The 54,839-nt window shown below is 65.8% G+C and carries 60 protein-coding genes and 2 pseudogenes (1 of these 62 running past the window's edge); 26 read left to right on the top strand and 36 right to left on the bottom strand.

Annotation, left to right across the window (positions count from 1 at the left end; genetic code table 11):
* The 4 genes in view from FFS10_RS11950 to FFS10_RS11935 are tightly spaced (at most 31 nt apart) and all read left to right on the top strand, a layout consistent with a single transcriptional unit that may run on beyond the window.
* A protein-coding gene (locus FFS10_RS11950) for a glycogen/starch/alpha-glucan phosphorylase (protein ID WP_137894690.1) crosses the window boundary here: on the top strand, positions 1-513 show its final stretch. 1,947 nt of this gene lie to the left of the window's left edge; 513 of the gene's 2,460 nt are visible here — the last part of the coding sequence; its start codon lies beyond the left edge, outside the window; the stop codon is at positions 511-513.
* A 31-nt stretch (positions 514-544) separates the two neighbouring features.
* Positions 545-2,422, top strand: coding sequence for an alpha-amylase family protein (locus FFS10_RS11945; RefSeq protein ID WP_137894689.1), 1,878 nt, complete (start codon positions 545-547; stop codon positions 2,420-2,422).
* Between the two features lie 31 nt (positions 2,423-2,453).
* Positions 2,454-4,184 carry a glycoside hydrolase family 13 protein gene (locus FFS10_RS11940; RefSeq protein WP_137894688.1) on the top strand — a complete coding sequence of 577 codons (1,731 nt, stop codon included), beginning with the start codon at positions 2,454-2,456 and terminating at the stop codon, positions 4,182-4,184.
* A 5-nt stretch (positions 4,185-4,189) separates the two neighbouring features.
* Positions 4,190-5,167 (top strand): glucokinase, encoded by a 978-nt coding sequence (locus FFS10_RS11935; protein WP_137894687.1) that lies wholly within the window; start codon positions 4,190-4,192, stop codon positions 5,165-5,167.
* Here FFS10_RS11935 and FFS10_RS11930 read toward each other — a convergent pair.
* Entirely contained in the window at positions 5,164-6,378 is a 1,215-nt protein-coding gene (locus tag FFS10_RS11930; protein WP_249931264.1) for a YbfB/YjiJ family MFS transporter, read from the bottom strand. The two genes, FFS10_RS11935 and FFS10_RS11930, sit on opposite strands and share 4 nt — an antisense overlap.
* Positions 6,379-6,504: 126 nt before the next feature.
* Between FFS10_RS11930 and FFS10_RS11925 the strand changes: the two genes are divergently transcribed.
* A complete protein-coding gene (locus tag FFS10_RS11925) occupies positions 6,505-7,614 on the top strand; it encodes an alkene reductase (protein ID WP_137894685.1) in 1,110 nt (369 codons plus the stop codon).
* Here FFS10_RS11925 and FFS10_RS11920 read toward each other — a convergent pair.
* The 3 genes from FFS10_RS11920 to FFS10_RS11910 all read right to left on the bottom strand — a co-directional run bounded on the left by FFS10_RS11920 (position 7,593) and on the right by FFS10_RS11910 (position 11,134).
* Positions 7,593-8,147, bottom strand: coding sequence for a phosphatase PAP2 family protein (locus FFS10_RS11920; protein ID WP_137894684.1), 555 nt, complete (start codon positions 8,145-8,147; stop codon positions 7,593-7,595). The two genes, FFS10_RS11925 and FFS10_RS11920, sit on opposite strands and share 22 nt — an antisense overlap.
* An 88-nt stretch (positions 8,148-8,235) precedes the next feature.
* Entirely contained in the window at positions 8,236-8,754 is a 519-nt protein-coding gene (locus FFS10_RS11915) for a hemerythrin domain-containing protein (RefSeq protein WP_349654583.1), read from the bottom strand.
* 181 nt (positions 8,755-8,935) lie between these two features.
* Complete coding sequence (locus FFS10_RS11910; protein ID WP_137894682.1) at positions 8,936-11,134, bottom strand: heavy metal translocating P-type ATPase; 2,199 nt, start codon at positions 11,132-11,134, stop codon at positions 8,936-8,938.
* Positions 11,135-11,284: 150 nt separating this feature from the next.
* Between FFS10_RS11910 and FFS10_RS11905 the strand changes: the two genes are divergently transcribed.
* From FFS10_RS11905 to infA, 12 genes are all read left to right on the top strand, one after another.
* Positions 11,285-11,482, top strand: coding sequence for a heavy-metal-associated domain-containing protein (locus tag FFS10_RS11905; RefSeq protein WP_137894681.1), 198 nt, complete (start codon positions 11,285-11,287; stop codon positions 11,480-11,482).
* Positions 11,483-11,555: 73 nt separating this feature from the next.
* Positions 11,556-12,479: a pirin family protein gene (locus FFS10_RS11900; protein WP_137894680.1), complete on the top strand. Its 924-nt coding sequence runs from the start codon at positions 11,556-11,558 to the stop codon at positions 12,477-12,479.
* Positions 12,480-12,664: 185 nt separating this feature from the next.
* The gene (locus FFS10_RS11895; protein WP_137894679.1) at positions 12,665-13,168 is read left to right on the top strand and encodes a Spy/CpxP family protein refolding chaperone; all 504 of its coding nucleotides are present in this window, start codon (positions 12,665-12,667) and stop codon (positions 13,166-13,168) included.
* Positions 13,169-13,272: 104 nt separating this feature from the next.
* Positions 13,273-14,133 (top strand): DUF2189 domain-containing protein, encoded by an 861-nt coding sequence (locus FFS10_RS11890; protein ID WP_137894678.1) that lies wholly within the window; start codon positions 13,273-13,275, stop codon positions 14,131-14,133.
* Positions 14,133-14,342 (top strand): DUF2788 domain-containing protein, encoded by a 210-nt coding sequence (locus FFS10_RS11885; protein WP_171016019.1) that lies wholly within the window; start codon positions 14,133-14,135, stop codon positions 14,340-14,342. The genes FFS10_RS11890 and FFS10_RS11885 overlap by 1 nt, the downstream gene beginning before the upstream one ends.
* 4 nt (positions 14,343-14,346) lie before the next feature.
* A complete protein-coding gene (locus tag FFS10_RS11880) occupies positions 14,347-15,132 on the top strand; it encodes an FAD-dependent monooxygenase (protein WP_137894677.1) in 786 nt (261 codons plus the stop codon).
* 384 nt (positions 15,133-15,516) lie between these two features.
* Complete coding sequence (gene minC / locus FFS10_RS11875; RefSeq protein WP_137894676.1) at positions 15,517-16,269, top strand: septum site-determining protein MinC; 753 nt, start codon at positions 15,517-15,519, stop codon at positions 16,267-16,269.
* An 89-nt stretch (positions 16,270-16,358) separates the two neighbouring features.
* Complete coding sequence (gene minD, locus FFS10_RS11870; protein WP_137894675.1) at positions 16,359-17,174, top strand: septum site-determining protein MinD; 816 nt, start codon at positions 16,359-16,361, stop codon at positions 17,172-17,174.
* Positions 17,175-17,177: 3 nt separating this feature from the next.
* The gene (gene minE / locus FFS10_RS11865) at positions 17,178-17,438 is read left to right on the top strand and encodes a cell division topological specificity factor MinE (RefSeq protein WP_137894674.1); all 261 of its coding nucleotides are present in this window, start codon (positions 17,178-17,180) and stop codon (positions 17,436-17,438) included.
* Positions 17,439-17,490: 52 nt separating this feature from the next.
* Positions 17,491-19,191 carry an ABC1 kinase family protein gene (locus FFS10_RS11860; RefSeq protein WP_137894673.1) on the top strand — a complete coding sequence of 567 codons (1,701 nt, stop codon included), beginning with the start codon at positions 17,491-17,493 and terminating at the stop codon, positions 19,189-19,191.
* A 623-nt stretch (positions 19,192-19,814) separates the two neighbouring features.
* Positions 19,815-20,063 carry a DUF6566 family protein gene (locus FFS10_RS11855; protein WP_171016020.1) on the top strand — a complete coding sequence of 83 codons (249 nt, stop codon included), beginning with the start codon at positions 19,815-19,817 and terminating at the stop codon, positions 20,061-20,063.
* Between the two features lie 30 nt (positions 20,064-20,093).
* The gene (gene infA, locus FFS10_RS11850) at positions 20,094-20,348 is read left to right on the top strand and encodes a translation initiation factor IF-1 (RefSeq protein WP_137894672.1); all 255 of its coding nucleotides are present in this window, start codon (positions 20,094-20,096) and stop codon (positions 20,346-20,348) included.
* Positions 20,349-20,412: 64 nt separating this feature from the next.
* Here the strand turns inward: infA and FFS10_RS22980 are convergent, their stop codons facing one another.
* The 4 genes from FFS10_RS22980 to FFS10_RS11830 all read right to left on the bottom strand — a co-directional run bounded on the left by FFS10_RS22980 (position 20,413) and on the right by FFS10_RS11830 (position 23,724).
* Positions 20,413-20,877: a hypothetical protein gene (locus tag FFS10_RS22980; RefSeq protein WP_171016021.1), complete on the bottom strand. Its 465-nt coding sequence runs from the start codon at positions 20,875-20,877 to the stop codon at positions 20,413-20,415.
* Between the two features lie 88 nt (positions 20,878-20,965).
* Positions 20,966-22,063, bottom strand: coding sequence for a 3-deoxy-7-phosphoheptulonate synthase (locus tag FFS10_RS11840; RefSeq protein WP_137894671.1), 1,098 nt, complete (start codon positions 22,061-22,063; stop codon positions 20,966-20,968).
* Between the two features lie 46 nt (positions 22,064-22,109).
* A complete protein-coding gene (locus FFS10_RS11835; protein WP_137894670.1) occupies positions 22,110-22,718 on the bottom strand; it encodes a 3'-5' exonuclease in 609 nt (202 codons plus the stop codon).
* 88 nt (positions 22,719-22,806) lie between these two features.
* Complete coding sequence (locus FFS10_RS11830) at positions 22,807-23,724, bottom strand: LysR family transcriptional regulator (protein ID WP_171016022.1); 918 nt, start codon at positions 23,722-23,724, stop codon at positions 22,807-22,809.
* Between the two features lie 78 nt (positions 23,725-23,802).
* Between FFS10_RS11830 and FFS10_RS11825 the strand changes: the two genes are divergently transcribed.
* A complete protein-coding gene (locus FFS10_RS11825) occupies positions 23,803-24,462 on the top strand; it encodes an NAD-dependent epimerase/dehydratase family protein (protein ID WP_137894668.1) in 660 nt (219 codons plus the stop codon).
* Between the two features lie 10 nt (positions 24,463-24,472).
* On the top strand, positions 24,473-24,799 hold the full coding sequence (locus FFS10_RS11820; protein ID WP_137894667.1) for an antibiotic biosynthesis monooxygenase family protein: 327 nt from the start codon (positions 24,473-24,475) through the stop codon (positions 24,797-24,799).
* A gap of 26 nt (positions 24,800-24,825) precedes the next feature.
* Here FFS10_RS11820 and FFS10_RS22975 read toward each other — a convergent pair whose 3' ends face one another.
* From FFS10_RS22975 to FFS10_RS11750, 15 genes are all read right to left on the bottom strand, one after another.
* Positions 24,826-24,987: a hypothetical protein gene (locus tag FFS10_RS22975; RefSeq protein WP_171017878.1), complete on the bottom strand. Its 162-nt coding sequence runs from the start codon at positions 24,985-24,987 to the stop codon at positions 24,826-24,828.
* Positions 24,988-25,078: 91 nt separating this feature from the next.
* Entirely contained in the window at positions 25,079-25,909 is an 831-nt protein-coding gene (locus FFS10_RS11815; RefSeq protein WP_249931262.1) for a lanthanide ABC transporter permease protein PedC, read from the bottom strand.
* Positions 25,891-27,036, bottom strand: coding sequence for a type 1 periplasmic-binding domain-containing protein (locus tag FFS10_RS11810; protein ID WP_137894666.1), 1,146 nt, complete (start codon positions 27,034-27,036; stop codon positions 25,891-25,893). Before FFS10_RS11810 ends, FFS10_RS11815 begins: the two co-directional genes overlap by 19 nt.
* Positions 27,033-28,004: a PQQ-dependent catabolism-associated beta-propeller protein gene (locus FFS10_RS11805; protein WP_137894665.1), complete on the bottom strand. Its 972-nt coding sequence runs from the start codon at positions 28,002-28,004 to the stop codon at positions 27,033-27,035. Before FFS10_RS11805 ends, FFS10_RS11810 begins: the two co-directional genes overlap by 4 nt.
* Entirely contained in the window at positions 28,001-28,714 is a 714-nt protein-coding gene (locus FFS10_RS11800) for a lanthanide ABC transporter ATP-binding protein PedB/LutE (protein WP_137894664.1), read from the bottom strand. The genes FFS10_RS11805 and FFS10_RS11800 overlap by 4 nt, the downstream gene beginning before the upstream one ends.
* Complete coding sequence (gene pqqE / locus FFS10_RS11795) at positions 28,708-29,889, bottom strand: pyrroloquinoline quinone biosynthesis protein PqqE (protein ID WP_137894663.1); 1,182 nt, start codon at positions 29,887-29,889, stop codon at positions 28,708-28,710. Before pqqE ends, FFS10_RS11800 begins: the two co-directional genes overlap by 7 nt.
* A complete protein-coding gene (gene pqqD / locus FFS10_RS11790; protein ID WP_137894662.1) occupies positions 29,867-30,136 on the bottom strand; it encodes a pyrroloquinoline quinone biosynthesis peptide chaperone PqqD in 270 nt (89 codons plus the stop codon). Before pqqD ends, pqqE begins: the two co-directional genes overlap by 23 nt.
* Entirely contained in the window at positions 30,133-30,885 is a 753-nt protein-coding gene (pqqC, locus tag FFS10_RS11785) for a pyrroloquinoline-quinone synthase PqqC (RefSeq protein WP_137894661.1), read from the bottom strand. The genes pqqD and pqqC overlap by 4 nt, the downstream gene beginning before the upstream one ends.
* Positions 30,882-31,805: a pyrroloquinoline quinone biosynthesis protein PqqB gene (gene pqqB / locus FFS10_RS11780; RefSeq protein WP_137894660.1), complete on the bottom strand. Its 924-nt coding sequence runs from the start codon at positions 31,803-31,805 to the stop codon at positions 30,882-30,884. Before pqqB ends, pqqC begins: the two co-directional genes overlap by 4 nt.
* A gap of 55 nt (positions 31,806-31,860) precedes the next feature.
* A complete protein-coding gene (gene pqqA, locus FFS10_RS23855) occupies positions 31,861-31,935 on the bottom strand; it encodes a pyrroloquinoline quinone precursor peptide PqqA (protein ID WP_137894702.1) in 75 nt (24 codons plus the stop codon).
* A 152-nt stretch (positions 31,936-32,087) separates the two neighbouring features.
* A complete protein-coding gene (locus FFS10_RS11770) occupies positions 32,088-32,618 on the bottom strand; it encodes a DUF1097 domain-containing protein (protein ID WP_137894659.1) in 531 nt (176 codons plus the stop codon).
* 104 nt (positions 32,619-32,722) lie between these two features.
* Positions 32,723-33,109, bottom strand: a complete 387-nt coding sequence (locus tag FFS10_RS11765) for a c-type cytochrome (protein WP_137894658.1) — start codon at positions 33,107-33,109, stop codon at positions 32,723-32,725.
* An 85-nt stretch (positions 33,110-33,194) separates the two neighbouring features.
* A complete protein-coding gene (locus tag FFS10_RS11760; RefSeq protein WP_137894657.1) occupies positions 33,195-34,892 on the bottom strand; it encodes a pyrroloquinoline quinone-dependent dehydrogenase in 1,698 nt (565 codons plus the stop codon).
* Positions 34,893-35,140: 248 nt separating this feature from the next.
* Positions 35,141-36,238 carry an LLM class flavin-dependent oxidoreductase gene (locus tag FFS10_RS11755; RefSeq protein ID WP_137894656.1) on the bottom strand — a complete coding sequence of 366 codons (1,098 nt, stop codon included), beginning with the start codon at positions 36,236-36,238 and terminating at the stop codon, positions 35,141-35,143.
* Positions 36,239-36,344: 106 nt separating this feature from the next.
* Complete coding sequence (locus FFS10_RS11750; RefSeq protein WP_137894655.1) at positions 36,345-36,905, bottom strand: flavin reductase family protein; 561 nt, start codon at positions 36,903-36,905, stop codon at positions 36,345-36,347.
* 317 nt (positions 36,906-37,222) lie between these two features.
* On the opposite strand from FFS10_RS11750, the gene FFS10_RS11745 reads away from it, so the two are divergent.
* The gene (locus tag FFS10_RS11745) at positions 37,223-39,184 is read left to right on the top strand and encodes a sigma-54-dependent Fis family transcriptional regulator (RefSeq protein ID WP_171016023.1); all 1,962 of its coding nucleotides are present in this window, start codon (positions 37,223-37,225) and stop codon (positions 39,182-39,184) included.
* Between the two features lie 27 nt (positions 39,185-39,211).
* Here the strand turns inward: FFS10_RS11745 and FFS10_RS11740 are convergent, their stop codons facing one another.
* Positions 39,212-40,651, bottom strand: coding sequence for an NAD-dependent succinate-semialdehyde dehydrogenase (locus FFS10_RS11740; protein WP_137894653.1), 1,440 nt, complete (start codon positions 40,649-40,651; stop codon positions 39,212-39,214).
* A 281-nt stretch (positions 40,652-40,932) separates the two neighbouring features.
* Here FFS10_RS11740 and FFS10_RS11735 point away from each other — a divergent pair, with 281 nt between their 5' ends.
* Together FFS10_RS11735 and FFS10_RS11730 are read left to right on the top strand one after the other, a co-directional pair.
* A complete protein-coding gene (locus tag FFS10_RS11735) occupies positions 40,933-42,153 on the top strand; it encodes a bifunctional 3,4-dihydroxy-2-butanone-4-phosphate synthase/GTP cyclohydrolase II (protein ID WP_137894652.1) in 1,221 nt (406 codons plus the stop codon).
* Between the two features lie 61 nt (positions 42,154-42,214).
* Positions 42,215-42,677, top strand: a pseudogene (locus FFS10_RS11730) (IS701 family transposase); the annotation flags it as partial.
* 62 nt (positions 42,678-42,739) lie between these two features.
* Here FFS10_RS11730 and FFS10_RS11725 read toward each other — a convergent pair.
* The 4 genes from FFS10_RS11725 to FFS10_RS11710 all read right to left on the bottom strand — a co-directional run bounded on the left by FFS10_RS11725 (position 42,740) and on the right by FFS10_RS11710 (position 47,956).
* Positions 42,740-43,699, bottom strand: a complete 960-nt coding sequence (locus tag FFS10_RS11725) for a D-2-hydroxyacid dehydrogenase (RefSeq protein WP_137894651.1) — start codon at positions 43,697-43,699, stop codon at positions 42,740-42,742.
* 34 nt (positions 43,700-43,733) lie between these two features.
* Positions 43,734-44,729 carry a D-erythronate dehydrogenase gene (denD, locus tag FFS10_RS11720; RefSeq protein WP_137894650.1) on the bottom strand — a complete coding sequence of 332 codons (996 nt, stop codon included), beginning with the start codon at positions 44,727-44,729 and terminating at the stop codon, positions 43,734-43,736.
* A 90-nt stretch (positions 44,730-44,819) separates the two neighbouring features.
* On the bottom strand, positions 44,820-46,961 hold the full coding sequence (locus tag FFS10_RS11715) for an alpha-amylase family protein (protein WP_171016024.1): 2,142 nt from the start codon (positions 46,959-46,961) through the stop codon (positions 44,820-44,822).
* An 11-nt stretch (positions 46,962-46,972) separates the two neighbouring features.
* Positions 46,973-47,956, bottom strand: a complete 984-nt coding sequence (locus tag FFS10_RS11710; protein WP_249931261.1) for a Bug family tripartite tricarboxylate transporter substrate binding protein — start codon at positions 47,954-47,956, stop codon at positions 46,973-46,975.
* 224 nt (positions 47,957-48,180) lie between these two features.
* Here FFS10_RS11710 and FFS10_RS11705 point away from each other — a divergent pair, with 224 nt between their 5' ends.
* Entirely contained in the window at positions 48,181-49,224 is a 1,044-nt protein-coding gene (locus FFS10_RS11705; RefSeq protein WP_249931260.1) for a LacI family DNA-binding transcriptional regulator, read from the top strand.
* A 53-nt stretch (positions 49,225-49,277) separates the two neighbouring features.
* Here FFS10_RS11705 and FFS10_RS11700 read toward each other — a convergent pair whose 3' ends face one another.
* Positions 49,278-49,676: an aldehyde dehydrogenase family protein gene (locus FFS10_RS11700; RefSeq protein ID WP_249931259.1), complete on the bottom strand. Its 399-nt coding sequence runs from the start codon at positions 49,674-49,676 to the stop codon at positions 49,278-49,280.
* Between FFS10_RS11700 and FFS10_RS11695 the strand changes: the two genes are divergently transcribed.
* Positions 49,626-49,817 (top strand): transposase domain-containing protein, encoded by a 192-nt coding sequence (locus tag FFS10_RS11695; RefSeq protein ID WP_502702866.1) that lies wholly within the window; start codon positions 49,626-49,628, stop codon positions 49,815-49,817. The genes FFS10_RS11700 and FFS10_RS11695 overlap by 51 nt on opposite strands.
* Positions 49,818-49,925: 108 nt before the next feature.
* Here FFS10_RS11695 and FFS10_RS23500 read toward each other — a convergent pair whose 3' ends face one another.
* From FFS10_RS23500 to FFS10_RS11670, 6 genes and pseudogenes are all read right to left on the bottom strand, one after another.
* Positions 49,926-50,363 (bottom strand): hypothetical protein, encoded by a 438-nt coding sequence (locus FFS10_RS23500; RefSeq protein ID WP_249931266.1) that lies wholly within the window; start codon positions 50,361-50,363, stop codon positions 49,926-49,928.
* 46 nt (positions 50,364-50,409) lie between these two features.
* Positions 50,410-50,682 (bottom strand): annotated as a pseudogene (locus tag FFS10_RS23495) (alpha/beta hydrolase family protein); the annotation flags it as partial.
* Between the two features lie 59 nt (positions 50,683-50,741).
* Positions 50,742-51,017 (bottom strand): class III extradiol ring-cleavage dioxygenase family protein, encoded by a 276-nt coding sequence (locus FFS10_RS23160; RefSeq protein WP_212744123.1) that lies wholly within the window; start codon positions 51,015-51,017, stop codon positions 50,742-50,744.
* 14 nt (positions 51,018-51,031) lie between these two features.
* Positions 51,032-51,478 carry a DoxX family protein gene (locus FFS10_RS11680; RefSeq protein ID WP_249931258.1) on the bottom strand — a complete coding sequence of 149 codons (447 nt, stop codon included), beginning with the start codon at positions 51,476-51,478 and terminating at the stop codon, positions 51,032-51,034.
* 17 nt (positions 51,479-51,495) lie between these two features.
* On the bottom strand, positions 51,496-52,056 hold the full coding sequence (locus tag FFS10_RS11675) for an ester cyclase (protein ID WP_137894648.1): 561 nt from the start codon (positions 52,054-52,056) through the stop codon (positions 51,496-51,498).
* Between the two features lie 32 nt (positions 52,057-52,088).
* Positions 52,089-52,721, bottom strand: coding sequence for an NADPH-dependent F420 reductase (locus FFS10_RS11670; RefSeq protein ID WP_137894647.1), 633 nt, complete (start codon positions 52,719-52,721; stop codon positions 52,089-52,091).
* A 119-nt stretch (positions 52,722-52,840) separates the two neighbouring features.
* Here FFS10_RS11670 and FFS10_RS11665 point away from each other — a divergent pair, with 119 nt between their 5' ends.
* Positions 52,841-53,740, top strand: coding sequence for a LysR family transcriptional regulator (locus FFS10_RS11665; RefSeq protein WP_137894646.1), 900 nt, complete (start codon positions 52,841-52,843; stop codon positions 53,738-53,740).
* A 108-nt stretch (positions 53,741-53,848) separates the two neighbouring features.
* A complete protein-coding gene (locus FFS10_RS11660) occupies positions 53,849-54,655 on the top strand; it encodes a LacI family DNA-binding transcriptional regulator (RefSeq protein WP_249931257.1) in 807 nt (268 codons plus the stop codon).
* 34 nt (positions 54,656-54,689) lie between these two features.
* Here FFS10_RS11660 and FFS10_RS11655 read toward each other — a convergent pair.
* Positions 54,690-54,839, bottom strand: a 150-nt coding sequence (locus FFS10_RS11655; RefSeq protein ID WP_137894645.1) for an aldehyde dehydrogenase family protein, incomplete at its 5' end; no start/stop codon positions are given.

The following is a 54,839-nucleotide window of genomic DNA, read 5'->3' as shown; positions in this document are numbered from 1 at the left end:
ATCTCCACCGCCGGCACCGAAGCCTCGGGCACCGGCAACATGAAGTTCGCCCTCAACGGCGCCCTGACCATAGGCACGCTGGATGGCGCCAACGTGGAAATCCTGGAACAGGTGGGGGCCGACAACATCTTCATCTTCGGCCACACCACCCCCGAGGTGCAGGCCCTGCGCAGCGCCGGCTACCAGCCGCGCGAGTGGATGGCGCGCAGCCCCGGGCTGCGGCGCGTGCTCGAGGCCCTGCGCGACGGCCTGTTCAGCCCCGACGAGCCCAGCCGCTACCAGGGCCTCTACGACATGCTCGTGAACTGGGGCGACCACTACCTGCTGCTGGCCGATTACGAGCGCTACATCGCGGCGCAGGACGCCGTCGACCGCGCCTACCAGGACCAGGAGGCCTGGGTGCGCAAGGCCATCGCCAACGTGGCCGCCATGGGCCCGTTCTCGTCGGACCGCACCATCGCCGAGTACGCCCGCGACATCTGGCGCTGCGAGCCCCTGCGCCTGCCGTCCTGACACCCCCACCCATGGAAGAGACATAAGAGACATGCAAGCCCTGCTCAACACATTGACCGAGCGCCTGGCGGCCGCGCGGGCGCGCCAGGCCGCCTGGCCGCCCTTTGCACAGCGCCTGCAGGCGCACGGCCAGCGCCTGCTCGACGAACTGCACCACCTCTACGGCCAGCGCGAGGACTTCGCCGAGGTGGCCGAGCGGCTGCTGGCCGTGGCCTACGAGGGCTGGCGCGAGCGCTCGCCCGGCCTGCGCCAGCTCGACGCGCAGCGCGAGGCCACGCCCGACTGGTTCGCGTCCGAGCAGATGCTGGGCGCGGTCTGCTATGCCGACCTCTGGGCCGGCGGCTTCAAGGGCCTGCAGGCGCAGATCCCCTACTTCAAGGAGCTGGGCCTGAGCTACCTGCACCTGATGCCGCCCTACCTGTGCCCGCAGCCGCACAACGACGGCGGCTACGCCGTCAGCAGCTACCGCGACACGCAGCCGCAGCTGGGCAGCATGGCCGAGCTGCGCAGCCTGGCCACCCAGCTGCGCAAGGCCGGCATCTCGCTGGTGCTGGACTTCGTGTTCAACCACACCTCCGACGAGCACGCGTGGGCCCAGGCCGCGCGCGCGGGCGACCCCGCGTACAGCGGCTACTACTGGATGTTCCCGGACCGCGGCGAGCCCGACGCGTACGAGCAGACCGTGCGCGAGATCTTCCCCGACGAGCACCCCGGCGCCTTCAGCCAGCTGCCCGACGGCCGCTGGGTCTGGACCACCTTCCACAGCTACCAGTGGGACCTGAACTACAGCAACCCCGAGGTGTTCACCGCCATGGCGCGCGAGATGCTGTTCATCGCCAACCTGGGCGTGGACTTCCTGCGCATGGACGCCGTGGCCTTCGTCTGGAAGCGCAAGGGCACGCCATGCGAGAACCTGCCCGAGGCGCACCGCCTGCTGCGCGCCTACAACGCGCTGGCGCGCATCGCCGCGCCCTCGCTTATGTTCAAGAGCGAGGCCATCGTGCACCCCGACGACGTGGTCGGCTACATCTCGCCCGAGGAATGCCAGGTCTCCTACAACCCGCTGCAGATGGCGCTGCTGTGGAATTCGCTGGCCACCCGCGAGGTGAACCTGCTGCAGTACGCGCTGGAAAAGCGCCACGCCCTGCCCGCGCACACCGCCTGGGTCAACTACGTGCGCAGCCACGACGACATCGGCTGGACCTTTGCCGACGAGGACGCCGCCCTGTACGGCATCAAGGGCTTCGACCACCGGCAGTTCCTCAACAAGTTCTTCGTCAACCGCTTCGAGGACAGCTTCGCGCGCGGCGAACCCTTCCAGGACAACCCGGTCACGGGCGACTGCCGCATCAGCGGCACCGCGGCCTCGCTGTGCGGGCTGGCCCAGGGCGACGTGCACGGCGTGGCGCGCATGCTGCTGCTCTACGGCGTGGTGCTGTCCAGCGGCGGCATCCCGCTGCTCTACCTGGGCGACGAGGTCGGCACCCTCAACGACCACGGCTACGGCAAGGACGCGCACAAGGCCGCGGACAGCCGCTGGCTGCACCGTCCGCCGCGCGACGAGGCGCGCTACGCCCAGCGCCACGACCCGACCAGCCAGGCCGGCCAGCTGCACGCGGGCCTGCGCCAGCTGATCGCGCTGCGCCGCCACCTGCCCGCGCTCGCGGGCGGGTGCCTGCAGGCCTTCTGGACCCACAACCCGGCGGTGCTCGGCTACCAGCGCGGTCCGCTGGACGACGGCGTGCTGGTGCTCGGCAACTTCAGCGAGCACCCGCAGCGCGTGGCCGCGCCCGTGCTCTCGGCCCTGCCCGCGCGCGCGCTCGACCTGGTCAGCGGGCGCGGCCTCGCGCTCGACCAGGACCTCACGCTCCAACCCTACCAGCAGCTGTGGCTGCGCCTGGCGGCCTGAGCGCCACCGACTTCGAAAAGGACGTTTCCTCATGACAGCATCCGCACAGGCCCCCGCGCCGCGCCGCGACTGGCAGCGCTCGGTCGTCTACCAGATCTACCCGCGCAGCTTCTGCGACAGCAACGGCGACGGCATAGGCGATCTCAAGGGCATCACCAGCCGGCTCGACCACCTGCAGCAGCTCGGGGTGGACGTGGTCTGGCTCTCGCCGGTCTACTCCTCGCCCCAGGACGACAACGGCTACGACATCTCCGACTACCGGGCCATCGCCCCCGAGTTCGGCAGCATGGCCGACTTCGAGGAAATGCTCGCCGCCATGCACGCGCGCGGCATCCGCCTGATGATGGACCTGGTGGTCAACCACAGCTCGGACGAGCATGCCTGGTTCCAGGAGGCGCGCAAGAGCCGCGACAACCCCTGCCACGACTACTACATCTGGCGCGAGCCCGGGCCGGACGGCGCGCCGCCCAACAACTGGGAGGCGGCCTTCCAGGGCTCGGTCTGGGCCTGGAACGAGGCCACGGGCGAGTACTACCTGCACATGTTCAGCCCCAGGCAGCCGGACCTGAACTGGGAGAACCCCAGGGTCAGGCAGGAGGTCCACGCCCTGATGCGCTTCTGGCTCGACAAGGGCGTGGACGGCTTCCGCATGGACGTGATCAACATGATCTCCAAGCCCTGGCGGGCCGACAGCAGCCTGCCCGACGCGCCCGCGGTGCGCGAGGGCTTCCTGCAGCCCGGCTTCGCGCTGAGCTGCAACGGCCCGCGCCTGCTCGAGTTCCTGGCCGAGATGCGGCGCGAGGTGCTGGACCACTACGACACGATCACCGTCGGCGAGGCGCCCATGGCCACCACGCGCCAGGGCGTGCAGATCACCAACCCGCAGAGCGGCGCGCTCGACATGCTGTTCCAGTTCGAGCACATGGACCTCGACTCCCAGCCCGGCCACCCCGACGGCAAATGGGCGCTCAAGCCGCTGGACCTGCGCGAGTTCAAGGCCACGATGTCGCGCTGGCAGGACGCGCTGGCGGGCCAGGGCTGGAACAGCCTCTACCTCTCCAACCACGACCAGCCGCGCCCGGTCTCGCGCTTCGGCGACGACGGGGCTTACCGCGTCGCCTCGGCCAAGATGCTCGCCACCTGCCTGCATTTGCTGCAGGGCACGCCCTACGTCTACCAGGGCGAGGAGCTGGGCATGACCAACGTGCGCTTCGAATCGATCGACGACTACCGGGACATAGAGACGCTCAACCGCTACCGCGTCGCGGTGCACGAGCGCGGCCAGGACCCGGCCCAGGTCATGGCCGCGATCCACGCCAAGAGCCGCGACAACGCGCGCACGCCCATGCACTGGAGCGCCGGCCCCAACGCTGGCTTCACCGGCGGCCGGCCCTGGATCGCGCTGAACCCCAACTTCCACGAGCTCAATGCCGAGCAGGCCCTGGCCGACCCGGACTCGGTGTTCCATTACTACCGCCGCCTGATCGCGCTGCGCCACGCCCACCCGGTGATCGTGCACGGCCGCTACGACCTGCTGCTGCCCGGCCACACCGAGATCTACGCCTACACGCGCAGCCTGGCCCACGAGCACCTGCTGGTGGTCTGCAACTTCAGCGCCCAGACCCCGCGCTTCGCCCTGCCGCCCGAACTCCAGGCCTCCGAGCGCCGCCTGCTGATCGCCAACTACCCGGTCGACGCCGGCGAAGACCTGCGCTCGCTGAGCCTGCGTCCCTACGAGGCGCGCGCCTACCTGCTGAACTGACGACCATGAACCACTTTGTCCCGCCGGGCCAGCCCCGGCTGCTCGCCGACGTCGGCGGCACCAACGCGCGCTTCGCCTGGCAGGCCGGCCCGGGCGCGCCGATCGAACAGCAAATCACCCTGCCCTGCGCCGGCTACGCCACGCTCGAGGACGCGCTGCGCGACTACCTGGCGCGCTGCGAGCGGCCGCTGCCGCGCGAGGGCGCGATAGCCATCGCCAACCCGGTGGACGGCGACCGCGTACAGATGACCAACCACCACTGGTCGTTCTCGATTGCCGCGCTGCAGCGGGCCCTGGGCTTCGCGCGGCTCGAGGTGCTGAACGACTTCACGGCCCTGGCCCTGGCCCTGCCGGCGCTGCCGCCCCAGGCGCTGCGCCAGCTCGGCGGCGGTGCGGCCCGCGACCAGGCCGCGATCGCCCTGATCGGCCCCGGCACCGGCCTGGGCGTCTCGGGCCTGCTGCCCGACGGGGGCGGCGGCTGGGTGCCGCTGCGCGGCGAGGGCGGCCATGTGAGCCTGGCGCCGGACAACGCGCGCGAGCAGCAGGTGGTGGCGGCGCTGGCGCGGCGCCATGGCCACGCCTCGGCCGAGCGCGCGGTCAGCGGCCAGGGCCTGGTCGACATCCACCGCGCGCTCTGCGAGGCCGACGGCCTGGCGCCGCCCGAGGACTGGGGCGCGGCCGAGGTCAGCCAGGCCGCGCTGGCCGGCAGCGACGCGCGCTGCGTGGAGGCGCTCACGATGTTCTGCGCCTTGCTGGGCTCGGTGGCCGGCAACCTGGCGCTGACGCTCGGCGCCCAGGGCGGGGTCTACCTGGGCGGCGGCATCGTGCCGCGCCTGGGCCCCTGGTTCGATCGCTCGCCGTTCCGCGCACGCTTCGAGGCCAAGGGCCGCTTTCGCGCCTACCTGGCCGCGATCCCGGTGTTCGTGATCGAGGCGGCCCAGTCGCCGGCCCTGCTCGGCGCGGCGCGCGCGCTCGACGCCTAGGGTTTGAGCGAGCGCTGGCGCGCCGCCAGCGCCGCCCCCAGCCAGAGCGCGCCGGCCGAGAACACCAGGCCGCGCGCCAGCCCGCCCGGACCGTCGGCGATCCAGCCCACCACCGTGGGCCCGAGGATCTGGCCGGCCGCGAACACGATGGTGAAGGCGCTGATGCCGGCCGCCCATTGCGCGGGCGCCAGGTTGTGCCGCACCAGGGCCGTGGTCGACGCCACCACCGACAGGAACACGCCGCCGAACAGCAGGCCCGAGACCAGCACCAGCGGCCAGGCCGAACTCAGCGCCGGCAGCAGCGTGGCCACGCCCAGCAGGGCGTTCAGCAGGGCCAGGGCCTGGCCGCCGCGGCAGCGGTCCAGCAGGCCGGCCCACAGCCGCGCCGAACCCACCACGGCCAGCCCCAGCAGGGTATAGAACAGCGTGATGGCCGCCGGCGCCAGGCCCTGCTCGCGCAGCAGAGCGATCACGAAGGTCATGTAGCCGATGTAGCCCATGCCGAACAGCGTGTAGCTGGCCAGCGCGAAGCCCAGCGGACGCCAGTCCAGCCGCCCGTGGACCGGCTCGGCGGCGCCGGCGGCCGGCAGCACCGCCGTGAGCCGCTGCAGGCGCCGCACCGGCCCCCACAGCAGGGCCGTGGCCGCCAGGCAGGCCGCGGCCAGGACCCACCAGGCCCAGGTCCAGCCATGGGGCAGGGCCCGCGCGGCGGTCAGCGCCGCCGGCACGCCCAGGGCCGACAGCGCGATGCCCCAGCCCGTGCCGCCGTAGTACAGGCCCAGCAGCAGGCCCGCGCGGCCCGGTGCCAGCACGCCCAGGCGCGCCGCGAGCAGGCCGCCCGCGATGAAGATGAAGGCGCTGGCCACGCCGGCCAGCAGGCGCTGCAGCAGCAGCGGCGCGGCCGCGGTGAAGAAGCCGCTCAAGGCCATGAACAGGCTGGCCAGCAACGCCCCGCCGAGCAGCAGGCGCGCGGCGTCGAGGTGGCGCAGCAGGGCCGGCGTGGCCAGGGCCCCAAGCAGGTAGCCCAGGGCGTTGACCGTGTTCATGGCCCCGGCCAGGGTGTAGCTCCAGCCCAGGTCGGCCCGCATCGGCGGCAGCAGCAGGCCGTAGGCAAAGCGCGTGATGCCCAGCGACACCGCGGCGCCCAGAGAGAGCGCCAGCGCCAGCACGATCAGGGTGCGTGGCGAGGTGGCGGGGGCTGCGTGGGACATGGCTGCCCGCATTCTGCCCGCGCCGCTGGCGCCAAGCTGTCGGTCCCCTGTCACATGCGTGCGGCAAGGACAATGGAAAACCCTTAGATTTGGGTCTCCTGCATTTTTTCCCCAAGCACAAGCCACATGTCTTCCCTGTTCGATCCCGTCCAGGCCGGCCGCCTCGCGCTGGCCAACCGCATCGTCATGGCCCCGCTCACGCGCAACCGCGCGCCCGGCGCCATCCCCACGCCGCTGATGGCCACCTACTACGCCCAGCGCGCCAGCGCCGGCCTGATCGTGACCGAGGCCACGGCCATCAGCCACCAGGGCCAGGGCTACGCCGACGTGCCCGGGATCTGGAGCGAGGAGCAGGTGGCGGCCTGGAAGCCCGTGACCGAGGCGGTGCACGCGGCCGGCGGCAGGATCGTGGTGCAGCTCTGGCATGTGGGCCGGGTCTCGCACGTGGACCTGCAGCCGGGCGGCCAGGCACCGGTCGCGCCCTCGGCCATCACCGCGAAGACCAAGACCGTGCTGATCCGTGAGGGAGTACCCACTTTCGTCGAAACCTCAACGCCGAGGGCCCTCGACATCAGCGAACTGCCCGGCATCGTGGCCGACTACCGGCGCGCCGCGCGCAACGCCATCGCCGCCGGCTTCGACGGCGTCGAGATCCACGGCGCCAACGGCTACCTGCTCGACCAGTTCCTGCGCGCCGGCAGCAACCAGCGCAGCGACGCCTACGGCGGCCCCATCGCCCACCGTGCGCGCCTGCTGCTCGAGGTGGTGCAGGCCGTGTCCGAGGAGATCGGCGCAGGCCGCACCGGCCTGCGCCTGTCGCCGGTGACGCCGGCCAACGACGCCAGCGATCCCGAACCCCAGCCGCTGTTCGAGCATGTGGTGGCGCGCCTGGCGCCGCTGGGCCTGGCCTACCTGCATGTGATCGAGGGCGCCACCGGCGGCGCGCGCGACCACCAGCAGGGCGAACGCCCGTTCGACTACGCAGCCCTGCGCGCCGCCTACCGCGCGGCCGGCGGCCAGGGCGCCTGGATGGTGAACAACGGGCTGGACCGGGCGCTGGCCGAAACCTCGCTGTCCCAGGGCGCCGACCTGGTCGCCTTCGGCAAGGCCTTCATCGCCAACCCGGACCTGGTGCAGCGCCTGCGCGCCGGCGGCCCCTTCAATGCGCCGGACCGCAGCACCTTCTACGGCGGCGACCACCGCGGCTACACCGACTACCCGGCGCTGGCCGCCTGAGGCCCGGCGCAGCGCAGCGCCCCCACGGCGCGCCACGAGGCGCGCGCCAGCCAGGCCGCCAGCCAGCCCACCGGCAGGGCGGCCAGGATGTCGAGCGGGAAATGCACGCCCAGGTAGACCCGGCTCCAGCCGACCAGGGCGCCGAGCAGCAGCACCGCGCCGCCGAGGCGGCGCGAGGCCTGCAGCCACAGGGCGAAGCCCAGGCTGAACATGCCGGTGGCGTGGCTGCTGGGCAGGCCGGCGCGCGCCGCATGATCGAGCCAGAGCGGGCCCAGGTCCAGCATGAAGGGCCTGGGCTGCGGCCAGTGGCGGTGCACCAGGCCCGCCAGCAGGGCGCCTATGGCGACCGCCAGCAGGGCCTGCAGCAGCCGGCGCCGCAGGTGCATCGGCCCGACCAGGCTCAGCGCCAGCAGCAGCCCGCCCACGACCTGGACCAGGGACTGGGCGCACAGCAGCGCGAAGGCCAGCAGGCCGGCCTCGGGCTGGCTGCCGGCATGGAGCCACTGGAACCACTGGACATTGAGCGCTTGCATGGGTCGGCCATTCGTTGGAATGGCCGCAGCCTACGCCGCTCAGATGAAGGCTTGATGAAAGCCCGCGCCGGCCGGCGCCCTCGCCGCCTCAGGCCTCGCCCAGCCCGATCGGCGCCGGCGCCTTCATCACGATGCGCGTGAACAGGCGGTCGTAGGCCGGGTCGGGCGGGTACTTGCCGGTCAGCGGGTCGCGGTTGCGCTCGAACGCGGCGTCGAGCTCGGCCCATTCGGTCTCGCTCAGCTGCATCTCGGCCTCGGGCAGGATCACCGACTCTTCCAGCCGCATGTGCTCGAGGTAGAAGTCCACATAGGGCTTGAAGGCGTCGACGAAGGCCTGGCGCCGCGACTCGCCGAGCAGTTCCCAGGCCAGCAGCAGGTGCTGCAGCTCGCGCACCTGGGCCTCGCCGTGCAGGTGGTCGCGCTCCAGCCGCGTCACGGTCTCCATGAGCTCAGGCGAGCGCCTGGCCACGCGCGGGAACAGCAGGTCCGACTCCTTGGGATGGTGCAGGCGCTCGGGGAACTCGTCGATGTAGAACAGCATGGCGCGCAGCACGTCGAAGAAGCGCTCCGCATCGTCCTGCGGACCGCGCTCCACCATCATGCGCATGGAATGCATGCATGGCGGCGAGCGAGGAATGCTCGTCGCGGATGATCTGCAGGCTGGTGTGTCTCATGGCGTCTCCTGGCACGGTGGGTATGGCCCCAAGCATGCCTGCCGCCCGCCGCTCCCACCATGACGCAGATCAAGCCGAACGCAGGTAACCGGGCTGGCGCCGGGCAACCAGCCGCTACGCTTTCCAGCGCCGCAGCAGCAGGGCGTTGCTCATCACGCTGACCGAGCTCAGCGCCATCGCGGCGCCGGCCAGCACCGGGTTCAGGTAGCCCAGGGCCGCCAGCGGGATGCCGGCCACGTTGTAGAAGAAGGCCCAGAACAGGTTCTGCCGGATCTTGGCCACCGTGCGGTCCGAGATGTCCAGCGCCGCCGCCACCAGGCCGACCTCGCCGCGCATCAGCGTGATGCCGGCCGCGTGCATGGCCACGTCGGTGCCGTTGCCCATGGCCAGTCCCACGTCGGCCGCGGCCAGGGCCGGCGCGTCGTTGACGCCGTCGCCGACCATGGAAACCACATGTCCGCCCTGCTTGAGCTGCGCCACCAGCGCGGCCTTGTCGCCGGGCAGCACCTCGGCCATCACCTCGCCAGCCTCGGGCCTGAGGCCCAGGCGGCGCGCCATGGCCTCGGCGGCGCCGCGGTTGTCGCCCGAGATCATGACGGTCTTGATGCCGCGCGCGCGCAGCGCGGCCAGGGCCTCTCGTGCGCCCGGCTTGGGCGCATCGCCGAAGGCCATGAGGGCCCGCAAAGTCAGACCATCGCTGGTCCGCTCGGCCATGGCCGAGACCGTGGCCCCCTCGGCCTGCAGCTCGGCCGCACGCGCCGCGAGCGGTCCCAGGGCCACGCCGAGCTCGTCCATCCAGCGCAGGCTGCCGATCAGCCAGCTGCGCGCGCCCAGCTCGCCCTCGCTGCCACGGCCCGGCACGGCGCGCAGGCCGTCGGGCGCCGCGATCGCCAGGCCGCGCCCGCGCGCCGCCGCGACCACGGCGCGCGCGAGCGGATGCTCGCTGCCGCTTTGCAGGCTGGCCGCTGTGCGCAGCAACCCCGCCTCGTCCTGGCCCTCGGCCGCGACGAGCGCGGTCAGCAGCGGCTGGCCCACGGTCAGCGTGCCGGTCTTGTCGAAGGCCACGGTGTCGACCCGGTGCGCGAGCTCGAGCGCCTGCGCGTCCTTGATCAGTATGCCGTGCCGCGCCGCCACGCCGGTGCCGGCCATGATGGCGGCCGGCGTGGCCAGGCCCAGGGCACAGGGACAGGCGATCACCAGCACCGCCACCGCATGGATCAGCGCGCTCTCGAAGGAGGCGCCGGCCCACAGCCAGCCGAGCAGCGTGACCAGCGCCACCCCCATCACCACGGGCACGAACACCGCCGAGACCCGGTCCACCAGGCGCTGTATCGGCGCCTTGGCCGCCTGCGCGTCCTCCACCAGCCGGATGATCTGCGCCAGCACGGTCTCGCTGCCCACGGCCTCGACCAGCATCAGCACCCGGCCCTCGCCGTTGATGGCGCCGCCGGTCAGCTTGCTGCCCGCGTCCTTGCTGACCGGCAGCGGTTCCCCGGTCAGCATGGATTCGTCGACCTGGGTGTGGCCCTCGAGCAGCCGGCCGTCGACCGGAAAGCGCTCGCCCGGGCGCACCACCACGCGGTCGCCGACCAGCAGCTCGCCCACCGGCACATCCATCTCGCCGTCCGGCCCCATCACATGGGCCAGCTCGGGCCGCAGCGCGTGCAGGGCGCGGATCGCGGCCGTGGTCTGCCGCTTGGCGCGCGCCTCCAGCCACTTGCCCAGCAGCACCAGGGTCACGACCACGGCCGAGGCCTCGAAGTACAGGTGGGGCATGTCGCCTTCCTCGGCCACCAGCCACAGCCAGACCGACAAGGCCCAGCCCGCCGTCGTGCCTATGGCCACCAGCAGGTCCATGTTGCCGCTGCCGGCCTTGAGCGCATGCCAGCCGGCCTTGTAGAAGCGCGCGCCGAGCCAGAACTGCACCGGCGTGGCCAGCAGGAACTGCAGCCAGGCCGGCAGCATCCAGTGCAGGCCGAGCAGATCGCCCACCATGGGCACGACCAGGGGCAGCGACAGCAGCAGGCCCCAGGCCACCGGCCCGAAGCCAGCCCAGGGCGAGGTGGCCGCCGCATCGATCGCGGCGTCGGCGGCGCGCGGCTCGTAGCCGGCGTCGCGCACCGCGCGGCGCAGCCGCGCCTCCATCTGCTCGCCGTGCGCGTAGACGATGCGCGCCGACTCGGTCGCCAGGTTGACGCTGGCATCCTGCACGCCGGGCACCTTCCTGAGCGCCTTCTCCACGCGCGTCACGCAGGAGGCGCAGGTCATGCCGCCTATGCCCAGGTCCAGGGAGGGGGTGGTCGTGGTGTTCATGTGTGCAGTCTCATCTTTCCCATGATGGGAAGGTCAAGCCTTGCGCCGGATCAACCCTGGCTCAAGCAGGGTCGGCGACCAGGGGCTTGACCCTCCCACGATGGCAAGGTCCAGGCTATGCTTTCCCAGTCATCGAAAGAGGAATACGCCATGAACCAGAGCTTCACTGTACAGGGCATGACCTGCGGCCACTGCGAGAAGGCCGTGACCCGCGCCATCCGCCAGCTCGACCCGCAGGCCGAGGTGCGCATAGACCGCTCCCAGGGTCGCGTCGAGGTCCAGTCCGAACAGCCGCGCGAGTCGCTGGCCCAGGCCATCGCCGAGGAAGGCTACGCGGTCGCGGCATGAACCGGCACGCGGGCGAGGCCGCATGACATGGATCGGTGTGGCCAAGGCCGCCTGGCTGCGGCATCATGTGGCCATGAACACCCCCGCCCACCTCCCCTTCGTCGAGCAGCCGAGCCGCGTCGAACGGCTGGTCACCGGTCAGCCCACCAGCGACGGCGCGGGCGTCAAGCTCAGGCGCGTGCTCACGCAGGACCTGCAGCAGCGGCTGGACCCCTTCCTGATGCTCGACAGCTTCGCCAGCGACAACCCCGACGACTACGGCGCGGGCTTTCCCGACCACCCGCACCGCGGCTTCGAGACCGTGACCTACATGATCGCCGGCCGCATGCGCCACAAGGACAGCGCCGGCCACGAGGGCCTGCTGCAAAACGGCGGCGTGCAGTGGATGACCGCCGGCCGCGGCCTGATCCACAGCGAGCTGCCCGAGCAGGAGGAGGGCGTGATGGAGGGCTTCCAGCTGTGGCTCAACCTGCCGGCACGCGACAAGATGTGCGAGCCCGGCTACCGCGACATCCAGAGCGAGGAGATCCCCGTGTTCACCACGCCCGACGGCGCCGACGGCGACCTGCGCGGCAGCGTGCATGTGCGCGTGATCGCCGGCAGCTCGCACGGCGTGGCCGGCGCCATGCAGCGCGACCCGGCGCGCTTTCCGACCGACCCGCTGTACCTGGACCTGCATTTCCTGGTCGAGGGCGCCACCTTCCAGCAGCCTCTGCCGCCCGAGCACAACGCCTTCCTCTACGTCTACCGCGGCACCGTGGAGGTGCTGGCACCGAACGGCGAGGTCACGGCCGTGCCCCGGCAGCAGATGGCCATCCTGGCCAACCAGGGCGACGGCGTCTGCCTTCACGCCGCGACCGACCAGGACACGCGCGCCCTGCTGATCGCCGGCCGGCCGCTGCGCGAGCCGATCGCGCAGTACGGCCCCTTCGTGATGAACACGCGCGAGCAGCTGATGCAGGCCATGGACGATTTCCGCAACGGCCGCCTGGCCTGACCCGCGTCCGGGTCCAGCCGCGCCAGCCCCGCGTGATCGAAAAGGCCGGCTTACCGGCCTTTTTCATGCAACTTTACAAAGGCTCATGCAGGCGCCATGGGGGCGATACAAGGCCCGCGCAGACTTCCCTTCAACCTGATGCCCGCCTTGCGCCGTCAGGCTTCTTCTCAAGGAAAGTAAGCACCATGAAACAGTTTCGCAAACACCTGCTCGTCGCCACCCTGCTGGCCTCCCTGGGCCTGGCCGCCACCGCCCAGACGCCTCCTCCTCCCGGCGGTCCGCCGGCTGCGCAACGCATGGAACCGCACGACCCGGCGCGCATGCATCAGCGCATGCAGGAGCACCGCGCCAAGCACCTGGCCGAGCTCAAGGAAACGCTCAAGCTGAACCCGGCCCAGGAAAGCGCCTGGACCGCCTTCACCGCCGCCACCCAGCTGCCGGCCACGCCGCGCGCACGCCCGGACCGCGCCGAGTTCGAGAAGCTCAGCACGCCCGAGCGCATCGACCGGATGCAGGCCTTCAAGGCCGAGCGCGACGAGCAGATGCGCCGCTACGCCGACGCCACCAAGACCTTCTACGCCGCGCTGACGCCCGAGCAGAAGAAGACCTTCGATGACCAGACCCTGCGCCATTTCGGCCGTGGCCGCCACGGTCAACAGGGCCACCACGGCATGGGCCCGCGCCACTGAAGCCCGGCTCTACAGGGCCGCGATCCGCCGGGCGCCTCGCCGCCCGGCGTGAATTGACACAGATCAAGCCTGTTTGGGGCCAGGCGCGCTAAGCTTGCCGCACCGTGCCGCCCGCCCCTTCCCCCAAGCCTCCCCAGAAGCCCGCGCAGGCCGCACCGGCCCTGCCCGCGGTGCGCGAGATCGCCCTGGACCAGCCGCTGCACTGGCTGGCCCTGGCCTGGCGCGACATCGCGCGCTGCGGCTGGCTCAGCTTCTTCCATGGGCTGGCGCTGGCCAGCTTCGGCGCAATGCTGGTGGCGCTGGCGCACGACCGCTTCTGGCTGCTGGCCGGCGCCTTCTCGGGTTTCCTGGTCGTCGCGCCGGTGCTGGCCACCAGCCTCTATGCCATGAGCCGCGCCCTGGAGCGCGGCGAGCCGGTGAACCTGCGCCTGCTGGTCGCCACCTGGACCCGCTGGCAGGGCTGGCGCCGGCGCGAGCCGGCCGGCTACTGGAGCCTGGTGCGCTTCGGCCTGCTCTTGGCCCTGGCGGGAACGGGCTGGGTGCTGACCTCGGCCGCGCTGATCACCCTGCTCGCGCCCCAGCCCGTGCTCACGCCCATGGACTTCGTGCGCCATGTGGTGCTGGCGCCTGGCCACCACCTGTTCGAGCTCTGGCTCACGCTGGGCGGGCTGCTGGCCGCGCCGGTGTTCGCCTCCAGCGTGGTCGCCATGCCGCTGCTGCTGGACCGCCGGGTCACGGTGCTGCAGGCCGTGCTCACCAGCTGGCAGGCGGTATTGAGCAACCCCCTGCCCCTGGCCCTGTGGGCCGCGCTGATCATGGGCTTCACGCTGCTGGGACTGCTGTCGCTGCTGCTGGGCCTGGTCTTCGTCGTGCCCCTGCTCGGCCATGCCAGCTGGCATGCCTACCGCGACCTGGTCGACGCCACGGCCCTGCCCGAGCGCCTGCCGCCCGCCGGGGAGGCCTGATGTTCGGCTACACGGAAGAGCAGATCGCCGCCTTCGGCCTCAGCTTCGGCGTGGCCGCCTTCATGCTCTACATGCTGTTCATCATCGCCCACCTGGCCTGGCAGTCCAAGGCCGGCAAGTTCGGCACCTTCGTGCTGTTCCTGGGCCTGGCCTTCGGCATGGTGGGCTTTGCCGCCAAGTTCGTGATCCAGTGGATGCTGGAGAAATAGGCGGCTGGTCAAGGCTACGGCCCTTGCGCCGCGTCAACGCGCCCCGCGCCAGGCCCTGCGCGCCCGGCTGCTGGTGGCGGCCGACAGCCGATTCTCGGCAACGCGGCGCGCCATGGGCATCGCCGCCGACCAGCACGACTTCGGCCGCAGCATGCTGGTGTGCTGCATGAACCACGAGAAGCCGCACCAGCACACGGCCTGGGAATGGTTCGACCATGGCCAGACCCTGGCCCTGCTGCCGATGAACGACGACCCGGCCAGCGGCGCGCCGCGCGCCTCGGTCGTGCTCACCCTGCCCACGCCGGCCATAGAGCCGCTGCTGACTCTGGAGCCGCCGGCCTTCGGCCGCGAGATGACGCGCCGCTTCGCGGGCCGCCTGGGCCCCATGAGCCTGGCCAGCACGCGCCACGCCTACCCGCTGGTGGCCGTCTACCCGCAGCGCCTGGTCGGGCCGCGCTTTGCCTGCGTGGGCGACGCCGCCCTGGGCATGCACCCGGTCACGGCCCATGGCTTCAACCTGGGCCTGCTGGGCGTGGAGCGCCTGGCCGCCCGCGTGCGCGCCGCCCAGACCGCCGGCCGCGACATCGCCGCGCCGCAGGACCTGGCGGCCTACGAACGCGAGCAGCGCCAGGCCTCGCGGCCGATCTACCTCGCGACCCAGCTGATCGCGCGCCTGTACACCCAGGAGAGCCCGCCGGCACGCCTGCTGCGCGGCCTGGCGCTGCGCCTGGGCCAGCATTGCCCGCCGTTCAAGCGCGCCGTGGCGGCCGCCTTGACGGGCGCGCATTGAGCCCGAAAACGCACCAGCGGCACAAAGCTGTGGATAGTTTTTTGACAAGTAGGCACTTATCCACAGAAAAAGCCCGTGGCCCTGATTTGTTCATGGCTGCGGCACACCACGGAAGCATGGGCGCCCACATGAGTTCATCGCATGCAAGTGCCTGACATGACTGGGAAAAAATGGCTTTTCCACAGAAGCAGCCGATCCTTATCTACTACGACTATTAATTAATAGAGAACAGAAAGAAAACCAGGAACAACTTCAGGCCGCCGTATGAGCGCCGCGGCAAGGCCCATTGCCGCCGCTGAAAACTCTGGTGACCGGCGTTGCGCCCGCTCACAAGTGGCGGCCGCCCGGCTGTTAAGATTTGCTTCTTTCCGTGCCCTTTTTCCCATGCCTGTTGCCCTCGCAGGAAGCGCCCCTGCAACGTTCGAGATCAAGAGCGCGAACCTGCCTCTGGTGGCGCTGCTGCTGAAGTCGGCCGAGCTGGCTGACGTGGCAAGGGATCTGGCCCAGCGCTTCGGCGACATCCCCGACTTCTTCGACCAGGACCCGCTGCTGGTCGACCTGACCCCGCTGCAGGACAGCGACCCGGAAGCGGAACTGGACTTCCCCGCCCTGCTGGAGCTGCTGCGCGGCTACCGCCTGCTGCCGCTGGCGGTGCGCGGCGGCAGCCCGGCCCAGCTCGCCGCGGCCCAGGCCGCCGGCCTGGTGCCTGCCGCCGACGCCCTGGTGCAGAAAACCCAGGCCGCGGCGCCGGCACCCGCTCCGGCCGCAGCACCCGCCGCGGCCCAGCCGCAAGGCGCCCTGGTGATAGACCGTCCCCTGCGTTCGGGACAGCAGGTCTATGCGCGCGGCCGCGACCTGATCGTGCGCGCCATCGTCAACCCGGGCGCCGAGGTGATCGCCGACGGCCACATCCATGTCTACGCGCCGCTGCGCGGCAAGGCCATCGCGGGCGCGCGCGGCGACGGCCAGGCCCGTATCTTCGCGCTCAGCATGGAACCCGAGCTGATCTCCATCGCCGGCATCTACCGGACCAGCGAAAATGCGCTGCCGCCCGAAATCTGGGGCCAACCCACCCAGGTGCGCCTGGTGGCGGGCCCGGACGGCGACAAGCTGGTCATGGAACCGCTGAAAGCCTGAACAGCCATGAAACCCCCACGCTTGTCGCTTTGCGTGCTGTGCCGGCCTGAATTCCACCCACCCACATTTTTCAGAAAGACTTTTCACTGATGGCAAAAATCGTCGTTGTGACTTCGGGCAAAGGCGGTGTGGGCAAGACCACCACCAGCGCCAGCTTCGCCACCGGCCTCGCCCTGCGCGGCTTCAAGACCGCCGTGATCGATTTCGACGTCGGCCTGCGCAACCTGGACCTGATCATGGGTTGCGAGCGGCGCGTGGTCTACGACTTCATCAACGTGATCCAGGGCGAGGCCAACCTCAACCAGGCCCTGATCAAGGACAAGCAGAGCGACAAGCTCTACGTGCTGGCCGCCTCGCAGACGCGTGACAAGGACGCGCTGACCCAGGATGGGGTCGAGAAGGTGCTGAACGACCTGGCCGCCATGGGCTTCGAGTACATCGTCTGCGACTCGCCGGCCGGCATCGAGACCGGGGCCCTGATGGCCATGCATTTCGCCGACGAGGCCCTGGTGGTGACCAACCCCGAGGTGTCCTCGGTGCGCGACTCCGACCGCATCCTGGGCATGCTGGGCAGCAAGACCCGGCGCGCGATCGCGGGCAAGGAGCCGGTCAAGGAGCACCTGCTGATCACGCGCTACAACCCCAACCGCGTGGCCGACGGCCAGATGCTCTCGCTCGAGGACATCCAGGACATCCTGCGCATCCGGCTGATCGGCGTGGTGCCCGAGAGCGAGGCCGTGCTGCAGGCCTCCAACCAGGGCACGCCGGCCGTGCACCTCAAGGGCACGGACGTGGCCAACGCCTACCTCGACGTGATCGACCGTTTCCTGGGCGAGGACCGCCCCATGCGCTTCGTCGACGCGGAGAAGCCCGGCTTCCTCAAGCGCCTGTTCGGAGGGCGCTGAGCCATGTCCTTACTCTCCTTCCTGCTCGGCGAGAAGAAAAAGACCGCCAGCGTGGCCAAAGAGCGGTTGCAGATCATCCTGGCCCACGAGCGCAGCGGGCGCAACCCCGGCGAGCCGGACTACCTGCCGGCCCTGCAGCGCGACCTGATGGCCGTGATCTGCAAGTACATCAAGATCAACCAGCAGGACATCAAGGTCCACCTCGAGCGCCAGGACAACCTCGAGGTGCTCGAAGTCAAGATCGAGCTGCCGGACGCCAAGTGATGCCGCCCAAGCCCGGGTAGGCGCAGGCAGGGCGCGGGGCTATCATGCCCCCATGCTGATCGAGACCCTGGGCACGGCGCGCGATCTCAGACGCCTCAACGACATCGTTGGCGTACTGATACGGCACGGTTTCGGCGACACCGTGCGCCGTCTCAACCTGGCCGACCAGCTGGAGCGCGCCGGCCACGCGCTCAAGTGGGAGCATGTGGCCGACCTGGCCCGCATCGAGCCGCCGGCCCAGGTGCGCCTGGCGCTGGAGGAACTCGGCCCCGCCTTCGTCAAGCTCGGCCAGATCCTGGCCGGCCGCGCGGACCTGTTCGGCCCCGAATGGATTGCCGAGCTCGAGAAGCTGCACGCCCAGGTGCCGGCCGTGCCCTTCGAGGAACTGCGGCTGCAGCTGTGCGAGGACCTCGGCGGCGAACCCGAGGCCGTGTTCGCCCGCTTCGACACCGAGCCGGTGGCCGCGGCCTCGATCGCCCAGGTGCACCGGGCCCAGCTCAAGGACGGCACCGAGGTCGTGGTCAAGATCCGCCGGCCCGGCATACGCGAGGTGATCGAGGCCGACCTGCGCCTGCTGGCACGCCTGGCCGCCCTGGCCGAGGCCGAGATGCTGGCGCTCAAGCCCTACCGGCCGCGCCAGCTGGTGCGCGAGTTCTCGCGCTCGCTGCGGCGCGAGCTCGACCTCGCGGCCGAGTGCCGCCACGCCGAGCGCATAGGCGCCAACCTGGCCGCCATTCCCGAGATCGTGATCCCGCGCGTGCACTGGCAGCACACCCACGAGCGCATCAACGTGCAGGACCATGTGGGCGGCATTCCCGGCAACCAGCTCGACGCGCTCAGCCCCGAGGCCGGCTTCGACCGCGCCGAGCTCGCGCGGCGCGGTGCCCACGCCGTGCTCAAGATGATCGTCGAGGACGGCTTCTTCCACGCCGACCCGCATCCCGGCAACGTGTTCTACCTGCCGGGCAACCGCATCGCCTTCATCGACTTTGGCATGGTGGGGCGACTCTCGGTACGCAGGCGCGAGGAGCTGCTGCAGCTGCTGCTGGGCCTGGTCGAGCACGACCCCCAGGCCGTGGCCGACGTGCTGCTGGACTGGACCGGCGACGACCATGCCGTGAACCAGGCCCAGCTCGAGACCGAGATCGAGGCCTTCGTCGACCAGTACCACGGCGTGCCCCTGGCCCAGCTCAACCTGGGCCAGATGCTGGCCGACGTGACGGCCATCCTGCGCGAGCACCACCTGGCCCTGCCTTCCGACCTGGCCTTGCTGATCAAGGCCTTCATCACGCTAGAGGGCATGGGGCGCAACCTGGACCCGGGTTTCCACATGGCCACCGAGGCCCTGCCGCTGCTCAAGCAGGTGATACGTGCGCGCTACCAGCCCAAGGCCCTGGCCCAGCGCACCTGGCAGACCCTGCGCCGCGCCATGGCCCTGGCCGAGCAGCTGCCGCACGATGTCTCGCGCCTGCTGCGCAGCGCGCGCCGTGGCCAGGTGCACGTCAACATCGAGCTCGCCCACCTGCGCCGCGTCGGCGACCAGATCGACCGCGCCGCCAGCCGCCTGGCCCTGGCCCTGGTGATCGCGGCTCTGATCATTGGCTCGTCCATCGTGATGACCGTGCGCGCCGGCCCCACCTTGTTCGGCCTGCCGGCCTTCGGCTTCATGGGTTTCGGCGGCGCCGTGATCGGCGGCCTGTGGCTGGTGCGCGCGATCTGGCGCAGCAACCGGCACCGCGACGAGGACGACTGAAGGCCCGTCGGCCGGCGCGAGTTGTTTTCCTGTCTTCTTCTTATCTTCTAATTTTTAATAGTAGTAGTAGATAAGCCTGCGCCTCTTCTGTGGACAAGGCTCTTTTTTCCTTCCAGGACAAGGATTTGCAGAGGGTGGCTGGCTGTGGGCGGGTGCGCGCTCGCGCTGTCCTCGAAAACTGAACAAGTCGGCGCCGGGCCGCCGGCCTGTGGACAACTGCCCTGTTGTGCCGAAACCATCCACAGGCTTGTCCCGCACCCGGGGTTGCCGCGCTGCCCGCAGGTCTTTTGCGATGCCGGCGACCCCCAATCGAGGAACGTGGTACATTCCTTGCTCGTCCTTGGCGACTGACTGCGTTCCGGCCTTCTGTGGTCTGCACGCATCCGCCCCCGGCAGAGGGGCACGCAGTCCGGCCCTGCATGGGCGTACCTGGCCACCCATCTCACGGCGTGGCGGTTTATTCTCCCTTCTGTTCACGACGCCGCTGCTGCGGTTCGTGCCCCGGCCCCTGCCTTCGTGGCGGCGGCCCAGGGTCTCCAGGCGGGCTTGAACGGCAGCAGGGCTGCCACGGTCCCGTATTCGGGCGTTGCCGGCCAGGGGCCGCGCGCCCTGGCATTTTCTTGATGATTCATAACGACAAACGTTTTTCGCATTCCGCCATCACCCTCGGCAAGTACCGCATTGCCGCGTGCCCTCGCGCGCTCGAGGGCGGCCGCTATGCCGCGCAGGTGTCCATCGCCAGCGGCCGCGGCAGCGCGTCCACCGACCGGGTGATGCGCTTCATCGACGATTTCCCCACCCACGAGGCGGCCGCAAGCTACGCCATCGAGCAGGGGCTGAACTGGGTGCGCGAGACCACGCGCGCGCATTGATTGATCTCATTACCAAGATAGGAACAGACCATGGCCAAGGAAGACCTGATTGAGATGATGGGCGTCGTGAACGAGGTGCTGCCCGACACGCGCTTTCGTGTGACGCTGGAAAACGGTCACCAGCTGGTGGCCTATTCGGCGGGCAAGATGCGCAAGAACCACATCCGCATCCTGGCCGGCGACAAGGTCTCGCTGGAGCTGTCGCCCTACGACCTGAGCAAGGGCCGCATCAAGTTCCGCCACCTCGAGGGCCGCGGCCCCATGGCGCCGCGCCGCCCGCGCTGAAGGCAAGAAAAAAGCGCCCCCTGCGCTGAGCAAGGGGCGCCCGGTTTCACCGTATTGCCGTGGCTTAGGGCGCGGCCTTCAGGTCGGCCTGGCCCTGGGCTTTGACGCCGGCATCGAGCTGCGTCGCGCCCTGCAGCTTTTCCTTGCCGCGCTGGGCCGCCTTGGCGCCCTTGCGTGCACCCTGGCGCGCGTCCTCGGCCACTGCCTTGCCGTCCGCCGAGACGGCGCCGCTCACATCGGCCCCTATGCCGGTCTGGCCGCTGGCCTTGGCGTCGGTCACGGCCGAGGTGGCCGTGGCGCCCTGGCTGTTGGTGCCAGACTGGGCCTGGTTCTGCTCCAGGGCGCGGGCCCGCACATCAGCGCCGGCACCCGCCTGGGCACCCACGCTCACGCCCGCAGCCCCCGCGTTCGCTCCCACACCAGCGCCCACCCCCACGCCGAGGCCGGCAGCCTGCGCCGACAGGCCCCAGGTCATGGCCGTGGTGATCAGCATCGCGGCGGGAATGGAACGCAGAGAGAACTTCGTCATGTGTAGCTCCTTGGCTGTTGAACACGGCTTCAGTCTGCCCGGATTCGCTGTTACATGGACGTCGCGGATGTAGAGCTTGTAACCGGATCTAGGTGCCGCGACGCGCCCGCACCGCCTGCGCCAGCTGCTGCAGCACCGGCACGGTCTGCGCCATGCTGATGCAGGCGTCGGTCACCGAGACGCCGTACTCCAGCGGCTGGCCGGGCACGATGTCCTGCCGGCCCTCGTTCAGATGGCTCTCGATCATCACGCCCATGATGCGGCGCTCGCCGCCCGCGACCTGGCGCGCCACGTCGGCGGCCACGTCGATCTGGCGCTCGTGGCGCTTGCTGCTGTTGGCGTGCGAGAGGTCTATCATCACCTGCTCGCGCAGGCCGGCGGCCTTGAGCAGGGCGCAGGCGGCGGCCACGTCGGCCGCGCTGTAGTTGGGCTGCTTGCCGCCGCGCAGGATCACATGGCAGTCGTCGTTGCCGCGCGTCTCGAAGATCGCGGACTGGCCCATCTTGGTCATGCCCATGAAGGCGTGCGGCGCCTGCGCGGCCAGGATGGCGTCGGCCGCCACCTTGACGCCGCCGTCGGTGCCGTTCTTGAAGCCCACCGGACAGGACAGGCCCGAGGCCAGCTGGCGGTGGCTCTGGCTCTCGGTGGTGCGCGCGCCGATCGCGCCCCAGCTCACGAGCTCGCTGATGAACTGCGGGCTCAGCAGGTCCAGGAACTCGGTGCCCACCGGCAGGCCCAGCGCCAGCAGGTCCAGCAGCAGCTGGCGCGCCATCTCCAGCCCCTCGTTGATCGCGAAGCTGCCGTCCAGGTGCGGGTCGTTGATATAGCCCTTCCAGCCCACGGTGGTGCGCGGCTTCTCGAAGTAGACCCGCATCACGATCAGCAGCTCGTCCTGCAGGGCGTCGGCCTGGGCCTTGAGCAGCTGCGCATAGGCCATGGCCTGGTCGTGGTCGTGGATGGAACAGGGGCCGACCACCACCACCAAGCGGTCGTCGGCGCCGTGCAGCACGCGCGAGATGGCGGCGCGGCTTTGCGCCACCAGGGCCTCGGCCGCCTCGGGCACGGGCAGCCATTCCTGCAGCAGGGCCGGCGTGATCAGGGGACGCACGGCGCCGATGCGCGTGTCGTCTATGCGCGTGGTGTCGCGGGTGGACAGAGGGGTGGCGGGGTGGACATGGGCTTTCATGCCGGGAATTATGGGCGCTGCCGCCTGCCGGAGCCCTGGTGCGGGCTCAGGCCATGGCGTAGCGCGCCATCAGCGCGTCCACCCCGGGGCGGGCGCAGCGCTGCAGCGCCATCAGCAGCGCATGGTCGGGCTGGTCCAGGCCCCAGCGCCGGCGCAGGTCCTGCAGGATGCGCCCCAGCAGCTCGGCCGCCATCTCGGCGTCGGCCAGGGCGCGGTGCGCCTGGCCGGCGCGCGGCAGGCGGTGGTAGTCGACCAGCACGCCCAGCTTGTGGCTGGGCGCCTGCGGATAAAGGCGGCGCGACAGCAGCAGGGTGCAGGCAAAGGGATGGGCCGCGGCCAGATCCAGGCGCGCGAGCTCGGCCTGCCAGAAGCGACGGTCGAAGGCCGCGTTGTGCGCGACCAGCGGCGCAGCGCCGACGAAGCGGTGCGCCTCGGCCATGACCTGGTCGGCCGGCGGCGCGTCAGCCACCATGGCATTCGTGATGCCGGTCAGCTGGGTGATGAAGGCTGGGATGCGAACCCCGGCGTTCATCAGGCTCTGGAAGCGGTCCACCACGCGGCCGTTCTCCAGTTTCACGATGGCCACCTCGGTGGCGCGATCGCCCTGCTGCGGCGAGATGCCGGTGGTTTCGAAGTCGATGATGGCGAGGGTCATGGTGGAGTCCTGGGCTCGCATGGTAACGGTATGGCGACTCCTCACGGTGGCATGTGTGTATCGCCACGCCCCTGCGGGGCTCGCGATATCAGCCTTTTTCCTTGTAGGTGCTGGTGGCGCGATGACCGACCTCGCGAAGCTGTTCAATCACGGTATTTGCTGCTGGCGAGGGTGTCCGTCTGGCATGGCGAACCAGGCCTACAGGCGGTACTTTCATGTCGAGCTTCACAGGTAAGAACCGCAAGAGCCCTTGCTTCACGTCGCCGTGCAGCACTTCTATGGGTACGGGACAAATCATGTCCGTGCGCTGAAGCAGGGAGCGCATGACCAGAAACGATGTGGTTTCCACAGGATGCGGTGGCATACCTTGGCCGGCCACTCGAAACATGTCCTCCAGTGCCGTTCGGGTATGGGTTCCCAGAGGTGGAAGTATCCAGGGCAGGCTTATCAGATCGCTCAGTTGAAGGCGCCGCTTGCCCGCCAAGGGATGATCGGCGCGCACACCCAGACGGAAGCTTGACTCATACAAGACTTCAGTCTGCAACTGGGCATCTTCTCCAGGCCAGAATCTGCCTACCAGCATGTCGAGGTGACCAGCTTTCAGTTGCTCTCTAAACACGCTGTCCGAGTTACCCTCGACGACTCGCACCGTGATGCGTGGGGCCTTGACTGTCAACTCATGCAACATCTCGGGTACGAGCATCGGGGTAGCCACCGGAAGGGCGCCGATGGTGACATGACCGGCACCGCCCGAATGCCAGAGCCCTAGCTCCTCCTCGGCATCATTCAACTCGACGAGGATGGTGCGGGCCCGTTTGCACAAGAGTTCTCCCGTGTCCGTGAGCACGCTTCCGCCGCTGCCGCGACGGACCAGGATCTCGCCTACGGCTTGCTCCATTTGCCGCAGTGCCTTGGTTGCAGCCGGCTGGGTAATGTGAAGTGTTTCGGCTGCACCCAACAGTGAGCCGGTCTCGGCAATGCCCACCAGCAGCCTCAACTGGCTCAAGCGAATTCGGTGGTGAAGTGGCGTTCTGCTCATGAGGCAATGCCAGGAAAGGCGGACTCAAATGTATCACCGTAGGTTATATGTTTCGGGTATTTTCCAGAGGGATCCGGCAAGCCCCTGCTGCATACCAGCGGATCGAGCGTCGTCGGCGACGACGCCCCCGGCAACTGCCTCTCGGACACGGTCTTCGACGAAGACACGCCCTTCGTGGTCGGGCTCGCCAAGCGGGCCCGACATGAGCTCAACGGCATGCTGCTGGGGGCTGCCGAACGCGGTGTGCGCAGCGTCGTCATCTGCCCCACATTGATCTATGGCGTGGGCAGAGGATTGAACCCGCACAGCATTCAAATCCCCTTCCTGGTCGAGCAGGCGCGCACAAACGGTGTGGTGCGGGTGGTTGGCCATGGCCTGAACCGATGGTCCACGGTCCACATCGACGACCTCACGAACTTGTATCTGCTCGCCCTGGAAAAGGCGCCGGCCGGCTCCTTCTATTTCGCCGAGAACGGCGAGGCCTCGTTCGCGGCGATCGGTGAGGCTATCGCCGCGCGCCTCGGGATGGGCTCTGTCGAGTCGGTCCCGGCGGATGAGGCAGCCAAGTCATGGGGCCCCGCCCGTGCCTACTACACCTACGGAAGCAACAGCCGCGTCCGCGCAAGGCGAGCGCGGCGCGAGCTCGAATGGTCTCCTTGCCACGATTCCGCGTTGGCCTGGATCCGCAACGAGATGCCCCTTTGAGGACGAATTCATGATCCTGGAACTTGCCGACATCCGCATCCACCCTGGCCGGCAGGCCGACTTTGAGGAGGCCGCGAAGCGCGGCCTCGATACGGTCCTGTCGAAGGTCACGGGCTTCCGCAAGTACGAAGTGCGGCGCAGTATGGAATCGCCCGAGCGTTACATGCTTCTGCTCCACTGGGACACGCTCGAAGACCACACGGTGGGATTTCGGACCTCCCCTGCGTACGCGCAATGGCGCGCCATCGTGGGTCCGTACTTCTCGAAACCACCGTTCGTGGAGCACTTCGAGTTCGTAAGCGGATGGCCGGACCACCTTGAGGTGACGTGGTTGTGAGGCGAGGATGGTGTCCACGAGAGGATTCAAATGGACACTGAGGCGAAGAACACGATCTGCCCATGCGGCGTGGCCTGGGCCGTCTCGTCCCAACGCACGTGCATGCGCCCGCCCATCGTGTCGGCCACCATCACTTCAGCGCTGGCCTGCGCTAGCGTGGTCTCCTTCGGTTCGTAGGCTTCACCCATCGGGTGAGTCTGCCAAATCATCGCAAACCCGTACCAGTGCTGAATTCCTTGGGTTGCGCCTGGGGGCAACTGCGGTTCTAGGTTGAGGGGTTCATGCCGTCTCTCCTTTGCGCGAGAGGGCGCCAAAGCCACGCTGGGGATCGTAGCACCAGGCGGCGAGCGCGAAGCATACCCCCAAGGTGCACAGAACGACCCAGGGCGCAGCCCCGGCGTCCTTCCCGTACATCGCGAAACGCATCCACTCCACGGCGTGGGTGAAAGGGTTCAGCTGCGCGACGACGTAGATCCACTGGACACCGGACTCTTGCAGCTTCCACAGCGGGTACAACGCAGTAGAGATGAAATACATGGGAAAAATGACGAAGTTCATCGTGCCCGCGAAGTTTTCGAGTTGCTTCACGTGCACGCTCAGCAACAGGCCCATCGCAGCGAGCATCAGCGCGGACATCGAGGCCGCGAGCAGAACGTGAGGCGTCTGCGCACCCCACAGCGGCAGCGGGGTGCCCAGCAAGGCGGCGATCCCAACGAACGCCACGGCCTGTAGCAGCGACAGCAACGCCGTCGCCACCAGCTTGGCCGCAAGGATCCACCAGCGTGGCAACGGGGCGGTGAGGAGCAGGCGCATCAGGCCCATCTCGCGGTCATAGACCATGGCGAGGCTGCCCTGCATGCCGTTGAAGAGCAGTACCATGGCGACCAGGCCCGGCGCGATGTAGAGATCGTAGGGCACGTAGGTTTCGTAAGGCTCGACGATCGCCACGCCGAAGACGTTGCGAAAACCCGCAGCGAACACCGCGAGCCACAGCACGGGGCGCACCAGTGCTGCAATCCACCGACCGCGCTGGTGCGAGAATTTCAGCAGTTCGCGCAGCACGATCGCGCGCGCCGCCTGCAGCGCATGTTTCACAGGTTCGACTTGCACAAGCGCTCCGGAGCGTCGGCACCTAGCGTGTCCAACGTGTTCTTCGCATGCAGCATGCCGTCGAGCGGCGCGCTGGCGATCACGCCCTGGCCGTCAGTCAGCAGCAGAGGCTGGCGCAACTGGCCATCCCACGAGCGCAAGCTCAGCGATACGCCCTTTCCACCGTCCACCTCGGCGCTCGCCAGCATCTTGGCCAATACGGCAGGCGTGCCCTTGGGGGTCGCGATCGCCGCGGCGACGAGCAGTTTGCCGGCTACCCATGCGGACCAGTCACGGTCGGTCATCGGCCGGCCGGCGCGCCGAACGAAGCGACGCGCGAGCTGCGGCGCGCCAAAGCGCTCGAAGCCCGGCGCCCAGGCGAGCGCCACCATCCCCGCGTCGCCGACCACCGGCCGCGGCAGCACGCTGCGGTAGGGCAGCGTGCGTGCGAACTCGCCGTCGCTGTCCACGACCCAGATCGCGTCGTAGGTGACACCGCTGGTGAGCAAGCGCAGGTTGGCCTTGTCGCGCTCGCGCGGATCGGCCGAGAGCTTGAAACTGCGCTCGGCGACGAGCCTGAGTCCATACCTCGTGATTGCCTTGCGCACAGCGGCGGCGCGGAGCGCATCGTCGGCAGCCGGCCCGGTGAGCAGCAGAACCTGTGTCCAGCGCTGCCCGGCAAGCCACTGCGCGAGTGCATCGACGCGCATGCGCTCGCTGGGCAGAAGGTGCTTCAGCTGCGGCCGACAGTCTTGCTCGCGCAGGCGATCGGCCGCGTCACCTACGTTGAGCAGTGGCAGCTTCGCCGCATCCGCTGCGGCGAGCAGCCACTCGGCTGGAAGATCGGCGACGAGTGCCGCACGGCCAACGGTCTGTGCCTTGATGGCTGCGTCGCGAGCAGCGGCCGGCGAAGCGACATGCACCACCTCCAGATCGAGCTTCGCCCTGGCCGCCTCGAGCTCGATGCGGGCGTCGGCAAGCGCCAGCTCCAGCCCATCGCTTGCCGGCCCGCCGGGATGGCCGAGGTAGGCGCGCTCGACACGGCTACGCTCCAGCCGCGCGTCGTCGGCGCGCAGCAGCAGCGTCACACCGTGTGCCGCGGCGATCTGCGTGCAGGCGCACAGGACGATACCGAACAGCCGCTTCATTCAATCACCACCGCCGCGTACGGCACGCGGCCGACGGGGATCGTCTTGACAGGCCTCGCCGCAGCCACGTCGATCACCGTGAGATCGTCGCTCAGCCCATTGCAGACCAAAAGCCGTGACTCCGCCTTGTCCAGCGCAACGTTCCATGCGCGCTTGCCCACCAGCACAAGGTCGGTGACCTTGCGCGTGGCCACGTCGACGAATGCGACATGGTTGGCACGGCCGAGCGCGACGAAGGCTCTTTTGCCGTCGCGCGTCATTGTCAAACCCACTGGGGTGATGTCCGTGGATCGGGCACCGGGCAGCTTGAACTCGATGGTACCGATCAGCGAGTAGTCGCGTGTGGACAGCACGCTGACCGACGCCCCCATCTCGTTGCTCACCCACAGCTGTGAGCCGTTGGCTGTGAGCGCGAAGCGGCGAGGCCGCGCACCGACCTTGACGTTGCGCACGACTTTGGCGCTGGCGGTGTCGATGACATGCACGAGGTTTGCCACCTCGGATGTCACCCACACGGTCTTTCCGTCAGGCGAGACCTTCACGCCTTCGGGCTCCTTGCCCACCGGAACACTGGCCTTGATCTGGCCGCTAGCGACGTCGATGAACGACAGGGCACCTTCGTCTTCGTTGGAGACATACAGTGTTTTGCCATCGGGGGAGAGGTCGAAGGCCTCAGGATCGTCGCCGAGGTTCAGGCGCCGCACTGACTTGCGCGCGGCGATGTCGATCACGTCAGCCACGTTGCCGTCGCCGCAGGCCACGATCAGGTGCCTGCGGTCGGGCATTAGCTGCATGTGCCTCGGCCGCTTGCAGGTGGGGATGGTGCCGGTGACGGTGAGGCTTGCGAGATCAATGACGGTCAGCGCGTGGTCTTTCTCGCTGGATACGAAGGCCATGCCCTGCGCTTGAGCCGGTTGGACTTGAGTCAGGAAAGCGGCGAACAGCAGCGCCGCGGCAGATTTCTTCATGCGGTAGCCTCCAAGAAACCGTGCTCGAGCGAACGGCCGCCGAGCGCGCGTGTGACTTCTTCGGGCGTGCCGTCCGCCAGCATGCGGCCTCGATGAAGCAACAGCACGCGATCGGCATATGCCGTCTCTTCGACAAGGTGCGTGGCCCACAGCACGCTGCTGCGGCGCTGTCGCACATCCTCGCGCAGCGCGGCCAGCAGGTCGCGGCGTGACTTCGGGTCGAGCCCGACGGTGGGCTCGTCCATCAGAAGCAGTAGCGGCCGATGCAGCAGCGCACGCACGAGCTCGACTTTGCGCCGCTGGCCACCGGAAAGCGCGCGGGTTGGGCGATCCAGCATGTCCTCAAGATCCAGCAACGCACAGCCTTCGTTGATGCGTTCGTCAGCCATCTTGCGCGCGATGCCGTGCAGGTCCGCATGCAGGCGCAGGTTGCGTAGCACCGAAAGGTCCAGGTCCAAAGAGATCTGCTGGAACACCACACCCATGCTCCGCAAAGCCTGAATGGGCTCATCGCGCAGCACATGGCCGGCGACCTCGATCTCTCCGGCGTCGGGAGCGAAAAGGCCCGTGAGAATTTGGAACAGCGTGGACTTCCCTGCGCCGTTGGGCCCGAGCAGCATCGCAAAGCAGCCGGGGGGCAGCGAAAAGCTCAGGTTCGCCAACGCCTGCCGATCCCCGTAGCGCTTCTCTAGGCCGCGGACCTTCAGCATGTCAATTCCCCGTCGATGTAGCGCTGCGAGTTGCGGTCGCTGCGGTAGACAAGGGGAGATCCGCGCGCCGCGCTGGGTACGAAGGTCAACGGCTGCCCGGCAGCCGACGACTGCGCTCGGCTGACGATGCCCTGGACAATGCCATGCTGGGGGCTCTTCGGGCACACCGGGTCGGTGGCCTCCGCCGAGCCGGTCAGCAGATATGCCTGGCAGCGGCAGCCACCATGGTCGCGTTCGCGCTCGTCACAGCTGCCGCACGTGGGGCTCATCCATGCGGTACCTCTGTAGCGGTTGAACATGTCGCTCGAGTACCAGATGTCGTACAGGGACTGTGTCTGCACGAGAGGCACCTCGAGAGGCAGCATGCGCGCGCTGTGGCAAGGCAGCGCCGCGCCGTCGGGCGCTACCAGCAGGAACACCGAACCCCAGCCGTTCATGCAGGCCTTCGGCTTGTGTTCCGCATAGTCGGGCGAGACCCAGTAGATCTTCATGCGGCCGGCGAGACGCTCTTTGTGCTGCTCGACGATCGCCTCGGCTGCGGTCAGCTCGTCGGGCTTGGGCATCAGCCCATCCCGGTTCAGCCATGCCCAGCCGTAGTACTGGGTGTTCGCGAGCTCGAGGAACTCTGCGCCAATGTCTTCGGCCATCGCGATGATGCGATCCACGTGCGGCAGGTTGTAGCGATGCATCACGCAGTTGAGCACCATTGGATAGCCGAGCTTCTTGATAATGGCCGCCACCTTGGCCTTCAGATCGAAGGTGCGCGTCGACGAGAGGAAGTCGTTGAGCTCGCGCGTCGAGTCCTGGAACGAGAGCTGGATATGGTCGAGCCCCGCGTCCTTCAGTGCCTTCGCGCGCGCTTCGGTGAGGCCGACGCCCGAGGTGACCAGGTTGACGTAAAAGCCGAGCCGGTGCGCATGGGCGACGATGACTTCGAGATCGTCGCGCAGCAGCGGCTCGCCGCCCGATAGTCCAAGCTGGACCGCGCCAAGCGCGCGGGCCTGATCGAGCACGTCGAGCCAGGCCGCGGTGTCGAGCTCCTTGCGGTGCGCCGCGTAGTCGAGCGGGTTCGAGCAGAACACGCAGTGCAGCGGGCAGCGGTAGGTCAGCTCTGCCAACAGCCAGAGCGGCGGGCCGGGCCGCGCGGCCGCGTCAGACGAGCCAACCGCGTTCATGGGCGTCAACCAGAAAATCGCAGACGTCGGCGCGCACGTCGGCCGGGGCGAAATCGCGCTCGACGTCCGCGATGAGCTGCTCGATGGACGTGGCGCCGTCGCAGCGGCGCAGGATCTCGGCGGCGGTGGCGTTGAGCTTCACCATGCCTTCTGGATACAGCAACACCCAGCACTGTTGCGCCGGCTCGTGTTGCAGCCGGTACAGGGCGGACACCGTCGGCCGGTGTTCGGGGCGCAGCGGCTTCATGGCCGCTGCTCCGGCGCGAGATCGTCCGGGTAGGCGCGCTCGATCGCATCGAGCATCGACCAAAGCACGTCGAGCTTGAACTGCACAATGTCGAGCGCGCGCTGTTGCCGCTCACGCGTGCAGCACCAGTCGCGCGCGATCTGCAGGCCGTGTTGGACATCGCGGGCAGCCAGCGGGATGCGGCTGCGGAAGTAGGCGAGGCCTTCTGCTTCGATCCACGGGTAGCATGTCGGCCATGTGCTCAGACGGTCCGCATGGATCTTCGGCGCGAACATTTCGGTGAGCGACGAGATCGCAGCTTCCTGCCACGACGCCTGCCGCGCGAAGTTCACATAGGCCTGGACCGCGAAGCGTACGCCCGGCACGACGAGCTTTTGCGACCATAGCATGTCGCGGGTGAGGCCCACCGCCTCGCCCAGGCGCACCCAGGCCTCGATCCCGCCGGCGGCGGCATCCAGGTAGTCGCCATGGCCGTCGTGATCGAGCACACGCTGAATCCAGTGGCGCCGCGCGTCTCGATCAGGGCAGTTCGACAGGATGGCTGCATCCTTGATCGGGATGCAGACCTGGTAATAGAAGCGGTTGGCCACCCATCCGCGAACCTGGAATGGCTGAAGCTCGCCACGGTTGAGCCGCTGGTTGAACGGATGGTGAATATGGTAGCCGCTTTCCTTGGCGCGCAGCCGAGACTCAAATTCGGGGGCCGACCAGGACGCCTCGTTCGCTACGCGTTCCAGCACCGCATTCATAGTTCGATCTCCATGCCGTCGTGTGCGACTTCGATGCCTCGGGCTTGCAGCTCGCGACGCTGATCGCTGTCTTCGTCGAGGATCGGGTTGCTGTTGTTGATGTGGATGAGCACCTTGCGCCGGGCGGGCAGCGACGCGAGTGTGGTAACCATGCCTTGCGGCCCGCTTTGCGGCAGGTGGCCGAGGGCCTTTGCGGTTTTGGGCGCGAGGCCGGCGGCAATCATCTCGTCGTCGGTCCAGAAGGTGCCGTCGACCATCACGCAGGTGGCGCTTTGCATCGCACTCAGCTCGTGCTCCCCGATTTGCGCGAGCCCGGGCGCATAGAACAAGCACTCTCCCGTGACGGGGTCATCCACCACAAGGGCGATGTTGTCGCCGACCACGGGGTTGTTTCGATGCGGAGAATAGGGCGGCGCCTTGCTTGGAATCGCCAGTGCGCGGAAGCGCAGCGCCGGGGCCGCATCGATGTGGAACTCCGCTGTCACATCGGCGTCGCCGACCGGCAACGGGTGCCAGCGCACGCCGCAGTAGTGCTGCAGTGTCGGGAGAATGGGCAGGCCGGCGCTCAGGTCCTCGAATACGCAGGGAGTGCAGTACAGCTCGATCGGTGGGCCTTCGCGAAGGCTGAGCAGGCCGGTGACGTGGTCGATCTGTGCGTCCATCAGCACCACGGCCTCGATGGGGGTGTGCCGTGGCGCGCTGCGCGGATGTAGTGACGGCGAATGGCGTATCTGTTGTCCGAGATCCGGCGACGCGTTGAGCAACACCCAACGCTGCCCATCCTGCGACACTGCGATGGAGCTTTGTGTGCGCGGCCGGGCCTGCAGGCTGCCGCTGCGCACGCCAGCGCACAGAGCGCAGTTGCAATTCCACTGGGGATAGCCGCCGCCGGCGGCCGAGCCGAGTACGAGAATTTTCATGGTCTGACAAGCTGGACGGCGGTGCACTTACGCACACCGCCGCCCCGGGGACGCATCAACGCGCCGAGATGTACATGGTGATCTCGAAGCCGAAGCGCAGGTCTTGATACTGAGGCTTAGTCCATTGCATGGTTTCTCTCCTTGGTGAGGTTGGAAAAGCGCGATCGGCCCTATGCCGCTCGCGAGCCCTTCAAAGTGAAGGACATTGGGGAATCGCTTGCCTGCTCTCCGTAATATCAGCAGGCTGCTGATGACGCAGTTCTGGATTTTGAAATCCGCTGATCAAGCACTTGTTTGCTCAGCGTGCGGATTGGCCTGGAAAATCAAAGCAGCAATCTTTCTCTGTATCAGCCCGAGAACAACTCCGATCGTCATCGACGCCGGAACAATAATCAGAACATTATCGAGCCCGAAGCTGGTCAGAGGACCCATGTCAAACTTGCCTGGCGTTTGCGTCAGGAAGGCAAACGCAGAAGCGAACCCATAAAATACCGCCGGGATGATCTTGAAGGCTTGGAACTTGGAAAGGCTGATAATGATCGGCACAACCACGGCCACCAGAGCTGCGGCAGCGAGCGGCATAGGCAGAGGGGTCGTATTCACCAACAGGGCGATCGATACATTCCAAGCGAGAAAGGTGCCGAAGCAAATAGCAATCAGCGTCCTCCCCACCACGCCATCGGAGTCTCCGGAATGGTGCAGTCCAGCCCACCCAATGAGAGCGGCCCATATCAGCAGCCCGGGGAAAGACAAAAATTCCCATGTTGCAATCGATGCAACAATCGCGCCAGCAATCGCATAGGAACGAATCATGGATATCTCCTTGTATTAATTAAGGTAGCACCGACCACCACTGAAGCTGCAGCACATGCCAGACACTCAGAAAATAGAACATTTCCAATCATATAGACTGGGCGCTATTTGACATCCCGCAGACTGACGATGAATGCGGTCAACTGCCAAATCTGTTCCTCCGTCAATCCGCTCTTCCAGGGTGGCATGACTGAGGAGCCGCGGACACGGCCGTTGGAAATGGTGTTGAAGATGACTTGAGGCTCGAGATCTTTGCGGTTTTGTAGCGTTGCTCCTTTGCCGCCTATGCCATCTTGACCGTGACAGTAGAAACATGCCTGGTTGAAGCGTTTCTTCCCCGCCGCGATAAGTTGAGGGTCGTTCAGATCCGGCGGGACTTGGGCATGCGCCATCGTCCCAAGCAAAAGCAATAACGCGACCGCACCGCGTCGGATGGGCTGTGCAAGACGCTCCTTGCTTACAACCTCTTTGGTAACATCACTCGTTTTCACACGTTTCTCACATCGAACGGAAATCGGGAAAGTGACGAAATTTCTTTCGCACTTTCCCTTCCAAGCTATCGATACGCTCCGCGCATCAATCCACAGTAAAGGCGATCAGCGCTGAGCCGCCGTTCACCTTTCTCAGCTCGGGAAAGGCCGTGGGGAGGAAGTCGGCGGCGTGAGAGCCCAAGCCAGTGGGGACGACGACGTACTGCTTACCGCCGGCCGAGTAGCTCACGATACCTCCACGCACGCCGGAGCCTGCGTAGAAGCTCCACAGCACGTTGCCCTTGTCAGCGTCGTAGGCATTGATTTGACCAGTCACCTCGGCGTTGAACACCAGGCCCCCGCCGGTCGCCAGCACCCCGCCCAGACCCGGCATCGAGTAGCGCACGCTCCATTTTTTCTTGCCGGTGACGGGGTCGACGGCATCAAGCCAGCCCGTCGCTTCTTTCCCCGGAGGCGCAATGACCTTTGCGCTGTCCACCCCGAAGTAGAGTTGCGACAGAGGCAGGGCGTTCGGGTCCTGTTTGCCCGCCACGACGGTGTTGCAAGCCTCGAACCTGTTCGTGTACCAGAGGCCGGTCTTGGGACTGAAAGCGCCCTGGTTCCAACTGCGCCCGCCCAGGAGCGAGGGGCAAATCAGAGTTTCCTTTCCGACAACCGGCTCGTTCCTGCCGATCAGTTCTCCCGTCTTGGGGTCGATTCCCTTGACGAAATTGATGTTCTCGACGAAGGGCCAGACATTGGCGATCTTCCCGGTGTTGCGTTCGTAGACGAATGCGTAACCGCTCTTGTTCGGGTGAAGCAGCAGCTTCTTCCCATCTCGCTCGAACAAGACCGATTCGAAGGGCGAATCGAAGTCCCACACATCGTGCGGAATCTCCTGGTGGTGCCATTTGAGTTTGCCGGTCTTGGCGTCCAGCGCGAGCAGAGTGCTCGTGTACAGGTTGTCTCCCTTCCGATCCTCGCCGTAGTAGTCCGGGGCAGGGTTGCCTGTGCCGATATAGACGGTGTCGGTCTCCGCGTCGTAGGTGCCTGGCAACCAGGCGCCGCCCCCGCCGGTCTCGCCCGACTTCCCTGGCCAGCTGGCCTCGGCATTCCGGATTGTGTCGAATTCCCAGAGCTTCTTGCCGGTTTCGATATCAACCCCGTAAATCGCCCCACGCTGGGCAATATCCCCCCCGGTCGGTCCAGCCACCAGCACGGAACCGGCCAAAGTCGGAGGCGAGGTGAAGTTGGCACCCTTTTTCGCCCTTGTATCGAGAAGTTGGGTGACCCAGATTTCCTTGCCGGTCTTCTGGTCGAGCGCGACAAGGCGCCCGTCGAGCGTGGCGAGGAAGACCTTGCCGGCAGCCACGGTTACCCCGCGGCTGGAGGCCGAGAAAAACACCTCGTGGGCGACCGGATCCAGCTTGGCCTGGTAGCGCCACAGCTCCTTGCCGGACTTCGCATCCAGCGCCTGCACCTTGTTGTTGGCCGAGACGTAGTAGAGCACGCCGTCGATCGCGATGGGCGTGGCCTGCAGGCCGCCGGTGACGTCGCCAGGCTGGTGAATCCACGCCACCTTCAGCCGCTTGACATTGGACTTGTTGATCTGATCAAGCGGGCTGTAGCGCCACGACTTGTCGTTGCCGTGATAGAGCGGCCAGTCGCCAGGTTTGCCGGCCGCGACGGCCGCCAGCGCGGTCGAAAGGCTGGCGAGGGTAAGTGCCGCAGCAATTGCGATGGTCGTTCGCCCGCGACCCACCGGTTGTCGAGCCTCATCATGAGCCTTGGTACTGTTGAACATTCTTAATGTCTCCTTTTCGTGGTCAATGGCGCTTTAGAAACTGGAATGGTTGAAGTGCTTCGTGAGTTCGTTACAAGAGACGTTCTGCACACCTTCAACAAGCTTGAGTAACTCTGTTTAGACCCGACAGGATCGGATAGTCCGTATAGCCCTCCTCGGTGCCTCCGTACCAGCCGATCGGGCGCGGCTCGTTGTAGGGGCCTCCGCACCGATCGGCGCCTCGGGTCACGTACCTTAGGAAGTTCTGCTTAACGACCCAAGGCTCGGCGAATTTCAGGCATCACCTCCTGCGACAGGAGCGTCATGCTTTCCCATTCACGAGAACGGTTGGCACCCGATCCATCCATGGCTGCCATCAGCAGCCCGCCGAACGGTCCCGTTCGCTCTCGGAATGCAAGAAGCTTCTCTGTGACGGTCTTGGGCGATCCATAGATCACCATGCTCTTGATCAGCTGCTCGACAGTGATTTGGTCGTCGGGTTGCTTCGGATCATCCTTCATGACAGCCGTATAGTTGACCGCCAGCAAGACCTTCCAGAGGTACTCGAAGTAGTAGTAGTTGCTGCCGTCGGGATCCAACACGCGGTCCAGCGCTTCGGCGTCGCTGCGCGCGATAACGATGTTGCGGGCCACGCGCCAGCTCTCACCGTTCACAGGACGTCCTGCAGCTTCACAACCCTCCAGGTACTTCTTCCAGTGACTGGCGATCACGTATTCCGGGCAAAAGTTTGCGCTCATGGGACCCCAGCCACGCATGGCTGCTGTCTTGACGCTGTCTGAGAACGGCGACATGGCCGTCATCATGATGGGAGGATGGGGTTGCTGGAAGGGTTTGGGAATGAAGCCCACGCCCAGTTCAGGAATGACCGTGTCTGCCAGCTTGATTTTCCAGTGCTTGCCATCGATGTGGTACGGGGGATCCTGACTCCAGAGCTTCAGGATCGTATCGATCGACTCCATCATCCGCTCGGTGCGATAGGCGCCGTCGAGAACGTCAAACAGCTCCATATCACTTGCCAGTCCGCCCGGCCCGATGCCGAACATGAGGCGGCCACGGCTGAGGTGATCAAACTGAGATACCTCGGCGGCGACCACGGCCGGGTGATGGTTCGGCAGAGCGATGACCCCAGTACCGAATCGAATGTTCCTGGTCCGGTGAATCAGCGACGCCAGAAACATCATCGGAGCGGAGATAGGCTCCGTCGTGCACGATATGTGTTCGCCGATCCAGGCCTCGTCGAAGCCCATTTGATCGGCATGGATGATTCGATCTGCGTCCTCTTCGTAGGTCTCCGCTGTGGGGCGGGTCGGTGGATGCAGCGGCATACCGAAAAGTCCAAGCTTCATGTGAGTTCTCCTCTTTGGGTGGAAAGGTGCGCATTGACTGCGCGGGTTGGGAATCCTGTAGAAAGCGGCGCTGCCACTTCCTTCGGCATTCAGTGCAGCGTCGAGTTCACTGCCGCGATAACGCGGCCTGTTGACCTGCCAACCAGACCAGCGGCCTCGCCGTCGACGGACCGGCCTTTGGCATCGGCGCGTAATGAACCTGTCGAACAAGCCCGATAAACAAGCTGTGTGTGCCGTAGTCCGTGACGAGGTCCACTTCACATTCAATCGATGCGGCTGCGTCTGGCAACCACGGCAAGCGGCGGCCGTCTGCGGCCCAGGCATCATTCCAGCTGTCGGCCCGGAAGCGCTGGTCACGAAGTGCCGTGGTGGAGAAGGTCTTGAGAAGCTCGCTCTGCGACTCGGAAAGCAGGTTGATGCAGAACCTCTTTGAGCGCAGCAGCACGGGGTGCAGGCCCGCGTTTCGATTGACAGCGATCAACATGGACGGTGGTTCCATGGAAACGGAGATCACCGAAGAAGCCACCATGCCGTGGGGTGACCCATCGGCGTCACGGCTGGTGATGATCGTGACCGACGCTGCAAGCCGGCGCATGGCCTCACGGAAGTCGTCCCCGATCTCCAGAGGAAGATCGGGAGCAAGTTGAGCTGGACTGTCGATTAACACGGTGTTGTCTCCTGGCGTATTTCCAGTTCATTACTGGACCGTACGCCTTGAAGACACGCCAAAGTCGTGCCAATCGTCGGTTCAATAAAAATCAACAACTTGCACGAGTCGATCTGTCGCAGCTCCTGGACCTTGCGACACCGGGGTGTCGCAGACGGCCAGGACTGCGACACTTTCCGGGGTCTCGTGCCCACATTGCCTCGCAGTGGATAGGCTCCAGTTTCTGGACGTATTTAGGGGAAGACCTAATGGCGAAGGTGATCCTTCTCAGGCTAGAGTCCAAAGCCGGTCTTTGGGGAAAATCAGGAGTCGCATACATGCCCATCAGTGCACAACCTGACGTCAGTCTGTCCCGGAAAGACTTCACCAGCATCTTTGGCCATCGCAAGGCTGAGCCGAATGAGGAAGTGCGTTCCTCTTGGCTGCGCAGCCTTTCCGAACACAAGCTCGATCCCGATCGAGTGATCGATCCAGAGGTGCTTACATTCACCGAGCTTGTTGAGCATCGCGCACCGATCGAAGAGTTGAGTGCACTTTGTCTGCCTGAGATTGACCGGCTGCTGCACCGTGTGATGGAGCATGCGGAAGTGGTCATGCTTTCGGATGCCCAGGGTGTGGTCATCCAGTATCGGAGCACGGCCTCTTCCATCGACAAATACTCTGGTTTGCGGGTGCTGCCAGGCTCCATATGGACCGAAGATCGCCAGGGCACCACCGGTGTCGGCCTGTGCCTGCGGGAGCAACGCCCACTCTCCGTGGTTCAGGATGAGCACTTCGCGTCGAGGCTGTCCTCGTTGAGTTGCACTGTGGCTCCAATTTTTGGATGCGAGGGTCGGCTCGCTTGCGTGCTCAACGTCACCTCGATGCAAGACACCGGTCATGCTGTCCAGTCGATGATTCGCGAACTGGTCGCCAGTTCGGCCAGACGAATCGAAAATCTCTACTTCGACCGGCGCCACGCCCGTCGCCGCGTACTTCGACTGTCCAGATACGACGACTTTCTCGATGGGGCTGCCGAAGCACGGCTGGCGCTGGATGACAACGGTCGCATCATTGACGCCACGCCGTTCGCCAGCAAATTGTTGGTTCGCGCCGATGGCGGCGCTGCCGTGGAGGATCTTTTCGGGAAGAAGTTTTCTTCGATCGCAGGGGTGGTTGACCTTGAGCGATCGATTGAACTTGATGGCTCGACGATCAAGAGCAAAGGGGGAGCGCTGCATTTCAAGCTGCACGAGCCAGCAAAAAAGCGCCCCATGAACAACTATGTCAACAATGCTTCTGCGTTGTCCTCGCGCAGCAAGTTCAGCCCTGCATCCAGCCTTCAGCAGGCGCCATCACTGACCGAAATTCTGGGCACCGATCCACAGGTTGCTGAACAGCTCAAGGTTGCCCAGCGTGTTTATGCACGATGCCTACCTCTCCTGCTGCAGGGCGAAAGTGGCGTTGGCAAGACGCTGCTGGCCAAGTCGTTACATCTGTCGGGGCCCCACAGCAATGGCAACTTTGTCGCGATCAATTGTGCAGCGATCCCCCATGACCTCATCGAGAGCGAGTTGTTTGGCTACCGACCAGGATCGTTTACTGGCGCAGCCAAGCAAGGGTCGCCAGGGCGGCTGGTTGCGGCCAATGGAGGAACCCTCTTCCTCGACGAAATAGGTGATATGCCCTTGCCTCTTCAGGCGCGGTTGCTGCAAGTTTTGTCAGAGGGCGAGTTCGTTCCGGTCGGTGGTGTGGCGCCGGTCAAAGTCAGCTTTGCCTTGATCACAGCCAGCCTGCGTGACCTGCCCCCCTTGGTTCGCGACGGAAAGTTTCGCGAAGATCTCTTCTTCCGTATCAATGGCGCCAGCTTGCATCTGCCGCCATTGCGCGCAAGAAAGGACCGGGCACGACTGATCGAGGAGGCCTTCTGGTCGGCTGCATCCCAGGCCGCTCAACCGGTTTGTGAACTGACTTCCGAAGTCATGGACTTGCTCATGAGCTATAGCTGGCCGGGCAACATGCGTGAACTGCAGCATGTCGCCAAGTTCGCTGTGGCCATCAGTGAGTCTTCCATCATTGATCTCGCAGCCCTTCCCATTGGACTCAGGGGCCAGGACACCGATGCTGATGCGACGGTGCAGAACCTGAAGTCCCGTCTCGATGCAGACATCATCTTTGCTGCGCTGACAAGCGACAACTGGAACGTCTCTGCCACGGCCAAGAAGCTCGGCATTTCGAGGGCGACGCTTCACCGCAAGATCGTTGAATTTGAGCTTCAACGGCCAAAGCATCGCTCTTGACATTTCGCATCGCCGCGTTGCCCCCTCTCAGTCGTTCATCACAGCGATTGAACGAACGTTCAGGTAGGCATCCAAGGCCTCTTGACCGCCTTCGGTGCCATACCCGGAATCCTTGATGCCGCCAAAGGGCATTTCGGCCGAAGTCACCGCCGAGGTGTTGATCCAGAGCAGGCCCACCTCGAGCGCCCTGGAAAGAATGTCGGATGTTTTGAGAGATCGCGTATAGGCATAGCCGGCCAATCCGTAGGAGAGTCGGTTGGCCTCAGTGAGGGCTTCTTCGAGTGTGTCAAAAGAGCGTATCGGTGCGATCGGCCCAAAGGGCTCTTCGTTGAACACCTTCGCATCCAATGGAACGTCGGCCAATACGGTTGGGCTCCAAAAGTTCCCGTCCGAACCTATGCGATGACCTCCCGTCAGCACAGACGCACCGCGTGCAACGGCGTCGCTCGTGAGTTCTTCCATGGCCTTGACGCGCCTCTCGTTGGCCAGCGGCCCTATCTGCGAGTCTTCCTTCAGGCCATCGCCCACGAGCAGGTTCTCCGTCTGCCTGACAAACTCGGAAGCAAAATCCTTCGCAATGCTTCGGTGCACCAGAAACCGGGTCGGACAGATGCAGATCTGACCCGCATTCCGGTATTTGCCCATCACCGAGGTCTTGACGGCGCGCTCCAGGTCAGCGTCCTCACACACGATCACGGGAGCATGCCCACCGAGTTCCATGGTCACACGTTTCATGTGCTGGCCAGCCAGTGAAGCCAGTTGCTTGCCGACGGCCGTAGAGCCCGTGAAGGACATCTTGCGAATGAAAGGATGCTTGATCAGATAGCTGGATATTTCCGCGGGGTTGCCAAACACGAGTCCAAGCACCCCAGGAGGAAGCCCGGCGTCGGCAAAGGCCTTGATCAAGGCGGCGGGACTGGCAGGGGTTTCCTCCGGTGCCTTGACCAGCATCGAACAGCCGGTCGCGAGACCAGCACCCAGTTTGCGGGCCAGTTGGTTGACAGGAAAGTTCCACGGGGTGAAGGCAGCCACCGGGCCAACGGGATCGCGCACCACCATCTGCCGCAGGGCGAGACTCGAGCGAGAAGGCACCAGACGCCCGTAGACGCGCGTTCCCTCCTCCGAAAACCATTCAATGATGTCGGCGGCAGCCAGCACTTCCGCGGTGGCCTCTCTCAAGGGCTTACCTTGCTCCATCGTCAGGTATGTCGCGATTTCACTGGACCGTTCCCTGATCAGCACCGCAGCCTTCCGCATCAGCTTTCCTCTCTCGCTGGGCGTCATGTTGCGCCATGTCTCAAACCCTTTTTGTGCTGCTGCAACCGCTTCGTCCAGGTCATCCAGGCAAGCGTGGGCCACGCGCCCGATTTCCTGTCCACTGGCAGGATTGACTACTGGCAAGGTCTTGCCATCTCGGCTTTCACGCCAGATGTTGTTGACAAAGAGAAGGGTGTCTCCGTAGCTCATGCTTTTCCTTTCGTGTGAGTGCTTGACCGCGCATTTCGCGTCCTTCACATGCACGCGAACAACGTGCCAGCTGCTTTGCGCATGAAAGATAGACACGACACGGATGATTTGTGTCGCAAGAACCGGGGTTGCGACACTTGGCTGTCGCAATTGACGCATCTAGAGACCGAGGCCCTTCCTAAGTCCTTGATTTTGAAAGTCACCGTCCGGCGGCACGCATCTGGCTAGTTTGAACAGCAGCAGAACCTACCCTGCTGCATATTCAGACTAAGGAGACATGTATGCCCTTCAACACCATTGAGGAAGCCCTGGCAGCGCTCGCCAAGGGACAGATGATCGTCGCGGTCGACGACGAGGATCGGGAAAACGAGGGGGACCTCATCCTTGCGGCAGAGCATGCCACCACAGAGGCCGTGGCGTTCATGGTGCGGCACACGAGCGGCATGCTCTGCGTGGCTCTTCAAGGTGAACGCCTGGATGAACTGGAGTTGCCCCTGATGGTGGAGCGGAACTCGGACTCCATGCAAACGGCCTATACCGTTACCGTCGACTATCGGCACAACACCACCACAGGAATTTCCGCAGCGGATCGTTCGTCTACGATTCGTGCATTGGTTGACCCTCAGGCATCTGCATCGGATTTCAACCGACCTGGTCATGTTTTCCCATTGCGCGCGGTGGAAGGCGGCGTGCTTCAGCGCCCGGGGCACACCGAGGCGACGGTGGACTTGACGCTGCTTGCAGGTCTGCGTCCTGGCGGTGTACTGGCCGAAATCGTCAATGACGACGGTTCCATGGCGCGTCGCAAAGATCTGGAGGTGTTCGCCAAGACCCATGGGCTGCTCATCATCACGATTTCCGATCTGGTGAACTATCGGCTGAAGCAAGCGCAAGTGCACAAAGAATCACAGGCACGCATTCCTACGCGTCACGGTATGTTCACAGCGCTGGTCTACAAATCGCCAGCCAGTCCACATGAACACCTCGCCTTGGTCATGGGCGACGTGCAAGGCCAAGAGAACGTTCTCGTGAGGGTTCACTCCGAATGCCTGACTGGCGATACGTTCGGTTCCCTGAGGTGTGATTGTCAACAGCAGCTGCAAGCTTCGCTGGCGGCTGTAGGACGAGAGGGACGAGGTGTCGTGCTCTATCTGCGGGGGCACGAGGGTCGCGGCATCGGTCTCACGCACAAACTGCGTGCTTACGCATTGCAGGATGACGGGTTTGATACCGTTGACGCCAACCTCAAACTGGGGCTTCAGGTGGACGCCCGCGACTACACGGTAGGAGCCAAGATACTGCAGGATCTGGGCATCACGAGCATGCGCTTGTTGACCAACAACCCTGCCAAGTACCGCTGCATTGCTGAATTCGGGCTGCGCATATCAGAGAAGGTGGCGCTTCACACTCCACCAACCAGGGAGAACCTCGCCTATCTGGAGACCAAGCAGAGAAGGATGGGGCACACCTTGCAAGAGTCTCTGAGTCAAGCCGTCGTTTGAGCTGAAATCGGTTGTTCCCGGAGGGCTGGGAAGCGGGAGGCTGATAGCCGAGGGCGGAATGAGGCGGGTACGTGCAGCGCACCGCGACCAGCAGCGCAGCGAGCTGCGCGAGCCGCAATGGCTGCTCATCGAGTGGCGCGAGGGCCACGACGAACCGCTGAAGTACTGGTTGTCCACGTTGCCCGAAGACACGCCGCTGCAGCGCATGGTGTTTGAAGCCAAGATGCGCTGACGCATCGAGCGCGACTACCAGGATCTCAAGCAGGATCTGGGCCTCGGACAGTACGAAGGCCAGGGCTGGCGCGGCATTCACCATCACGCCAGCCTCAGCATTGCCGCGTACGGCTTCCTGCTCGCGCAACGGCTGCAGCATCCCGACGAGATCGACGGTAAAAAACTCCGGCCGTCAAGTGCCTGCCCTACCCACGCATTACAAACCTCGGGGAAGCCAAGAGGGCGCAGCGCCACGTCCCATCCTCCATCACGAGCTTGCGATTGCGTATCGGCGCTCTGCTGGCTCGTGACCTGCCCCGGTGTCCCTCTTGTCTTCGGCATCAACGAGCACCAAATATCTAACACAGTAAAACTAGTAACCCGCTCGCTTATCAACAACGTTGCTCAAAGGAAGACCTTGACTGAAACGGGCAAGGTTGTCGCGAAAGATGGTGAAAGAACGTTCGTACGTCTCCCATGTCGTAGCGCCATTGTGCGGGGTCACGATGGTGTTTGGCGCTGTCCAAAATGGGCTTCCTGGCGGAAGCGGCTCCTCGGTGTGCGCATCCAGCCCCGCACCGGCGATCCAGCCTTCGTTGAGCGCGCGCAGCAAGGCATCGTCGTCCGCAATGCCACCACGGGAGAAGCAGATGTAGTGCGCCGTCCTCTTCATCCGCCGAAATTCGGCCTCACCCAGCATCCCCCGTGTCTCTGGCGTCAGCGGAGCGGCGTTGACCAGTACGTCGCATTCCTGCAGGAACAAATGCAGGTCGGAAATGGGGAAGACCTGGTCGAAGTTCTGGAGAGCCCTGCCGGAGCGGCTGACGCCAAGCACACGCATATGGAAAGCCTTCGCCTTGATCGCCAAATCCTGACCGGAATGGCCGGTCCCGAGGATGCCCACGGTCTTTCCACACAATTCCGAATGCGTCCTGCGCTCCCACTTCCTGGCGCGCTGGCTATCGAACCACTTCATGGCGTCGCGGTTCAGAAGAAGCATCAGCATCATCGCGTGCTCGGCAAGCGGAATGGCTCCGTTTCCCTTGGAGCATGTGAATAGGACGTCGCTGTCGACCAGCGTCGGAAACAGCTGATGGTCGGGCCCCGCCAGCCAGCTGTGCAGCCACTTGAGCGACGACGCACGCTGGAACAGCGGTTCGGACAGCCGGCCGGCAATGACGTCGGCATCCGCGACGAACGGCTCCATCTCCTCCTCGCTCGTGAAGGAGCGAATCTCGGCAAGGGGCGCGACCGCCCGCAGTTCTGCAAGCCTCGTCTCATCGACTTGCGAAAACGGCGGATTGACCAGTACGAGGGGATTCCTCTTCCTCATTGGGGCACCTTGATCTTCATCAGGGTAAGGGCAGTCAGGTGGGCATGGCAGGCGCATGGTCACGCACGTACTGGGCGATGACTCCGCGGAAATCGAGATCGGCCGACAGGCCCAGCCGCTCGGCGCGATCGCTTTGAAAGCGCGCCGGCCAACCACCGACGATGCGTTCGATCGCCGGGTCACGCTGGAAGCGCACGCGCTGCGTGGCCGCTGTGCCGCCGACCTCCTGCAGCGCGGCCAGCATCTCGCCGATCGTCACAGTCAGAGCCGGCAGGTTCAGCGCGGTGCGTCCGCCGAAATCCTCCCGCGGGGCTTCGGCCACCGTGAGGATGCCGGCCACGGTGTTTGCCGGCGAGGCCAGTGCCACCGCGGTGTCGGGACTGACGGGGCAGATTGCCTCGACGCCGGCCAGCGGCTCGCGCACGATGCCGGAGAGGAAACTGGAGGCCGCGCCGTTGGGTCGGCCAGGCCGCACTGACACGGTCATCAGTCGGGCGCAGCGGCCGTCGATGTAGCCCTTGCGCGTGTAGTCGCTCACCAGTTGCTCGCACACGAACTTGTGGATGCCGTAGCTCGATTGCGGCGTGGGCAGCGTGCGGTCGTCCACCACCGCCGGCAGCGGCAGTGCGGGGTCGGAGCCGTACACCGCCACCGACGACGAGAAGAAGAACAGGGGCGCGAGGCCGCTGCGCTGTGCCTGCACGCGACAGGCGTCCAGCAACGCCCGCGTGGCGTCGAGATTGGAGCGCAGTCCCAGCTCGAAGTCGGCTTCGCATTCGGCGGAGACAGCAGAGGCGAGGTGGAACACTGCGTCCACCGGTGCGTCCATCAGCGCGGGCAGCTGCGCCAGCAGGTCGCCCGCCCGGGAGCATACGCGCGGATCTGCGAGCAGCTGCGGGTCGCGGGTTTCCACCAGGTCGGCCAGCAGCAGGGAATCGATGCGCTCGCCGCGCAGGGTGCCGCGCGCCAGGAGCTCGCGCGCCAGCAGCGAGCCCAGGAATCCGGCACCGCCGGTGATCATCACTTTCATTCCTGTGTGTCCTTGTAGGTTTGGGGCCAGGCGACGCAGCCAGGTGCGGTTCACCGTGCTTTCGCCCGGCGTGTCATGGCGGCGGCCATGCTATTCGACATCCAGCTGTAGCGCGGTGTATTCGAGCAATTCGGGAAGCTTCACGTTCACCGTGAGGCAGTCGGCGCGATCGTCGTAGCTGCCGCTGATTTCCGCGGCTCGGCCTTCTCCGCGCAACGCGGTGGCCGTCTTCAGGCGCTTCGCGCCAGGAAGTTGCAACTGCACCTCGACGCCGTGAACGGGAACCAACGCCGCGATTGGCCGGCGTGGCGCCGCAGTGAGGTTGATCGCATGCAGCAGGTACTTGCCTGGCGCGCCACGCACCTTGTTCAGGGCCAGCTGCACGCTGGCCGGCGCGTTGGTCGTCACCGGGTTGGCACCGGCAAGCAGGTGGCGCACGGCGTTGGCCAGCAGGCGCGAGAAGTCCAGGTGGCCATGCATCGCCACGTTGCGATCGATGGGCGTGCTGAAGTAGACGCACTCGCCCGCGCCGAAGCGGTTCAACACCACGGTGGGATGGTCGGTCTGCAGCGAGTTCACCCACGCCCGCTCCGGCGGTTGCGGATAGATCCGGGGTACGTAGCCCAGCGGCGCCTCCACCTGGTCGTCGCGCTTGCGCACCAGCAGCGTGTTGCCCCAGTTGGCCACCAGTTCGGTATCTTCCAGGCCGGCAGTCAGCGGATGGCCGGGCTGCACATGCTGGTAGCCCCACAAAGTGGAGTCCTTCTGCAGGCCCGTGTAGTGGCAGCCGAACACGTCGGCCAGGCCGAAGTCGGCGCGTTGGCTGCCGTCCGGATTGCACAGCGAAGTCTGGTGGGTGGCCAGCAGCCGGCCGCCGCCGGCGACGAAGGCGCGGATCGCCTCGATCTCGCGCTCGCCCAGCACTGCTGCATTCGGGACGGCCAACAGCCGAACGCCCTGCAGCGCATCGGCGCCCAGGTCGGCATCGCGGATGAAGCGGTACTGCACATGTGCGTCCAGCAGCGCCTGCTCCAAGCCCATCACGTGGGTGAAGTAGCGGTCCTGGCTGCGGTCGTTGTCGCTGAAGCGGATGTCAGACTGCTGCGAATAGAGGATGGCAACGGCGGCGGCCGGCTGCTGGCCGTGCAGCACGCCCTGGTGCTCCTTCATCCAGGCGAAGATGTCGGAACCCAGGTAGGCGTTGCGGCGGTCGGGCGCGCGGCCCGGGTGCTGGCCGGTGAAGGTGCAATCCCACAGCGAGCCCCCCGCGCTGATCGCCTGCCACATCCAGATGCGCACTTCGGCCGGTGCGCCGGACACATAGCGCAGATGGTTGGCAGTGCCCAGGTGGCCGTACAGCACCACCGGCGTCTTGTCGGCGTCCAGCGACTGCTGGAACTTGACCAGCGTGGCCGGCGCCTGCAGCGGCTCGTGGTAGGCCACGAACAGCGGCATCACCATGAAATCCATCGTCGCCTTGACCGCGTAGGCGTCGTAGCTGGCCTTCTTGTAGTACTCGTAGAACAGCCCGAAGATCTCGGCGCAGAAGGCCTTGTCCTCGCCGTAGCCCTTGACCTCGGCCTGGAAGTTCTTCAGGTGGGTCATCAGCTTGCCGGCTTTCCAGCCGCGGTACTCGTCGTACTGCGGGCTGTCGAAGTTGCCACCGCGCGGCAGCTCTTTGCCGAGGTCTCGCCGGTAGCCTTCGGAACAGCGCTGGCAGTAGCAGGCGCCCATCTGCATCGGCGCGTTTTCCCAGATGCCGTCGATGTCGTAGCGCCTGAACAGCTCGCGGGCGTAGCCGAAGGCGTGCTCGTTGCGGTACCAGCCCAGGTAGCAAGGGGCATACAGCGTCTCGGGCAGCGGCTCGCCATGCCATTGGAAGGGTACCGGCTTGCCCTCGGCATCGACCGCGAACCAGTCCGGGTGCTGGTCGTAGTGGCGCTTGTCGACACCGCGGAAATCCACCCGCACGATCACGCGGATGCCGGCAGCGCGGCAGGCCTTCGTGACGTCCGCCAGGATGTCCCGCTCGCCCATGAAGCGGTTCGGGCTGGAGATCGCCAGGTCATGGCGGAAGAAGTCGACGATGCCGCCGCCGTTGACGATGAAGACGTTGGCGTGCGTGTCCTTCAGGTACTGCACCACGCCTTCCACGTCGTAGTCGACGATGTCGATCTCGCGCAACACCGTCTGCTGGATGCGCAGCTGCTGTTCGTACCACTTGCCCGTCATGTCGTGCTCCATCACTCGACCTTGGCGCCCGAGGCCTTGACCGCCGGCATCCATTTCTGCCGCTCCTGGTTCAGGAAGGTTCCGTACTGCTGGGGCGTCATCGGCCGCGGGGTCTGGCCGTCGGCAGCCAGTTCCTTCTTCATCTCGGGTGTGGCCAGGATGGCGTTCAGCTCCTTGTTGATCCGTTCCGCCGCGGCGGCCGGCGTGCCCGCCGGGGCGTTCAGACCGAACCAGATCGTGACGTCGTAGCCCTTCAGCCCCACCTCCTCTGCAGTCGGAACGTCTGGGAACAGCGAGGACCGGTTCTTGCCGGAAATCAGCACCGCACGGGTCTTTCCGTTCTGCACAAAGTCCTTCAGGGCCGTGCCCTCGCTGCCGAATACCATGTCGATCCGACCCTCGTAGAGATCGACTCGCAGCGGGGAGATGGCCTTGTAGGGGATGTGCCTGATCTGGGTCCGGGTCATCGACTTGAACATCTCCATTGCCAAGTGGTTCGAGGAGCCGCTGCCGGAGGAACCGTAGGTGAGCCGATCCGGCTCGCGCTTGGCCATGTCGATGAGGTCTTTGATGCCTTTGACGGGCAGGTCGCTGCGCACGACGAGCACGTTGCTGGTGCTGGAGATCAGGCCGACCGGGTCGAAATCCTTGGCGGCGTCGTAGCGAAGCTTGTCGTAAAGCGCCGGGTTGATCGCCAAGGTGCCGGTGGTTGCCAGGAACAAGGTGTAACCGTCAGGCTTGGCGCGCGCCACGGTCTCGGCGCCGATGGTGCCGCCAGCACCGCCGCGATTGTCGATGACCACCGGTTGGCCCAGGCGGATGGAGAGCTTCTGCCCGATGGAGCGAGCGATCGCATCGGTGGGGCCTCCCGGTGCATTCGGCACGACGATGGTGATCGGCCGCTCGGGATAGGTGCTCGCGCCCGACAGGGCGGGTGTCAGTGCGAGCGCGGAAACGGAGCCGAAGAAGGTAATGCGTGCAATGAGTGATTTCACGATGTCTCCTGGGATGGTGGGGTGCCGACCGGAATCGGAGCGGCACGGAAGGTCTGCAATGGCAATGCAATTATGTGTATGCTTATGATGCAAATGGTGTGCAAATAGTCCGGTCGAACCCTAGGGGCCGCTTGGAGCTAGCGCGCTCACAGCACCTCCCCGGTGCAAGCGGTGCCGTTTGCGTGCGACAATTTCTTTTTTTGCACCGCTTTAGGAGGTGGTTTTTGGAAAACGCCCATCCAGCGGCGACCGCGCGCCTGGAAGACGTCGCCAGGCTCGTCGGATGCTCCATCTCTACGGCATCGCGTGCGCTCGCGGGAAATTCAGCGATCAGCCCCGCCATGCGGGTTCGCATTCAGGAGGCGGCAGCCCAGCTTGGGTATTGCGTGCCCGTCGTGGGCCGAAAGACCGGGAAAAGCAAGACCCGCACCGTCGGCGTCGTCATCGATGTTTTGCAGAACAATCCATTCATGACACAGCTGCTTGAGCACTTGCACGTTGCTTTGCACAAGGCGGGCTACCAAGTGATGCTTTTCATGGATTCGCAGATCCAGCGCAGCAATGTGTCCTCAGCCCGACCCCTGATCGACGATTACCTGGAGGGAATGATCTTTGCCACGGCAACACTCGGCGCGAAGATCGTTCTCGACCTGCACGACCGCGGCATGCCGATCGTGCTGGTCGTGCGGTCGATCGGCTCCGACAAGATCGATACGGTCGAGATCGACAATGTGCACGCTGGCGCGGAGGCCGCCCGGCATCTCCATGAGCTCGGACATCGGGAGATCGGGCTTGTGATGGGACCCCAGAACACCTCCACCAGCCGCGACCGCGCGGAAGGAGCGCTGACCAACCTTGCTGCCGCCGGCATCGAGCGCGACCAAGTGCGGCTGACCTGGGGGGAGTACACGTCCGAAAGCGGCTATTCGGCAGCGATGTCGCTGCTTTCGCGGGTCGACCCCGTGACGGCGATCATCGCCGCGAACGATACCGTGGCCCTGGGTGTGCTGGAGGCGTGCAAGCGGCGCGGTGTCGAGGTCCCCGGGCAGTTGTCCGTGGTCGGCTTCGACGACATCCCGCTGGCCGGGTCACCCCTGATCGGGCTGACGACCATCCGCCAGCCGGTCGAAGCCATGGCCCGACTGGCGGCCCAAAGGCTGGTGGAGCGCATGCAGTTGCGGGGACCGGCGCAGCCGGTGCGAGATATTCTTCCCGTCCATCTGGTCAGCCGTGGCAGCACGGGCCGGCCACGCGCGCGTACCGTTTGACGGGAGCCGCGGCTGCTGATCCGCGTGCCCCCAAGGGGCCCGCTGCCGACGGATCAAAAGGGGTACTGCTGACCGTTGGGCTCAATGGTCAACCATTTGAGCTCGGTGAATTCATCAATGACTGCGCGCCCGTCGAATCGGCCGTATCCGCTGTCCTTGGTGCCACCATAGGGTGCCTGTGCCTCGTTCTGAACCGTCGATCCATTGACGTGGACCGAGCCGTATTCCAGGTCCATGGCCACCGCCAATGCGCGGTTGACGTCGCGACCAAACACGCCCGACGACAGACCATAGGCGCTGTCGTTGGCCACGTCTATGGCCTCTTGCGGCCCCTTGACGCGCACGACCACGGTGATCGGGCCGAAGGTTTCCTGATCGTAGCTCTTCATGTTCGGCTTGACATGGTCCAAGATGGTGGCGGACATCACCGCACCCGAGGCCACTCCGGTCAACGCGCGGCGGCCGTGATGAGCCTGATCCAGTCGGCTCGCATGAACGGCCTCGACCCCTTTGCCTATCTCAAGGACATCCTCAATCGGCTGCCCACACACAGGGCCAGCCGTATCGAGGAGTTGCTGTCGAATCATTGGTAGCCCACGAGCACCGTCGACGCCTGAAGGTCGACCACGGCGGCCACCAACGGTCAACTTGGGCTGGCCGGACGGATACGGTGTTCCTTGAAATGGAGCCTGTCGATCCCGTTACTTCGCGAAGTACATCGTCCGGAACGCCATGCCATCACGCAAGGTCACAATGGCATTGAATCCCAGGTGATGCATGCACTCGCGCAGGATCAGCAATGCGGCGGCGGGCATGCCACGGGTCGGAGCGTTGGAGCCGGTGTCACGGCCTGCGAGCGACGCCGCGGCCAGATGCTCGAAAAGCAATTCCACGTCGCCGCGACCGAGACGCCCGCCGTCGGCTTGCAGCCCTGGAAGTGCTCTCAGCAGCGGATCGAATGTGGCGATCTCGCCGCGGTCGGCATGCGCAAGATGCTCGCTCATCAGCGCCGTTTCGACTTCGTCGATCGCTAGTTCCAGCTGCAACGGGCTGGGGAGACCTTGTTGCCAATGACGGTCGGCGAGCCCACGAGGTGCGATCGCGATCCTGAAGACTTCCTCGGTGCCCGCGTGAAACACCGTCCGGTCCGGCTCGAAGCTCAGGTACGTGGGCGCCTACAAGTGTCGTATTTTCCGGACCGACACCGCTGGCGCGCTGCCATTTCTCAATCGTCTCTACGAAGCGATCCATCGTGGCAGCGATGCGGCTCGGTCGGTTGTCCTCAGTGATGCCGCGGACGGAAAACCATTGCCAACCCGATCCCAGGTCGGACGCGTCGGGCGACTGCACGCTCACCACCCAGGCCAGTGGACGTCGAGCGGCCAAGCTCTTGCCCAGCGCCCGCAGGTCCTCAGCGCTTGAGCCCATGCCGTGAAAGAGCAGCACAATTTCGGCCATTCGGTCGGCGGCCAGTTCGGGCATGCGGATGAGCAGGTCGTTCATCGGGGGCTATTCGTTCATTGTGTGGCGCCGAAGACGAACACGTCCATCGACAGCACGCCGTGTGCGATGCCGCCTTCCAGCGCTCGCGAAGTTTGTGACGACGCGCCGGCGGCGGCCACCAGCAACGGCCAGGCATGCGGCGCGTCCGCCCAGTGCGGCGAGAAGATGAGCACGACTGCGGGCCGCGGCAACTCGCGACCCAGCATCGCGAGCTGAGCGGCTGCCCGCCCACCGTCCAACGCAAAGGTTGGCGCTCCGTGGGAGACGAAGATGGCGGGCAGGCGGCCCATCGTCGCGATCCCCCTCAGGCCTCTGTGGACAGCGCGCGGTCCACAGAGGCGCGGCCGGCACCGCTGAGCAGCAGGGAGAGAGACGCCGCGAACAGCGCCAGAGCGTACTCGATGCCGCCCTTGTCGAGGAAGAAGCCCTTGCCGATGTGGACCGACAGGATGGCCACCAGCATGGTGAACGACAACGCCGCTGCGGCCGGGCGCACCACCAGCCCGAGCACGAGCAGCAACCCTCCGAAGAATTCGGCCGCCCCTGCCAGCAAGGCCATCAGTACCCCAGGGTTCAGGCCGATCGAACCGAAGAACTGCCCGGTGCCTTCCAGGCCATAGCCGCCGAACCAGCCGAACAGCTTCTGGGCGCCGTGAGCGGCGAAGATGAGCCCGACAGGCACACGCAGTGCGAGCGCGGCAGCGCGGTCATCGGTGGAGAGCAGCCGTTGAAGGAAACTGTTCGAAATCACGTCGACACTCCTTCAGATTACTTGGCGCCCAGGCCGATCTGGTTCATGAAATCCTGGTTGTCCCAGAACAGCCATTCGTGGTCCATCGTGCCATCCTTCCAGTGGCCGATGGTGGCCATGCCGATCGCGAAGCGCTTCCCGGTCGGCTGGATGACCTTGCCGTCGGGCAGCGGCATCGGTTTTGTGAAGGTGCCGGTCATCACGCCGGTCACCGCCGTCCACGTCCCCGAGCCGAAACGGATCGGATGCGTCTTGATCGCGATGTCCGGCGCGAAGACGAACAGCGCCTTCAGGTCCTCGATGTGCTTGTCGATGCCTCTAGTTTCGTGACCATCCGGCCAGGTGACCACGATGTCCTTGGCATGGCTCTCGTGCAGACGGTCCCACTTCTGGTTGCTGAACACGTCGAAATCCAGCGTGTCGAAGACCTTCAGGTTCTTCTCGACCGCGGGCGCTTGACGTTCAGCCTTCGGCGGCGGGGTCGTCGGGTTCTCAGCCAGTGATTGGGCCTGCGCGGCCACAGCGGCTGAAGTGATCAAGGCGGTCAGTGCCACGGCCTTGGCAATGCGGGCAGTCATGTTCGTGCTCCTTTGAATCGCGTTGTGGACGCTCAAGCCTTGCGGATCCACGCCGGCGCGATGGACGTGCCCAACCCGGCGCCATAGCCGAGGTAAATGTTCAGACCGGCCAGCGGCTCAAGATAGCGGGCGTTCTTCAGGCCACCGGCATCGACGACGCTGAAGCCCATGCTTTCAGCCAATGCAACCGCCGTTTGCTTGGCCTGCTGGCTGTCGCCGGCGACGAAAACGCTGACCTTCTGGCCCTTGCCGAAGTCGGCGCCTTCGGCCAGCACCTGAGCGAATACCGTGTTGAAGGCCTTGACGATCTCGGCGTCGGGTACGGCCTTGGCGATTTCCTCCGCCGCCGATGTGCTGTGGCCGATGGTCAGCCCCATGTAATCGGCGGTCAGCGGGTTGGTGATGTCGATGACCACCTTGCCGGCCAGATTGCCTACCGAGCGCAGCGCAGCGACCGCATCTCCAAAGCCGGTGGCCAACACGACGGCGTCGGCACCCTCGGCAGCGCCTACGGTCGGCACGGCCTTGGCGCCGGGTGCCGAGGCGGCGACCTTGGCCGCCTTTTCCGCATCGCGGGCGGTCACGCTGACTTGGTGGCCGGCGCGGGTGAGTTGTTGAACGAATGCCGAACCCATGTTTCCGGCGCCGATGACAGTGACTTTCATGCTGTGACTCCTGTGGCACGCAGCGGGCTCGCTGCGATGGAGAAACTGTAGAGGCCCAAATCGCGGAGATAAATAGGCGTTCGACGCACAAATCATCCCGATTTTCGGGACAATGCTTCATGGACAAATTTCAAGAGATGCGTGCCTTCGTCGCGGTGGTCGAGGCCGGCAGCTTCGTGAAGGCGGCCGAGTCGTTACAGTCGTCGAAATCCGCGGTGTCGCGCCTCGTCGGCGATCTCGAGGCGCGGCTTGGCGTGCGCCTGCTGCACCGCACGACGCGAAGACTTTCGTTGACGAAGGAGGGCGAGGTCTTCCACGGGCGTTGCGTCGAACTACTCGGCAGCGTGGAGGAGGCCGAGGCCGAAATCACCGCGCAAGCCGGCGAGGTAATCGGCCAGCTCAGGGTCAACGTCCCGGTCACTTTCGGTCAGATGTACTTGGCGCCTCTGTGGCCAACCTTTATGGACCGCCACCCGAAGGTCACGCTGGACGTGACCCTGTCGGACCGCGTGGTCGATCTGGTCGATGAGGGTTTCGACCTGGCTGTACGCATTGCCCGCTTGCCCAGTTCCTCGTTGGTCTTGCGGTCACTTGCCTCTACGAGGCTGATCCTCTGTGCATCGCAGGACTATCTGCGTCGGCACGGCACACCGACCCAGCCTTCCGACCTGACCCACCACACCGTGAACATTTACACCCTGCTATCAATGGGTGACCAGTGGCAGTTCGAGGGCCCCGAAGGGCAGGCCAGCGTTAAGGTGGTGCCGCGCATGCGCAGCAACAGCGGGGACACTTGCGTGGAGGCCTCGCTTCGAGGGCAGGGCATCGTGCTTCAGCCATCATTTCTGGTTGGCGCGCATCTGCGGTCCGGGGCACTGGTCGAGGTGCTCCCGGAATACCGCTCTATCGAACTTGGCGTGTATGCGGTGTACCCGACGCGCAAGCACCTCACTCCTAAAGTGCGGGCGCTGATCGATTTCTTGGTGGAGGCCTTTCGGCGCGCACCCTGGCCGGCCTAGTACTACAGCCGTAGATCTCCTTTGCGTTCGCTAGCTGATCCACTACATGAATAACAGCGTATGCGAGCGCTTGCGAAGGCGTGGGAAGGAAAGCTTAGGAGGAAGCCCTTGGAAGACGCCCATCCACCGGCGGCCACGCGCCTGGAAGACGTCGCCAGGCTCGTCGGATGCTCCATCTCTACGGCATCCCGTGCGCTCGCAGGAAATTCAGCGATCAGCCCCGCCATGCGGGTTCGCATTCAGGAGGCGGCAGCCCAGCTTGGGTATTGCGTGCCCGTCGTGGGCCGGAAGACCGGGAAAAGCAAGACCCGCACCGTCGGTGTCGTCATCGATGTCTTGCAGAACAATCCGTTCATGACACAGCTGCTTGAACACTTGCACGTTGCCTTGCACAAAGCCGGCTACCAGGTGATGCTCTTCATGGATTCGCAGATCCAGCGCAGCAATGTGTCCTCAGCCCGACCCCTGATCGACGATTACCTGGAGGGAATGATCTTTGCCACGGCAACACTCGGCGCGAAGATCGTTCTCGACCTGCACGACCGCGGCATGCCGATCGTGCTGGTCGTGCGGTCGATCGGCTCCGACAAGATCGATACGGTCGAGATCGACAATGTGCACGCTGGCGCGGAGGCCGCCCGGCATCTCCATGAGCTCGGACATCGGGAGATCGGGCTTGTGATGGGACCCCAGAACACCTCCACCAGCCGCGACCGCGCGGAAGGAGCGCTGAACTACCTTGTCGCCAGCCGGTCGAAGCCATGGCTCGGCTGGCGGCCCAAAGGCTGGTGGAGCGCATGCAGTTGCGGGGACCGGCGCAGCCGGTGCGAGATATTCTTCCCGTACATCTGGTCAGCCGTGGCAGCACGGGCCGGCCACGCGCGCGTACCGTTTGACGGGAGCCGCGGCTGCTGATCCGCGTGCCCCCAAGGGGCCCGCTGCCGACGGATCAAAAGGGGTACTGCTGACCGTTGGGCTCAATGGTCAACCATTTGAGCTCGGTGAATTCATCAATGACTGCGCGCCCGTCGAATCGGCCGTATCCGCTGTCCTTGGTGCCACCATAGGGTGCCTGTGCCTCGTTCTGAACCGTCGATCC

The organism is Ramlibacter sp. 2FC (assembly GCF_005503345.1).
GTDB lineage: Bacteria > Pseudomonadota > Gammaproteobacteria > Burkholderiales > Burkholderiaceae_C > SCMQ01.
This window is presented reverse-complemented; position numbering and strand designations above follow the sequence as displayed.

Bases quoted from the DNA above. Each gene is read 5' to 3' on its own strand.
- FFS10_RS11945 (WP_137894689.1), top strand. From the start codon at position 545: ATGCAAGCCCTGCTCAACACATTGACCGAGCGCCTGGCGGCCGCGCGG.
- FFS10_RS11940 (WP_137894688.1), top strand. From the start codon at position 2,454: ATGACAGCATCCGCACAGGCCCCCGCGCCGCGCCGCGACTGGCAGCGC.
- FFS10_RS11935 (WP_137894687.1), top strand. From the start codon at position 4,190: ATGAACCACTTTGTCCCGCCGGGCCAGCCCCGGCTGCTCGCCGACGTC.
- FFS10_RS11930 (WP_249931264.1), bottom strand. From the start codon at position 6,378: ATGTCCCACGCAGCCCCCGCCACCTCGCCACGCACCCTGATCGTGCTG.
- FFS10_RS11925 (WP_137894685.1), top strand. From the start codon at position 6,505: ATGTCTTCCCTGTTCGATCCCGTCCAGGCCGGCCGCCTCGCGCTGGCC.
- FFS10_RS11920 (WP_137894684.1), bottom strand. From the start codon at position 8,147: ATGCAAGCGCTCAATGTCCAGTGGTTCCAGTGGCTCCATGCCGGCAGC.
- FFS10_RS11915 (WP_349654583.1), bottom strand. From the start codon at position 8,754: ATGCGCATGATGGTGGAGCGCGGTCCGCAGGACGATGCGGAGCGCTTC.
- FFS10_RS11910 (WP_137894682.1), bottom strand. From the start codon at position 11,134: ATGAACACCACGACCACCCCCTCCCTGGACCTGGGCATAGGCGGCATG.
- FFS10_RS11905 (WP_137894681.1), top strand. From the start codon at position 11,285: ATGAACCAGAGCTTCACTGTACAGGGCATGACCTGCGGCCACTGCGAG.
- FFS10_RS11900 (WP_137894680.1), top strand. From the start codon at position 11,556: ATGAACACCCCCGCCCACCTCCCCTTCGTCGAGCAGCCGAGCCGCGTC.
- FFS10_RS11895 (WP_137894679.1), top strand. From the start codon at position 12,665: ATGAAACAGTTTCGCAAACACCTGCTCGTCGCCACCCTGCTGGCCTCC.
- FFS10_RS11885 (WP_171016019.1), top strand. From the start codon at position 14,133: ATGTTCGGCTACACGGAAGAGCAGATCGCCGCCTTCGGCCTCAGCTTC.
- minC (WP_137894676.1), top strand. From the start codon at position 15,517: ATGCCTGTTGCCCTCGCAGGAAGCGCCCCTGCAACGTTCGAGATCAAG.
- minD (WP_137894675.1), top strand. From the start codon at position 16,359: ATGGCAAAAATCGTCGTTGTGACTTCGGGCAAAGGCGGTGTGGGCAAG.
- minE (WP_137894674.1), top strand. From the start codon at position 17,178: ATGTCCTTACTCTCCTTCCTGCTCGGCGAGAAGAAAAAGACCGCCAGC.
- FFS10_RS11860 (WP_137894673.1), top strand. From the start codon at position 17,491: ATGCTGATCGAGACCCTGGGCACGGCGCGCGATCTCAGACGCCTCAAC.
- FFS10_RS11855 (WP_171016020.1), top strand. From the start codon at position 19,815: ATGATTCATAACGACAAACGTTTTTCGCATTCCGCCATCACCCTCGGC.
- infA (WP_137894672.1), top strand. From the start codon at position 20,094: ATGGCCAAGGAAGACCTGATTGAGATGATGGGCGTCGTGAACGAGGTG.
- FFS10_RS22980 (WP_171016021.1), bottom strand. From the start codon at position 20,877: ATGACGAAGTTCTCTCTGCGTTCCATTCCCGCCGCGATGCTGATCACC.
- FFS10_RS11840 (WP_137894671.1), bottom strand. From the start codon at position 22,063: ATGAAAGCCCATGTCCACCCCGCCACCCCTCTGTCCACCCGCGACACC.
- FFS10_RS11835 (WP_137894670.1), bottom strand. From the start codon at position 22,718: ATGACCCTCGCCATCATCGACTTCGAAACCACCGGCATCTCGCCGCAG.
- FFS10_RS11820 (WP_137894667.1), top strand. From the start codon at position 24,473: ATGATCCTGGAACTTGCCGACATCCGCATCCACCCTGGCCGGCAGGCC.
- FFS10_RS22975 (WP_171017878.1), bottom strand. From the start codon at position 24,987: ATGGGTGAAGCCTACGAACCGAAGGAGACCACGCTAGCGCAGGCCAGC.
- FFS10_RS11810 (WP_137894666.1), bottom strand. From the start codon at position 27,036: ATGAAGCGGCTGTTCGGTATCGTCCTGTGCGCCTGCACGCAGATCGCC.
- FFS10_RS11805 (WP_137894665.1), bottom strand. From the start codon at position 28,004: ATGAAGAAATCTGCCGCGGCGCTGCTGTTCGCCGCTTTCCTGACTCAA.
- FFS10_RS11800 (WP_137894664.1), bottom strand. From the start codon at position 28,714: ATGCTGAAGGTCCGCGGCCTAGAGAAGCGCTACGGGGATCGGCAGGCG.
- pqqE (WP_137894663.1), bottom strand. From the start codon at position 29,889: ATGAACGCGGTTGGCTCGTCTGACGCGGCCGCGCGGCCCGGCCCGCCG.
- pqqD (WP_137894662.1), bottom strand. From the start codon at position 30,136: ATGAAGCCGCTGCGCCCCGAACACCGGCCGACGGTGTCCGCCCTGTAC.
- pqqC (WP_137894661.1), bottom strand. From the start codon at position 30,885: ATGAATGCGGTGCTGGAACGCGTAGCGAACGAGGCGTCCTGGTCGGCC.
- pqqB (WP_137894660.1), bottom strand. From the start codon at position 31,805: ATGAAAATTCTCGTACTCGGCTCGGCCGCCGGCGGCGGCTATCCCCAG.
- FFS10_RS11770 (WP_137894659.1), bottom strand. From the start codon at position 32,618: ATGATTCGTTCCTATGCGATTGCTGGCGCGATTGTTGCATCGATTGCA.
- FFS10_RS11760 (WP_137894657.1), bottom strand. From the start codon at position 34,892: ATGTTCAACAGTACCAAGGCTCATGATGAGGCTCGACAACCGGTGGGT.
- FFS10_RS11755 (WP_137894656.1), bottom strand. From the start codon at position 36,238: ATGAAGCTTGGACTTTTCGGTATGCCGCTGCATCCACCGACCCGCCCC.
- FFS10_RS11745 (WP_171016023.1), top strand. From the start codon at position 37,223: ATGCCCATCAGTGCACAACCTGACGTCAGTCTGTCCCGGAAAGACTTC.
- FFS10_RS11740 (WP_137894653.1), bottom strand. From the start codon at position 40,651: ATGAGCTACGGAGACACCCTTCTCTTTGTCAACAACATCTGGCGTGAA.
- FFS10_RS11735 (WP_137894652.1), top strand. From the start codon at position 40,933: ATGCCCTTCAACACCATTGAGGAAGCCCTGGCAGCGCTCGCCAAGGGA.
- FFS10_RS11725 (WP_137894651.1), bottom strand. From the start codon at position 43,699: ATGAGGAAGAGGAATCCCCTCGTACTGGTCAATCCGCCGTTTTCGCAA.
- denD (WP_137894650.1), bottom strand. From the start codon at position 44,729: ATGAAAGTGATGATCACCGGCGGTGCCGGATTCCTGGGCTCGCTGCTG.
- FFS10_RS11715 (WP_171016024.1), bottom strand. From the start codon at position 46,961: ATGACGGGCAAGTGGTACGAACAGCAGCTGCGCATCCAGCAGACGGTG.
- FFS10_RS11695 (WP_502702866.1), top strand. From the start codon at position 49,626: ATGGTCCAAGATGGTGGCGGACATCACCGCACCCGAGGCCACTCCGGT.
- FFS10_RS23160 (WP_212744123.1), bottom strand. From the start codon at position 51,017: ATGGGCCGCCTGCCCGCCATCTTCGTCTCCCACGGAGCGCCAACCTTT.
- FFS10_RS11675 (WP_137894648.1), bottom strand. From the start codon at position 52,056: ATGACTGCCCGCATTGCCAAGGCCGTGGCACTGACCGCCTTGATCACT.
- FFS10_RS11670 (WP_137894647.1), bottom strand. From the start codon at position 52,721: ATGAAAGTCACTGTCATCGGCGCCGGAAACATGGGTTCGGCATTCGTT.
- FFS10_RS11665 (WP_137894646.1), top strand. From the start codon at position 52,841: ATGGACAAATTTCAAGAGATGCGTGCCTTCGTCGCGGTGGTCGAGGCC.